The 56,964-nt window shown below is 54.5% G+C and carries 54 protein-coding genes, 1 other RNA gene and 1 other annotated feature (2 of these 56 running past the window's edge); of the genes, 38 read left to right on the top strand and 17 right to left on the bottom strand.

All coding sequences use genetic code 11. From position 1 onward, the window contains the following. From ACVLVH_RS14685 to ACVLVH_RS14655, 7 genes are all read left to right on the top strand, one after another. On the top strand, positions 1–788 hold the 3' portion of the coding sequence (locus ACVLVH_RS14685; protein WP_222233572.1) for a D-ribose ABC transporter substrate-binding protein. It extends 148 nt beyond the left edge of the window; 788 of the gene's 936 nt are visible here — the last part of the coding sequence; its start codon lies beyond the left edge, outside the window; its stop codon occupies positions 786–788. Positions 789–830: 42 nt separating this feature from the next. Beyond that, complete coding sequence (locus ACVLVH_RS14680) at positions 831–1,442, top strand: DUF2291 family protein (protein WP_101764599.1); 612 nt, start codon at positions 831–833, stop codon at positions 1,440–1,442. Positions 1,443–1,451: 9 nt separating this feature from the next. Further along, positions 1,452–2,972, top strand: coding sequence for a sugar ABC transporter ATP-binding protein (locus ACVLVH_RS14675; RefSeq protein WP_101764598.1), 1,521 nt, complete (start codon positions 1,452–1,454; stop codon positions 2,970–2,972). A 20-nt stretch (positions 2,973–2,992) separates the two neighbouring features. Then, positions 2,993–4,060 (top strand): ABC transporter permease, encoded by a 1,068-nt coding sequence (locus tag ACVLVH_RS14670; RefSeq protein ID WP_101764597.1) that lies wholly within the window; start codon positions 2,993–2,995, stop codon positions 4,058–4,060. Positions 4,061–4,071: 11 nt separating this feature from the next. Continuing rightward, entirely contained in the window at positions 4,072–4,869 is a 798-nt protein-coding gene (locus ACVLVH_RS14665) for an SDR family oxidoreductase (protein ID WP_462062814.1), read from the top strand. A 32-nt stretch (positions 4,870–4,901) separates the two neighbouring features. Next, complete coding sequence (locus tag ACVLVH_RS14660) at positions 4,902–5,027, top strand: hypothetical protein (RefSeq protein ID WP_271459885.1); 126 nt, start codon at positions 4,902–4,904, stop codon at positions 5,025–5,027. A 301-nt stretch (positions 5,028–5,328) separates the two neighbouring features. After that, positions 5,329–6,765 carry a YchO/YchP family invasin gene (locus tag ACVLVH_RS14655; RefSeq protein ID WP_192233611.1) on the top strand — a complete coding sequence of 479 codons (1,437 nt, stop codon included), beginning with the start codon at positions 5,329–5,331 and terminating at the stop codon, positions 6,763–6,765. 90 nt (positions 6,766–6,855) lie between these two features. Here ACVLVH_RS14655 and ACVLVH_RS14650 read toward each other — a convergent pair whose 3' ends face one another. Then, positions 6,856–7,929, bottom strand: a complete 1,074-nt coding sequence (locus ACVLVH_RS14650) for a porin (RefSeq protein ID WP_280172729.1) — start codon at positions 7,927–7,929, stop codon at positions 6,856–6,858. Positions 7,930–8,807: 878 nt separating this feature from the next. Here ACVLVH_RS14650 and ACVLVH_RS14645 point away from each other — a divergent pair. The 6 genes from ACVLVH_RS14645 to spy all read left to right on the top strand — a co-directional run bounded on the left by ACVLVH_RS14645 (position 8,808) and on the right by spy (position 15,769). Beyond that, positions 8,808–10,028: an aspartate aminotransferase family protein gene (locus ACVLVH_RS14645; RefSeq protein WP_222181873.1), complete on the top strand. Its 1,221-nt coding sequence runs from the start codon at positions 8,808–8,810 to the stop codon at positions 10,026–10,028. Beyond that, positions 10,025–11,056 (top strand): arginine N-succinyltransferase, encoded by a 1,032-nt coding sequence (gene astA, locus ACVLVH_RS14640; protein WP_498949613.1) that lies wholly within the window; start codon positions 10,025–10,027, stop codon positions 11,054–11,056. The genes ACVLVH_RS14645 and astA overlap by 4 nt, the downstream gene beginning before the upstream one ends. After that, positions 11,053–12,519 (top strand): succinylglutamate-semialdehyde dehydrogenase, encoded by a 1,467-nt coding sequence (gene astD / locus ACVLVH_RS14635; RefSeq protein ID WP_498949611.1) that lies wholly within the window; start codon positions 11,053–11,055, stop codon positions 12,517–12,519. Before astA ends, astD begins: the two co-directional genes overlap by 4 nt. Then, entirely contained in the window at positions 12,519–13,847 is a 1,329-nt protein-coding gene (astB, locus tag ACVLVH_RS14630; protein ID WP_110866004.1) for an N-succinylarginine dihydrolase, read from the top strand. Before astD ends, astB begins: the two co-directional genes overlap by 1 nt. A gap of 45 nt (positions 13,848–13,892) precedes the next feature. After that, complete coding sequence (astE, locus tag ACVLVH_RS14625; RefSeq protein ID WP_101764588.1) at positions 13,893–14,888, top strand: succinylglutamate desuccinylase; 996 nt, start codon at positions 13,893–13,895, stop codon at positions 14,886–14,888. 383 nt (positions 14,889–15,271) lie between these two features. Continuing rightward, entirely contained in the window at positions 15,272–15,769 is a 498-nt protein-coding gene (gene spy / locus ACVLVH_RS14620; RefSeq protein ID WP_137385657.1) for an ATP-independent periplasmic protein-refolding chaperone Spy, read from the top strand. Between the two features lie 78 nt (positions 15,770–15,847). Here the strand turns inward: spy and cho are convergent, their stop codons facing one another. From cho to ACVLVH_RS14605, 3 genes are all read right to left on the bottom strand, one after another. Beyond that, a complete protein-coding gene (cho, locus tag ACVLVH_RS14615; protein WP_101764586.1) occupies positions 15,848–16,708 on the bottom strand; it encodes an excinuclease Cho in 861 nt (286 codons plus the stop codon). A gap of 110 nt (positions 16,709–16,818) precedes the next feature. Then, positions 16,819–17,646: an NAD(+) synthase gene (gene nadE / locus ACVLVH_RS14610; RefSeq protein WP_101764585.1), complete on the bottom strand. Its 828-nt coding sequence runs from the start codon at positions 17,644–17,646 to the stop codon at positions 16,819–16,821. A 117-nt stretch (positions 17,647–17,763) separates the two neighbouring features. Then, positions 17,764–18,954, bottom strand: coding sequence for a multidrug effflux MFS transporter (locus tag ACVLVH_RS14605; protein WP_498949609.1), 1,191 nt, complete (start codon positions 18,952–18,954; stop codon positions 17,764–17,766). Between the two features lie 192 nt (positions 18,955–19,146). On the opposite strand from ACVLVH_RS14605, the gene osmE reads away from it, so the two are divergent. Next, entirely contained in the window at positions 19,147–19,482 is a 336-nt protein-coding gene (gene osmE, locus ACVLVH_RS14600) for an osmotically-inducible lipoprotein OsmE (protein ID WP_007892614.1), read from the top strand. 55 nt (positions 19,483–19,537) lie between these two features. Here osmE and ACVLVH_RS14595 read toward each other — a convergent pair whose 3' ends face one another. From ACVLVH_RS14595 to hxpB, 6 genes are all read right to left on the bottom strand, one after another. Further along, positions 19,538–19,921 carry a DUF6515 family protein gene (locus ACVLVH_RS14595; RefSeq protein WP_101764583.1) on the bottom strand — a complete coding sequence of 128 codons (384 nt, stop codon included), beginning with the start codon at positions 19,919–19,921 and terminating at the stop codon, positions 19,538–19,540. A gap of 241 nt (positions 19,922–20,162) precedes the next feature. Next, the gene (locus ACVLVH_RS14590) at positions 20,163–21,554 is read right to left on the bottom strand and encodes an L-cystine transporter (protein WP_192413538.1); all 1,392 of its coding nucleotides are present in this window, start codon (positions 21,552–21,554) and stop codon (positions 20,163–20,165) included. A 150-nt stretch (positions 21,555–21,704) separates the two neighbouring features. Further along, complete coding sequence (locus ACVLVH_RS14585; RefSeq protein ID WP_192413536.1) at positions 21,705–22,295, bottom strand: metal-dependent hydrolase; 591 nt, start codon at positions 22,293–22,295, stop codon at positions 21,705–21,707. A 140-nt stretch (positions 22,296–22,435) separates the two neighbouring features. Continuing rightward, entirely contained in the window at positions 22,436–23,197 is a 762-nt protein-coding gene (kduD, locus tag ACVLVH_RS14580; protein WP_110866010.1) for a 2-dehydro-3-deoxy-D-gluconate 5-dehydrogenase KduD, read from the bottom strand. A gap of 13 nt (positions 23,198–23,210) precedes the next feature. Continuing rightward, entirely contained in the window at positions 23,211–24,047 is an 837-nt protein-coding gene (kduI, locus tag ACVLVH_RS14575) for a 5-dehydro-4-deoxy-D-glucuronate isomerase (protein ID WP_192413534.1), read from the bottom strand. Positions 24,048–24,204: 157 nt separating this feature from the next. Continuing rightward, positions 24,205–24,873 (bottom strand): hexitol phosphatase HxpB, encoded by a 669-nt coding sequence (hxpB, locus tag ACVLVH_RS14570; RefSeq protein ID WP_192413532.1) that lies wholly within the window; start codon positions 24,871–24,873, stop codon positions 24,205–24,207. A gap of 142 nt (positions 24,874–25,015) precedes the next feature. Between hxpB and ACVLVH_RS14565 the strand changes: the two genes are divergently transcribed. Then, complete coding sequence (locus ACVLVH_RS14565; RefSeq protein ID WP_498949607.1) at positions 25,016–25,552, top strand: YniB family protein; 537 nt, start codon at positions 25,016–25,018, stop codon at positions 25,550–25,552. Positions 25,553–25,556: 4 nt separating this feature from the next. Here ACVLVH_RS14565 and ACVLVH_RS14560 read toward each other — a convergent pair whose 3' ends face one another. Both ACVLVH_RS14560 and ghoS read right to left on the bottom strand, forming a co-directional pair. Beyond that, positions 25,557–26,450 carry a fructosamine kinase family protein gene (locus tag ACVLVH_RS14560; protein ID WP_101764578.1) on the bottom strand — a complete coding sequence of 298 codons (894 nt, stop codon included), beginning with the start codon at positions 26,448–26,450 and terminating at the stop codon, positions 25,557–25,559. Positions 26,451–26,539: 89 nt separating this feature from the next. Further along, positions 26,540–26,830 carry a type V toxin-antitoxin system endoribonuclease antitoxin GhoS gene (ghoS, locus tag ACVLVH_RS14555; protein WP_498949605.1) on the bottom strand — a complete coding sequence of 97 codons (291 nt, stop codon included), beginning with the start codon at positions 26,828–26,830 and terminating at the stop codon, positions 26,540–26,542. A 331-nt stretch (positions 26,831–27,161) separates the two neighbouring features. Between ghoS and ACVLVH_RS14550 the strand changes: the two genes are divergently transcribed. From ACVLVH_RS14550 to ACVLVH_RS14475, 16 genes are all read left to right on the top strand, one after another. After that, positions 27,162–27,923 carry a DUF481 domain-containing protein gene (locus ACVLVH_RS14550; protein ID WP_101764576.1) on the top strand — a complete coding sequence of 254 codons (762 nt, stop codon included), beginning with the start codon at positions 27,162–27,164 and terminating at the stop codon, positions 27,921–27,923. A 246-nt stretch (positions 27,924–28,169) separates the two neighbouring features. Then, a complete protein-coding gene (gene thrS / locus ACVLVH_RS14545; RefSeq protein WP_101764575.1) occupies positions 28,170–30,107 on the top strand; it encodes a threonine--tRNA ligase in 1,938 nt (645 codons plus the stop codon). Beyond that, positions 30,103–30,654 carry a translation initiation factor IF-3 gene (gene infC, locus ACVLVH_RS14540; protein ID WP_036621995.1) on the top strand — a complete coding sequence of 184 codons (552 nt, stop codon included), beginning with the start codon at positions 30,103–30,105 and terminating at the stop codon, positions 30,652–30,654. The genes thrS and infC overlap by 5 nt, the downstream gene beginning before the upstream one ends. A gap of 99 nt (positions 30,655–30,753) precedes the next feature. After that, the gene (rpmI, locus tag ACVLVH_RS14535) at positions 30,754–30,951 is read left to right on the top strand and encodes a 50S ribosomal protein L35 (RefSeq protein ID WP_004157374.1); all 198 of its coding nucleotides are present in this window, start codon (positions 30,754–30,756) and stop codon (positions 30,949–30,951) included. A 170-nt stretch (positions 30,952–31,121) separates the two neighbouring features. Next, positions 31,122–31,478 (top strand): 50S ribosomal protein L20, encoded by a 357-nt coding sequence (gene rplT, locus ACVLVH_RS14530; RefSeq protein ID WP_007892678.1) that lies wholly within the window; start codon positions 31,122–31,124, stop codon positions 31,476–31,478. Between the two features lie 116 nt (positions 31,479–31,594). After that, positions 31,595–31,720: a sequence feature (Phe leader region), on the top strand. After that, entirely contained in the window at positions 31,600–31,644 is a 45-nt protein-coding gene (gene pheM / locus ACVLVH_RS14525; protein WP_106120997.1) for a pheST operon leader peptide PheM, read from the top strand. Its footprint overlaps the feature before it by 45 nt. Before the next feature lie 71 nt (positions 31,721–31,791). Then, the gene (gene pheS / locus ACVLVH_RS14520) at positions 31,792–32,775 is read left to right on the top strand and encodes a phenylalanine--tRNA ligase subunit alpha (RefSeq protein ID WP_101764574.1); all 984 of its coding nucleotides are present in this window, start codon (positions 31,792–31,794) and stop codon (positions 32,773–32,775) included. Positions 32,776–32,789: 14 nt separating this feature from the next. Continuing rightward, the gene (gene pheT / locus ACVLVH_RS14515) at positions 32,790–35,177 is read left to right on the top strand and encodes a phenylalanine--tRNA ligase subunit beta (protein ID WP_498949603.1); all 2,388 of its coding nucleotides are present in this window, start codon (positions 32,790–32,792) and stop codon (positions 35,175–35,177) included. Positions 35,178–35,181: 4 nt separating this feature from the next. After that, complete coding sequence (gene ihfA, locus ACVLVH_RS14510; protein WP_007892687.1) at positions 35,182–35,484, top strand: integration host factor subunit alpha; 303 nt, start codon at positions 35,182–35,184, stop codon at positions 35,482–35,484. Between the two features lie 191 nt (positions 35,485–35,675). Further along, positions 35,676–36,050 (top strand): DUF2502 domain-containing protein, encoded by a 375-nt coding sequence (locus ACVLVH_RS14505; protein ID WP_192413523.1) that lies wholly within the window; start codon positions 35,676–35,678, stop codon positions 36,048–36,050. Positions 36,051–36,140: 90 nt separating this feature from the next. Further along, positions 36,141–37,124, top strand: a complete 984-nt coding sequence (gene btuC, locus ACVLVH_RS14500; RefSeq protein WP_101764571.1) for a vitamin B12 ABC transporter permease BtuC — start codon at positions 36,141–36,143, stop codon at positions 37,122–37,124. A gap of 39 nt (positions 37,125–37,163) precedes the next feature. Beyond that, positions 37,164–37,709, top strand: a complete 546-nt coding sequence (locus ACVLVH_RS14495; RefSeq protein WP_192413521.1) for a glutathione peroxidase — start codon at positions 37,164–37,166, stop codon at positions 37,707–37,709. Then, on the top strand, positions 37,710–38,456 hold the full coding sequence (gene btuD, locus ACVLVH_RS14490; RefSeq protein WP_192413519.1) for a vitamin B12 ABC transporter ATP-binding protein BtuD: 747 nt from the start codon (positions 37,710–37,712) through the stop codon (positions 38,454–38,456). A 69-nt stretch (positions 38,457–38,525) separates the two neighbouring features. Continuing rightward, a complete protein-coding gene (locus ACVLVH_RS14485) occupies positions 38,526–38,984 on the top strand; it encodes an NlpC/P60 family protein (protein ID WP_101764568.1) in 459 nt (152 codons plus the stop codon). A 314-nt stretch (positions 38,985–39,298) separates the two neighbouring features. Next, the gene (locus ACVLVH_RS14480; RefSeq protein ID WP_101764567.1) at positions 39,299–40,042 is read left to right on the top strand and encodes an EAL domain-containing protein; all 744 of its coding nucleotides are present in this window, start codon (positions 39,299–39,301) and stop codon (positions 40,040–40,042) included. Positions 40,043–40,140: 98 nt separating this feature from the next. Then, positions 40,141–41,580 carry a protein adenylyltransferase SelO gene (locus tag ACVLVH_RS14475; protein ID WP_192413517.1) on the top strand — a complete coding sequence of 480 codons (1,440 nt, stop codon included), beginning with the start codon at positions 40,141–40,143 and terminating at the stop codon, positions 41,578–41,580. A 7-nt stretch (positions 41,581–41,587) separates the two neighbouring features. Here ACVLVH_RS14475 and ACVLVH_RS14470 read toward each other — a convergent pair whose 3' ends face one another. Further along, on the bottom strand, positions 41,588–42,634 hold the full coding sequence (locus ACVLVH_RS14470; RefSeq protein WP_101764565.1) for a 3-deoxy-7-phosphoheptulonate synthase: 1,047 nt from the start codon (positions 42,632–42,634) through the stop codon (positions 41,588–41,590). 195 nt (positions 42,635–42,829) lie between these two features. After that, positions 42,830–43,657: a posphoenolpyruvate synthetase regulatory kinase/phosphorylase PpsR gene (gene ppsR / locus ACVLVH_RS14465; protein WP_110866022.1), complete on the bottom strand. Its 828-nt coding sequence runs from the start codon at positions 43,655–43,657 to the stop codon at positions 42,830–42,832. Between the two features lie 449 nt (positions 43,658–44,106). Here ppsR and ppsA point away from each other — a divergent pair, with 449 nt between their 5' ends. Beyond that, a complete protein-coding gene (ppsA, locus tag ACVLVH_RS14460) occupies positions 44,107–46,494 on the top strand; it encodes a phosphoenolpyruvate synthase (protein WP_498949599.1) in 2,388 nt (795 codons plus the stop codon). Positions 46,495–46,593: 99 nt separating this feature from the next. Here ppsA and rprA read toward each other — a convergent pair. Then, positions 46,594–46,701, bottom strand: an RNA gene (gene rprA, locus ACVLVH_RS14455) — antisense sRNA RprA. Positions 46,702–47,044: 343 nt separating this feature from the next. Further along, positions 47,045–48,157 carry an AI-2E family transporter YdiK gene (gene ydiK / locus ACVLVH_RS14450; protein WP_101764562.1) on the bottom strand — a complete coding sequence of 371 codons (1,113 nt, stop codon included), beginning with the start codon at positions 48,155–48,157 and terminating at the stop codon, positions 47,045–47,047. 205 nt (positions 48,158–48,362) lie between these two features. On the opposite strand from ydiK, the gene ydiJ reads away from it, so the two are divergent. Further along, complete coding sequence (gene ydiJ, locus ACVLVH_RS14445) at positions 48,363–51,416, top strand: D-2-hydroxyglutarate dehydrogenase YdiJ (protein ID WP_498949597.1); 3,054 nt, start codon at positions 48,363–48,365, stop codon at positions 51,414–51,416. 30 nt (positions 51,417–51,446) lie between these two features. Here ydiJ and ACVLVH_RS14440 read toward each other — a convergent pair whose 3' ends face one another. Further along, the gene (locus ACVLVH_RS14440; protein ID WP_101764560.1) at positions 51,447–51,851 is read right to left on the bottom strand and encodes a hypothetical protein; all 405 of its coding nucleotides are present in this window, start codon (positions 51,849–51,851) and stop codon (positions 51,447–51,449) included. 389 nt (positions 51,852–52,240) lie between these two features. On the opposite strand from ACVLVH_RS14440, the gene sufA reads away from it, so the two are divergent. The 5 genes in view from sufA to sufS are tightly spaced (at most 34 nt apart) and all read left to right on the top strand, a layout consistent with a single transcriptional unit that may run on beyond the window. Next, the gene (gene sufA / locus ACVLVH_RS14435) at positions 52,241–52,615 is read left to right on the top strand and encodes a Fe-S cluster assembly scaffold SufA (RefSeq protein ID WP_007892717.1); all 375 of its coding nucleotides are present in this window, start codon (positions 52,241–52,243) and stop codon (positions 52,613–52,615) included. Positions 52,616–52,622: 7 nt separating this feature from the next. Next, a complete protein-coding gene (gene sufB / locus ACVLVH_RS14430) occupies positions 52,623–54,116 on the top strand; it encodes a Fe-S cluster assembly protein SufB (RefSeq protein ID WP_101764559.1) in 1,494 nt (497 codons plus the stop codon). A gap of 34 nt (positions 54,117–54,150) precedes the next feature. Further along, the gene (gene sufC / locus ACVLVH_RS14425; RefSeq protein WP_008102973.1) at positions 54,151–54,897 is read left to right on the top strand and encodes a Fe-S cluster assembly ATPase SufC; all 747 of its coding nucleotides are present in this window, start codon (positions 54,151–54,153) and stop codon (positions 54,895–54,897) included. Then, entirely contained in the window at positions 54,872–56,149 is a 1,278-nt protein-coding gene (gene sufD / locus ACVLVH_RS14420; RefSeq protein ID WP_498949596.1) for a Fe-S cluster assembly protein SufD, read from the top strand. The genes sufC and sufD overlap by 26 nt, the downstream gene beginning before the upstream one ends. Next, on the top strand, positions 56,146–56,964 hold the 5' portion of the coding sequence (sufS, locus tag ACVLVH_RS14415) for a cysteine desulfurase SufS (protein ID WP_498949594.1). 405 nt of this gene lie beyond the right edge of the window; 819 of the gene's 1,224 nt are visible here — the first part of the coding sequence; its start codon is at positions 56,146–56,148; its stop codon lies beyond the right edge, outside the window. Before sufD ends, sufS begins: the two co-directional genes overlap by 4 nt.

The following is a 56,964-nucleotide window of genomic DNA, read 5'->3' as shown; positions in this document are numbered from 1 at the left end:
AAGCGCAGGAGCTGGGCTATAAAACCAGCGTGCTGTCGCATGGCGAAGATGTGAAAAAGCAAAGTGAACTGATTGATGCCGCCATCGGCAAAAAGGTGCAGGGCATCGTGCTGGATAACGCCGACTCCACCGCCAGCGTCGCCGCGATTAAAAAAGCCAAAGATGCCGGCATTCCGGTGGTGCTGATCAACCGCGAAATCCCGGTGGATGACGTGGCGCTGGCGCAGATCACCCACAACAACTTCCAGGCCGGCTCCGACGTGGCAAACGTGTTTGTGGAGAAGATGGGGGAAAAGGGCAGCTACGCGGAACTCACCTGTAACCTTGCTGACAACAACTGCGTCACACGCTCCAAATCCTTCCATCAGGTGCTCGACCAATATCCCGATATGAAAAGCGTGGCGCGTCAGGATGCCAAAGGCACGCTGATTGACGGCAAACGCATCATGGACAGCATTCTGCAGGCGCATCCGGATGTGAAAGGCGTGATCTGCGGTAACGGCCCCGTGGCGCTGGGTGCGATTGCAGCTCTGAAAGCGGCAGGCCGTAACGACGTCATCGTGGTCGGCATTGACGGCAGCAATGATGAACGTGACGCGGTGGAAAAAGGGGATCTGAAAGCCACGGTGATGCTGCAGGCACAAGCCATCGCCGCACAGGGCGTGACCGACCTCGACAACTTTATTCAGAAAGGCACCAAGCCTGAGAAGCAGCGCGTGATGTTCCGCGGCATTCTCATTACGCCAGAAAACGCCAAAGGCGTGCAGGACTTTAACTTCAAGTCGTAATCAATGCGGTGCGCCCGTAGATCGGGCGCCCAGGAGAATGTGATGCACAGACGACTCTGGTTACTGCTTCCTGTCGTGATCCTTAGCGGTTGCCGCATTGTGTCGCAGCAGGAGCTGGCCGACCTGAAAAATCCTCCCAATCCCAAAATGGGCAATATTGCCCAAACATGGCAACAGAAACTGGTACCGCAAGTTCAACATGATGCGAAGCCGGTGGCTGAGTTGTTGAATGCGCTGAAATCCGCCAAAGATTTTGATAGCGCTTGTAAAACTTATGGCTATCGCAGTCAGGAAGAGAACCCGTGCGTGTTCAGTGTCAACGTGAGCGGTGAAATCACGGCGGTTAACACCACGTCGCGTAACGGTCGGATGACAGTGAAAGATGTGTCCGGTGACACTGTCACGGTGCAGGTTGGCCCGATTTTTCCCGGCACGGTGTTGCGTGATGCCTACAAAGGTGCCAGCTATCAGGACTTTAACGATCAGGTGCTGTTCGGCGATTACAGTCGCGCGATCAATCAGCAAGCGGCGAACATGATGAGTGCTTTCAAGCCCAAAGTGGGTGACAAGGTGCAGTTGGCTGGCGTGTTTAGCAGCTTTGATACGCCGGAGCAGGTGCCGAATGTGACACCTGCGGCGATTACACGTCAGTAAGGAGCGGATATGCAACAGCCTCAACATGACGTGATCATTGAAACCCGTAACGTGTCGCGCATCTATCCCGGCGTCACCGCGCTGGATCAGGTCAATTACCGCGTTTATCGCAACAAAGTTAACGTGCTGATTGGCGAAAACGGTGCCGGCAAATCAACCATGATGAAAATGCTGGCGGGCGTGGAGATCCCGTCATCCGGCGAGATTCTGCTGGACGGCGCAGCGGTGTCGCTGAGCTCCACGCATCAGGCGGAAAAACAGGGCATCAGCATTATTTTTCAGGAGCTGAACCTGTTTCCCAATATGAACGTGATGGACAACATCTTCATGGCCAATGAGTTTTTCCAGCGCGGCGTGATCAACGAGAAGTATCAATATTCGCTCGCCAAAGCGCTGCTGGAACGGCTGGAGCTGGATGTCGATCCCTACGCGCCGCTGGCTGAACTCGGTATCGGCCATCAGCAGCTGGTGGAGATCGCCCGCGCGCTGTCCAAGGACACGCGTGTATTGATCATGGATGAACCGACCAGCGCGCTCAGCCAGTCAGAAGTGAAAGTGCTGTTCAACGTCATCGACCAGCTTAAACGGCGCGGCGTCACCATTATCTATATCTCACATCGGCTGGAAGAGCTGATGGAGATTGGCGATCACATCACCATCTTCCGCGACGGACGCTTCATCAGCGAACGCGAAGTCCGCGACGCCTCGATTCCGTGGATCATCGAGCAGATGGTGGGCGACAAGAAGAAACACTTCGATTATCAACCGGCGACGCAGGGTGAAACGGTACTCAGCGTCAACGGGCTGACCGCGCTGCATCAAAACGGCGGTTACAAGCTCAATGATGTCTCTTTCTCGCTGCGAAAAGGCGAAGTGATTGGCATCTACGGTTTGCTGGGCGCCGGGCGCACTGAGTTGTTCAAAGGGTTGATTGGCATGATGCATTGTCAGTCGGGCAGCGTCAGTCTGAACGGCGAAGCACTGGAGAAGCGCAGTTTCCAGCAGCGACTGAAAAAAGGCATCGCGCTGGTGCCGGAAGATCGTCAAACCGAAGGCGTGGTACAGCTGATGTCGATCACCGCCAACATGACGCTCAGCGATCTCAGCCTGCGGGGTTTCCGCCGCTGCTGGCGCAAGCTCAATCCGCACAACGAGCAGCGCCGTGTGGATGAAATGATTGGCCATCTCGCCATCAAGGTCAGTGATCCCGAGCTGCCGATCACCTCCTTAAGCGGCGGCAATCAGCAAAAAGTGGTGCTGGGCAAAGCCCTGATGACCGGGCCGCAGGTGGTGCTGCTGGATGAGCCCACGCGCGGCATTGATGTGGGGGCAAAAACCGATGTTTATCACCTGATTGGCAACCTGGCGCAGCAGGGATTGGCGGTGATGTTCTCCTCCTCCGAACTGGATGAAGTGATGGCGCTGGCTGACCGTATTCTGGTGATGGCGGATGGTCGCATCACCGCCGATTTACCGCGCGCGGCGGCGACGCGCGAAGCCCTGATTAGCGCCTCAACGCCACATGATTGAGCCCGCTGGAGAGTAAAACGATGAATCAAAAATACCTGATCTATATGTACCTGCTTAAGGCGCGTACCTTTATTGCCTTGCTGATCGTGGTGAGTTTCTTCAGCTTTATGGTGCCTAACTTTCTCACCACCTCCAACCTGCTGATCATGACGCAGCATGTGGCAATTACCGGCTTGCTGGCGATTGGCATGACGCTGGTGATCTTGACTGGTGGCATCGATCTTTCGGTCGGGGCGGTGGCGGGCATATGCGGCATGGTGGCGGGTGCGCTGCTCACCAACGGCGTACCGCTATGGGGCGGCAACGTACTGTTTTTCAACGTGCCCGAAGTGATTCTGGTGGTGGCGCTGTTCGGCGTGGCGCTGGGATTGATTAATGGCGCGGTGGTGACGCGACTCGGCGTAGCGCCGTTTATCTGTACGCTCGGCATGATGTACGTGGCACGCGGCGCCGCGCTGCTGTTCAACGATGGCAGCACCTACGCCAACCTTGTCGGCACGCCAGCACTGGGTAATACCGGCTTCGCCTTGCTCGGTTCGGGTTCGATATTGGGCGTGTATATCCCAATATGGATGATGCTCGGCTTCCTGCTGCTGGGGTTGTATCTGACGCGTAAAACACCGCTGGGTCGTTACATCTATGCCACCGGTGGCAACGAATCGGCGGCGCGCCTGGCGGGTGTGCCGATTATTAAGGTCAAAGTGTTTGTCTACGCCTTTTCCGGCTTGTGCGCCGCGCTGGTCGGTTTGATTGTGGCGTCGCAGTTGCAAACCGCGCACCCGATGACCGGCAACATGTTCGAGATGGACGCCATCGGTGCCACGGTGCTGGGCGGCACGGCGCTGGCGGGCGGACGCGGTCGCGTTTCAGGCTCGATTATCGGTGCTTTTGTCATCGTGTTCCTCGCCGATGGCATGGTGATGATGGGCGTCAGCGATTTCTGGCAAATGGTGATTAAAGGCCTGGTGATTGTCACTGCGGTGGTGATCGATCAGTTCCAGCAAAAATTACAAAGTAAGGTGGTGCTGCTGCGCAGACATGAAAAAAAGCAGCAATCGGCCGCCCTGCCTGAAGCGACACATGGATAACAGGAGGCAATATGACACGCGATTTTAGTGGAAAGACGGTGGTGATAACCGGCGCCTGCCGCGGCATTGGCGCGGGCATTGCAGCGCGTTTTGCCCGCGACGCGGCGCGTTTGGTGATGGTGTCGAATTCGGAACGCGTCTTCAGTACCGCGCAAGCCATCGAACAGCAGTTTGGCAGTGAGGTTCTGGCGCTGCAGGTCGATGTTACCGATGAAACGGAGGTGCAGCAGCTTTATCAGCAGGCGGCTGAGCGCTTTGGCAGCATTGATGTGTCGATTCAGAATGCGGGGGTGATTACCATCGATCGTTTCGATGCGATGCCCAAAAGTGACTTCGAGAAGATCCTTGCGGTGAACACCACGGGCGTGTGGCTGTGCTGCCGGGAAGCGGCGAAATATATGGTGAAACAGGGCAGTGGCAGCCTGATCAACACCTCGTCCGGTCAGGGACGGCAGGGTTTCATTTATACGCCGCACTATGCCGCCAGCAAGATGGGCGTGATCGGTATTACTCAAAGCCTGGCGCTGGAGTTGGCGCCGTGGCATATCACGGTGAATGCCTTCTGTCCGGGCATCATCGAGAGTGAAATGTGGGACTACAACGATCGCGTGTGGGGCGAGATCCTCAGCAGCGATAAAAAGCAGTATGGCAAAGGCGAACTGATGGCCGAATGGGTGGAAAACATCCCGCTTAAACGCGCAGGGCAGCCGGAAGATGTCGCTGGCTTGGTGGCTTTCCTCGCCTCTGACGATGCGCGCTATATCACCGGGCAGACCATCAATGTGGATGGCGGTTTGATTTTCTCCTGATAGTTCGCTTTTGGGTCGCCATTGATGGCGTCATGCTAAACACTAAGCCTCATGGTCGCACCTTCCGTAGCGGCGTGATTCATCGCGCAATGCCGATCACTAAAGCGCTGTATCAAATCTCCGCACCTTCAGTAGCGGCGCGATTTATCGCGCAATGAATTGCGCCGCTACAACATATGCTCTCGGTAATTAGGGGTTTCATATTTTAACTGACGAGCATTACGCAATGCATTGCGCCGCTACAATGTGCGCGCTCAATGATTTGAGAGGTCATCTCTTGATGGGCAAGCAGGGCACAACATATTGCGTCGCCTGCTTACCTACATTCTGATTTTTTCGTTTTCTGCCTTAATCGAAACCAGACATGTCCGGCACTTGCATCAGAATATGCTAGGGTAGACTTATGCAGTTTTGTGAGCCACCTCTAATTCTGAACCGGGTCGAACCCTATTTTTAGCTATGTTATTTACTTTGTTATCACCTAAAAGCGTGCGTTATCTCTCTGGTTTTTCACTACTTGCCGCATCCGCGCCTGCGCTGGCGTTGATCTCTGACACTAAACTCGCCGATGCGCCGTTTAGCGATCCCACACGTTTCCAGAAAATGGCCGATCAGTTGCCTGCATTGGGTTACCAGGATGAAACGGAAGCGTTCAACAAAAAACTGGCGACCATTGCCAAAAGCATTGGTGAAGCCAGCCAGAACAGTACGGACGACAATGCCCTTGGCCAGCAGGCTGGGCTGTGGGCCTTTAACCATTTCCGCGATGAAGTGGGTAATCGACTGGTTGATGAAGGTCAGTCGCTGTTGTCACCGTATGGCAATGCTCAAATCGATTTCAATGTGGATATGGAGGGCAATTTTGCCGGCAGCGGTGCGTCGCTGCTGACACCCTGGGCGGATAACTATCGCTATCTGACCTTCAGTCAGGTCGGCTTTCATCAAACTGATGATGGGCTGGTCGGCAATGCTGGCCTCGGGCAACGTTGGGTGGCAGGAAAATGGCTGCTGGGCTATAACGGTTTTGTCGATCGCATGTTCAGCAGTGGCCTACAGCGCGCTTCGCTGGGTACCGAAGCGTGGGGCGATTATCTGCGCTTCTCCGCCAACTACTATACGCCGCTCTCAGGTTGGCAGGATCGCAATCCCTTCCAGCAGCAGCGCATGGCGCGCGGCTATGATTTCACCACGCAAGGCTATTTGCCGCACTATCGCCAACTCGGTGCGTCAGTAAGCTGGCAGCAATATCTGGGCGATAACGTCGATTTGTTTAGCTCCGGCAACCGCTACCATAACCCATCGGCGTTGACCTTTGGCGTCACCTACACGCCGGTGCCGCTGGTAACCTTATCCGCCAGCCATAAAACCAGCGACAGCGGTGAGAGCCAGGATCAGCTCGGCTTGCGTCTTAACTATCGCTTTGGCGTGGCGCTCAGCCAGCAGCTGAGTCCGGATAACGTAGCGGCTGCGCACTCACTGCGCGGCAGTCGCTACGATAACGTGACGCGCAGCTATACGCCGGTGCTGGAATATCGCCAGCGTAAAACGCTGTCGGTGTTTCTCGCTACGCCGCCGTGGCAGCTGAATGGCGGAGAAAGTTTGCCGCTGAAACTGCAAATCCGTAGCACCAATCCGATCGCTAAAGTGATGTGGCAGGGCGATACCCAGGCGCTGAGCCTGACGCCGGGTGCCAATCCCAACGATCCACAGGGTTGGAGCGTGATCCTGCCCGCGTGGGATAGCTCGCCGGGTGCGCATAACAGCTATCGCTTGTCGGTGGTGTTAGAAGACAGTAAACAGAATCGCGTTACTTCAAACGAAATCGTCCTGCAATTGCAACCGCCGTTCTCACTGGATCAGGGCGATGATGATCGCTTTGATCTGATGGCGCCGTAATCGCCTCGCACCAATAAAAAAGGGCAGCTTTCGCTGCCCTTTGCGCATATTCAGCCGACACTAGCCGAACAGCCATGAGGGTATTGCCACTTAGAACTGGTAAATCAGACCCACAGCGGTGACATCATCAGAAGCGATGCCCAACGCATTGTTATCTTTTAACAGGTTGATCTTGTATTCAGCATAAACAGACATGTTTTTGTTGAAGTAGTAGGTTCCACCGACAGCGACGTATTTGGTGAGATCGACATCACCAATATTTTCAATCTCTTTGCCTTTCGATGAAACATAGCCGATTGAAGGACGCAGTCCGTTAATGAACTGATACTGCGCAACGGCTTCAAAGTTGACGGCTTTGTTAGCAAAGCCACCAGTGATTGGGGTTGCGTTGAGCGTTTCGCCGTACATGGTTGCCAGGTAAATCTGGTTAGCATCGTATTTCAGGCCCGTGGTCCAGTGCTGTGCTTTCTCGCCTTCGCCACGTAAGGCCTGGTTCTGCGTATTGGTACGATCCAGGCTCGCGTAAGCGCCAACCACGCTCAGACCGAAATCGAAATCATAAGAAGTGGAGAGCGCGAAGCCATCACCATTCGAACGGCGTACGGCAACGTTTGCATCGTTACGATCGTTTTTACCTTCGTACTGTGCAGCAACGTTCCAGCCTTTCACCAGACCGAAGAAATCTTTGTTGCGCCAGGTCAACACGCCACCTGAGCGGCTAGACAGGAACCCATCAGAGTAACCTTGATCGCCACCAAAGAAGGGCAGCATATCGGTGTAACCCAGCACGTCATAAATCAAACCGTAGTTACGACCGTAATCGATCGAGCCGAACTGACCAAACTTCAGGCCAGCAAAGCCCAGGCGGGTTCTGTTACCGCTGTTGGCATCGCTGCCTTCAGAGTTGCTCAGGCTGTACTGGTACTGCCATTGACCGTAGCCGGTCAGTTGATCGTTGATCTTGGTTTCGCCTTTAAAACCAATACGGGTATAAGACGAGGTATCACCATTTGACCCTTCGTTATCGGAGAACAGATGCGAGACGTTAATTTTGCCAGTCAGGTCCAGCTTGTTGCCATCTTTGTTATAGATTTCGGCGGCCTGAGCCGAAGAAAGTCCCAGCAGTAAAGGCATCACTGCTGCCAGTAAGGAGCGCTTCATCATTTAATTTTTACCCTGTGATATTTTTTAATTTTGTCCCCATCTGCGGGGTGAAAAGAAAATGACACAAAAGGTTCAAGATCGACAGTGCAATATATGTAACTAAATATTTCTCGTTAACTTTTTGTGTGATTTTTAATCTTAAATTCCATTATGTGGAATTTTGTATTGGTTAAACTTATCCATAAGACAACATGTGTAATGATGATTTTAATATTTATGCCTATGATTTTATTGAATAACTTTAAATTTAAAGATGCGTAAATAAAATCAGTAGCTTGTTCGTGAAATAGCACAAGCCTATGCATTATTGTTCAATAACAAATATCTGAATCCAGCTAATCATTAGCAGAGTAATTATCGGCTTCATGGCTTTGTGTCCTTTTATTTCTGTTCTGATAATAACCCTGGTCACAAAATGTTATTTAGCTTTTCGCTTAACAATGAACTGGCGAAATAATATTCAATTCAGTGAGGGAAATGTTAAAACCCGATTAATTCGCGCCATGCTAAATTTGCACCGCGCTATCACTTTCCTGCACCAATCAGGCACATTGCGCCCCAAAAAAGTGCGTTTATCGCATTAATTTGGCGAAATATTTCCTGCCCGATCACAAAAGCAATATTTCATTTTGCCGATGCATAAATCCGCTAAATAAATTACTGCTATTCAGCCTGCATCAGACTGATATTCACTTTTTATGCAATTAAAGTGAATATCAGTACCTGTTAAGTTATTGATATTACGTAGTGATAAGACGGTTATGCATTTTTGCGGCTGGCTGGCACGCTATCTGCAATATACAGTAGAGCTGCCACTTAACATTTTTAACAATTTCAAAACAAAAGGCTTCACCGGGTGTGGAGCAGGAGAAAGGGCTATGTCACTGCAGGTTTCACGTCAGAATTTCGATCAATGGATGATGCCAGTTTATGCACCCGCGGCTTTTATTCCGGTCCGCGCGGAAGGTTCAACGCTGTGGGATCAGCAAGGCAAAGAGTATATCGATTTTGCCGGTGGCATTGCGGTTAACGCATTGGGACATGCGCATCCGGCGTTGCAGCAGGCGCTAATCGAACAGGCCGGCAAACTGTGGCATACCGGTAACGGCTACACCAATGAACCGATCCTGCGTCTCGCCAAGCAGTTGATTGATGCCACTTTTGCCGATCGCGTGTTCTTCTGTAACTCCGGCGCTGAAGCGAATGAAGCGGCGCTGAAACTGGCACGTAAAACCGCACACGACCGTTTCGGTGCTGAGAAAAATGGCATCGTTGCTTTTAATAATGCTTTCCACGGTCGCACGCTGTTTACCGTGACAGCAGGCGGACAACCGGCCTATTCCCGGGATTTTGCGCCGCTGCCACCGGCGGTCGAACACGCTAATTTCAACGATCTGGCCTCGGCGGCCGGGCTGATCAATGACCGAACCTGCGCGGTGATCGTCGAGCCGATTCAGGGTGAAGGCGGCGTCCTGCCAGCCGATCCCGCTTTCCTGCGCGGACTGCGTGAACTCTGCGACAAACATCATGCGCTGCTGATTTTTGATGAAGTGCAAAGCGGCGTGGGTCGCACCGGTTCGCTGTATGCCTATATGCATTACGGCGTGACGCCGGATGTATTGACCACCGCCAAAGCGCTGGGTGGCGGCTTCCCGATTGGCGCAATGCTGACGCGTGAAGATCTGGCGCAGGTGATGGGCGTGGGCACACACGGCACCACCTACGGCGGCAACCCGCTGGCGGGCGCAGTCGCGGGTAAAGTGATGGAGCTGATTAATCAGCCGGAATTTATGGCCGGCGTGGCCGAGCGTCATCAATGGTTTGTTACGGCGTTGCAGGAACTGAACAAGCGTCTGCCGGTATTTAAAGAAGTGCGCGGGTTGGGTCTATTGATTGGCGCCGTGCTAAACGACGATTTCGCCGGTAAAGCCAAACAGTTCAACCTCACCGCGGCCGAAGAGGGCGTAATGGTGCTGATAGCAGGTGCCAACGTGGTACGTTTTGCGCCAGCGCTGAACATCAGCGAGCGCGAAGTTAAAGAAGGTTTGGCGCGTTTCGAACGTGCCTGTGAACGCGTGCTCAAAGGAGCCACATCATGATGGTGATTCGCCCCGTCGAACGTGACGATCTCTCGCAGTTGTTGTCGCTGGCGGGCAAAACCGGGGGTGGCTTAACCTCGCTGCCCGCGGATAGCGAAACGCTTAAAGCCCGTATTGAGCGTTCGCTGCTCACCTGGCAAGGCGCGTTACCGCCTGCCGAACAAGGCTATGTGTTTGTGCTGGCCGACAGCGAGGATAATCGCGCCGTCGGCATTTGCGCCATCGAAGCGGCGGTGGGTTTGCAGGATCCCTGGTACAACTTCCGCGTTGGCACACAGGTGCACGCTTCGAAAGAGCTGAACGTGTATGCCAGCCTGCCGACGCTGTCGCTGAGCAACGATCACACCGGCAGCAGCGAACTCTGCACGCTGTTCCTCGATCCCGGTTACCGCGATGGAAAAAATGGCCATCTGCTGTCGAAATCGCGCTTTCTGTTTATGGCCAACTTCCGCGACCGCTTTATGCAACATGTGGTGGCGGAGATGCGTGGCGTCAGTGATGACAATGGCCACTCGCCATTCTGGGACAGCGTCGGCAGCCGCTTCTTCTCGATGGAGTTCAGCAAAGCCGACTTTCTGAGCGGCACCGGGCAAAAAGCCTTTATCGCCGAGCTGATGCCCAAACATCCGCTCTACATTCATTACCTGTCTGAAGCGGCGCAAAAAGTGATTGGCGAAGTCCATCCGAAAACTGCGCCCGCGCGTGCGGTGCTGGAGGCGGAAGGTTTCCGCTATCTCAACTATGTCGACATCTTCGACGGCGGCCCGACGCTGGAGTGCGAAATCGATCGCATTCGTGCCATTCGCAAGAGTCGCCAGTTAACCGCTGAGAGCGGTGCAGCCGATGAAAGCTGGCCGCTGTGTCTGGTGGCCAACGCGGATTACCAGCATTTCCGCGTGGCGCTGCTGCCGGTGGATATGACATCCGGCACGGTAAAACTGACTGAAAGCCAGCGCGCGGCGCTGCATTGCAACATTGGCGATCAACTGCGTGTGGTCACGCTGTGTCGCGAGGAGAAAAAAGCATGACGCATTTTATTCAAGGTCAATGGGTGACCGGCGGCGCTGACGCCCTGAGCAAACACAATCCGGTAACCGGCGAAACGCTGTGGCAGGGCAAAGCGGCATCGGCAGCACAAGTGGCTGCGGCCTGCGAAGCGGCGCGCGCGGCGTTCCCGCAGTGGGCGAGAAAACCGTTTGCGGAGCGTCAGGCGCTGGTGGAAGGGTTTGCCCGTTTACTTGAAAGCCACAAAAACGCGCTGGCGGAAACCATCGCCCAGGAAACCGGCAAGCCGCGCTGGGAAACGCTGACCGAAGTGCAGGCGATGATCAACAAAATCGCCATCTCGATTAAGGCCTATCACAGCCGCACCGGCGAACAGGCCGATGGAGAGAGCTCGCTGCGCCATCGTCCGCACGGCGTGTTGGCGGTGTTTGGTCCGTATAATTTTCCCGGCCATCTGCCGAACGGCCATATCGTGCCAGCTCTGCTGGCGGGTAACTGCGTGGTGTTTAAGCCGAGCGAGCTGACGCCGCTGACGGCGGAGAAAACCGTGCAGCTGTGGCAGCAAGCCGGTTTACCAGCGGGCGTAATGGCGCTGCTGCAAGGCGGTCGTGAAACCGGCCAGGCGCTGGCCAATGCGTCGCAAATTGATGGCCTGCTGTTTACCGGCAGCGCCGCCACCGGCTATCACCTGCATCGTCAGTTTGCCGGGCAGCCAGAAAAAATGCTGGCGCTGGAGATGGGCGGCAACAATGCGTTGATTGTTGAAGATCCTTCTGATCTTGATGGTGCGGTACACATCGCCATTCAGTCGGCCTTTATTACCGCTGGACAGCGCTGCACCTGTGCGCGTCGTCTGCTGGTGAAGCGCGGTGCGGCGGGCGATGCCTTCCTGCAGCGTTTGGTTGAGGTCAGTGCGCGCTTGCAGCCTGGCGCGTGGGATGCCGAACCGCAGCCGTTTATGGGCAGCGTGATTTCCCCTGCCGCCGCTGGACATATTTTTGCCGCCTGGCAGCAGCAGGTGGAAAAGGGCGGGAAAGTGTTGCTCGGCATGCACTGGCCGGACCGCGACAGTGCCATCATCACGCCGGGCATCATTGATGTGACCGAAGTGAAAGATTTAGCGGATGAAGAAGTCTTTGGTCCGTTGCTGCAGGTGATTCGTTACGACAGCTTCGAGCAGGCGATTGCTATCGCCAATAATACCCGCTATGGCTTGTCGTGCGGTCTGATTTCGCCGCAGCGCGCGCAGTTTGATCAGCTATTGCTGGAGGCGCGCGCCGGTATCGTTAACTGGAACAAACCGCTGACCGGCGCGGCCAGCACCGCCCCCTTTGGTGGCATTGGCGCATCCGGGAATCATCGTGCCAGCGCGTGGTACGCCGCCGATTACTGTGCATGGCCAATGGCGTCGCTGGAGAGCCCAAGCCTGGCGCTGCCGGGCAGCTTAGCGCCGGGCCTCGATTTCTCCGTGCAGGGGGCGAAATAATGCAAGCATTTGAAGCGAACTTTGATGGGCTGGTCGGCCTGACACATCATTACGCGGGATTGTCGTTTGGTAACGAAGCCTCGACGCGCAATCAGCTGCAGCCCTCAAACCCGCGTCTGGCGGCGAAGCAGGGTTTGCTGAAGATGAAAGCGCTGGCGGATATGGGCTACGTACAGGGCGTGATCCCGCCGCACGAACGTCCTAATCTGCCGCTGCTGCGCCAGCTCGGCTTTGGCGGCAGCGATGAGCAGGTGCTGGCGCAGGCGGCGAAGCACGCGCCGCAGCTGCTGTCGGCGGCCAGCTCAGCCTCAGCGATGTGGGTGGCGAATGCCGCCACGGTGTCACCGTCGGCGGATAGCGCCGATGGTCGCGTGCATTTCACCGTCGCCAATCTGAATAACAAATTCCATCGCGCCATTGAGGCGCCGGAAACTGCCGATCTGCTGCGCGCGATTTTCCGTCATCCGCAGCACTTCTGCGTGCACGATGCGCTGCCGCAGGTGGCGCAGTTTGGTGATGAGGGCGCGGCCAATCACAATCGTTTCGGCAGTGATTACGGTGATGCGGGCGTGCAGCTGTTTATTTATGGCCGTGATGGTCAGCAGCAGGGCGCAACGCCAGCACGTTATCCAGCGCGTCAAACGCGGGAAGCCAGCGAAGCGGTGGCGCGGTTGCATCAGCTCGATGCGCAACGCACGCTGTTTGCTCAGCAAAATCCAGCGGTGATTGATCAGGGCGTGTTTCATAACGATGTGATTGCGGTGAGCAATCAGCAGGTGCTGTTCTGCCATCAGGATGCCTTTGTGAACCAGCCGCAGTTGCTGAGTGACATCGCCGCCCGCGTTAGCGGTTTCCAGCCGATTGAAGTGCCGCGCGATAAAGTATCGGTAACCGATGCGGTCAATACCTATCTGTTTAACAGCCAGCTGTTGCAGCGCGCCGACGGCGGTATGCTGCTGGTGCTGCCAGAAGAGTCACGCCAGCATGCGGGCGTGTGGCGTTATCTCACTGAGCTGGTGGAGAGCGGCGGGCCAATCCGTGAACTGAAAGTTTTCGATCTGCGTGAAAGCATGTTTAACGGTGGCGGTCCGGCCTGTTTGCGTCTGCGCGTGGTGTTAACCGAAACCGAGCGTCAGGCGCTGAATCCGGCGGTACTGATGAACGATCGCCTGTTTGCTACGCTCAACGATTGGGTGGATCGCCACTACCGCGATCGCTTAACTCAGGCCGATTTAGCCGACCCGCAACTGCTGCGTGAAGGGCGCACCGCGCTGGATGAGCTGACGAAGCTGCTAGACTTAGGCAGTGTCTACGCGTTTCAGCGTTAACGCCGGGGTGAGAGGTTCGCCCCACGTCGTTAAAAAGGAGTGAACATGCAGGATTTTTTACAGCAGACCTTGTCTGGTGAGCCGCCACAGCAAAGAGAGGGCAGCAACGATCATCTCAGTTGGCAATGGCATAACGAGGGACTGATGTCCCTCACGCCGCATACGCCCACACAGCAGGCGCTGGTGCTCTCTGCGGGCATTCACGGCAATGAAACCGCGCCGGTTGAGATTCTCAATCTGTTGCTGACGCCACTCTTAAAAGGCGAGAAGCCGCTGGCAGTGCGCTTACTGGTGATTTTGGGTAATCCCGCCGCGTTGCGCAGCGGCAAGCGCTATCAGCAACATGATATCAATCGCCTGTTTGGTGGACGCTGGCAGCAGGTGGCCGATGTACCCGAAGCGCAGCGCGTGCTGCAGCTGGAGCAGGAGCTGGAGAGTTTCTGGCGCGCCTGTCTCGATCATGAAGTGCGCTGGCACCTCGATCTGCATACCGCGATTCGCGGCTCGTATCATGCGCGTTTTGGCGTGATGCCGCTGAATCCCAATCCGTGGCCCGAGGCGTTTATGCACTGGCTGGCGGCGGCAGAAATGGAGGCGCTGGTGTTCCATCGTTCACCGGGCGGCACCTTCACCCATTACAGCTGCGAGCACCATAATGCGGCGAGCTGCACGCTGGAGCTGGGCAAGGCTTTGCCGTTTGGTGAGAACGATTTAAGTCAGTTTGCCGGCGTGCAGCGGGCGCTGGCGGCGTTGCTGTATGGCGATGCCTTACCGGAGGTGCGTGAACAGCCACGCCATTATCGCGTGGCGCAACAGCTGACCCGGCACGGCGATAAGTTTGTGTTGCACATGGGGCCGGAGACGCTGAACTTCACCGCTTTCCCGCAGGGCACGCTGCTGGCGGAGGAGGGTGACCGGCGTTACTACGTGCAGCAGGCGCGCGAGTATGTGCTGTTTCCCAATCCGAATGTCGCGCCAGGATTGCGCGCGGGGCTGATGCTGGTGGAGGAGAATGAACAGACGCAGGCGTTGGCGTTGTGATTTTCCCTCACCCTAACCCTCTCCCGCAGGCGGAGAGGGAACCGAACGAGCGAATATTTGGATTGAGTGACATGTGGCAGCGTTTCCCTCTCCCTGTGGGAGAGGGCCAGGATGAGGGCATCAACGCGCCGACATTTCCCTTCCTGAAAACCGACAATACCGTTACACTCCTCCTTGATTCCTGCGTTTTTCCCTTGATTGTCATAAACTTTTTCAATTCCTCACGCATTTCTTCTCTTTCTCTCCATGATTGCCTGATCTCTGTCTTTTATGCTTTCAGGGCTTTACTCAGCCTCTGAGTAGTTGACGTTCAGCGTCGTATGCTTGTTTCCGAAGACGCGACACAGGCTGTCGTCATTAAACTGATAAGTAAGGACAATATTATGCGTAAATTAACTTCTGTGTTCCTGGCTACCGCAATGGCTTTTGGTGCTGCAAATATCGTCCATGCAGCGGCAGACAACCTGACTCCGCCGCCAGCAGGCAGCGAAAAACCGATGCATAAGCCGCCGATGCGCCACCACGGTATGGAGATGATGTTTAAAGGTCTGAACCTGACCGATGCGCAGAAAGCGCAGATCAAAACGATTCTGCGTGATGGACATAAAGAGATGAAACGCCCGTCGCTGGAAGAGCGTCGTGCCGACCATGCCATCATCGCTTCCGATACCTTTGACCGTGCGAAAGCCGAAGCGCAGGCTGAGAAGATGACGGCGAATGCCAAAGATCGTGCGCTGCAGATGATGGAAACCCAGAACAAGATCTACAACGTGCTGACACCAGAGCAGAAGAAACAGTACAACGCGAACTTTGAGAAGCGCTTAACCGAGAAAGGCCCGCACGATGGCAAAACGCCACCACCGCCGGCTGATGCTGAATAAGTTCTTTCGCTAACGGAATAGAGACCGCCGGGGTTGTCCATCGCATCTGATGCTTTGGGCAACCTCGGCGGTTTTGTTTTACAGCTCGATCAGCGGAAACACACCAGAAAGCAGCGGACGGCAGAGAATTTTGTAGCCGTCATGATCAAAGCCGTGCGAGGCGCGCTGCAGCTGGCGCGCTTCGGCCTCGCTGCTGACCGATCCCAGCCAGAACCAGTGATCGATCACATGGATTTGCGTAATGTTTGTCCCCGTTTCCACCATGCCAACCGGGCCTTGCCACGGCCAGCATTGAATGCGCATCTGCTCTAATGCCGCATGCAGGCGCTGCTGATGCTCAGCAACCGACTCGTTACCACAGCAGGCACCGGCGCAGCGTTTTAGTGCAGCGCGAAAACAGCCGCGTCCCGGACGCAACGACTCCAGCCCCAGCAAGCCGTGGCACAAGCGCTGCTCATCGGCGATGGCTTTTAGCTTCTCCAGCGCGGCAAAGCGACTGCGAAACAGGCCATAAAGATTGGGCGAGCGGGAGAAGTCGAGATCCTTTGCATACACCACCTGCGGCGCACCGTCGCCCAGCTGCAGCGAACAGAGCTGGCGGTTCTTACGCAGGCGCTTATTAAACAGCGGCTGTTGCGTTTTGATCATCTGCGCTTCCAGCAGCTGCGCGCCGACGTCGCCAGCGGTGGGGATCCAGGTGACGCGCCGCGCCTGACGCAGCATCTTGGCTTCATCCGGCGCCCGGAAATGCGCCATCACCCGACTGCGCAGGTTGACGCTTTTGCCGATATACAGCGGCAGATTTTCGCTTTCACCGTGAAAGGTATAGACGCCCGGCTGGTTGGGTAAACCTTCCAGCCACTGACGTAGATGTTCGGGATATTGATAGATGGCTGCCGCATCGAAATCGAGGCGGTGGCTGGCTGCACGTCTGACCAAAGCACACTCCAATTACTGGTTGTCCATCCAGTGTATCAAACTGTGCTTTTTCTCGCCAGTCAGCGGCGATGAGAAAGTTTCCCGCCCGGACGGCGGGAAACGCCATGCACTTACTTCTTCCAGAAGTCGTCGAACACGGTGATCGGTGGACGACGTTTGTGCTCAGTTTTCAGATACCAGCCTTCGATGGTTTTTGCTGCGGCGGCATCGATGGTCTTGCCTTCCAGATAGGCATCGATTTGCTGATAAGTCACGCCGAGCGCCACTTCATCCTGCAAGCCAGGACGATCATCTTCCAAATCGGCAGTAGGATGCTTGAGATAGAGGTGTTCCGGGCAGCCCAGCGTTTTCAGCAGCTGTTTGCCCTGGCCTTTATGCAGGCGGAAGATCGGGTTGATGTCGCTGCCGCCGTCACCGTACTTGGTGAAGAATCCGGTGATCGCCTCTGCCGCATGGTCAGTACCGACCACCACGCCTTTGGTCATGCCGGCGATGCTGTACTGCGCTTTCATGCGCTCACGCGCTTTTTCATTGCCGCGCACGAAATCCGATACCGTAATACCCGCATCTTTCAACGCACGTTCGCTGGCCAGGATCGCTTCTTTGATGTTCACCACCAGCGTGCGATCGGGTTGGATAAATGCCAGCGCATCCTGACAATCCTGCTCATCGGCCTGCACGCCATACGGCAAACGCACGGCAATAAAGGTGTAATCGTTATCGCCGCTCTCTTCACGCAGTTCGCGAATCGCGGTTTGCGACAAAATGCCGGTCAGTGTCGAATCCTGGCCGCCGCTGATGCCGAGTACCAGCGTTTTCAAAAAGGGATGGGCTTTCAGGTAAGACTTCAGAAAATCAACGCTGACGCGGATCTCCTGCTGCGGGTCGATAACCGGTTTTACACCAAGGGCTTCAATGATTTCCTGTTGCAGTGACATGAACCTCTCCTCAAGTCAGTAGCCTGACGGCACAATGCGAATCATCTGCTAAAGCTAACGCCTCTCCCCACAAACAACAAGCCGCACGGCTGGTTGTTCAGGTTATTTGCTGGCAAATCAGACGTTTTTTGCCTTCTGCACCAGCAGATTGAACGACACAATCGCCAGCATAAAGCAGCCAAAGATGGTGCCGGTCATGCTCGCGACCGAGGTGCCGCCCAGGCCGGTAATGGGTACGCTAATGGCACCAAAGGTGAACATGCCGACGCCAATCACCGCCGAGGCGCTGCCTGCGCGCTGGCCCTGGCTTTGCATCGCCAGCGAAGAAGCGGTGGTGGCGATCACGCCGTTACTGGCGATGGTGAAGAACAGCGCGACCAGCAGAACTGGCAGCGCTGCGTCGGTAAGTCCCGCCAGCAGCAAGCAGCTCGACGCAACAAACGCCAGCGTCAGGCCCCCTTTCAGTACGCGATATTCTCCCCACAGCGGACAGAGGCGCGCACTGGTTTGTGATGCAATAATCAGGCCGAAGCCGTTGGCAGCGAAGCAGAAGCTAAAGGCTTGCGGCGTCAGGCCATACAGCTGTTGCAGTACAAACGGCGAGGCGCCGATATAGGCAAACATGCCGGACATCATAAAACCTTGCGTCAGGCAGAAGCCCATAAACTGCCGATGCGTGACGACCTGGCCGAGCGCTGCCCAGGCGGAAAAGATCGAGCCCTGACTGCGGCGCGCTGGTGGTAAAGTTTCGTGCAATTTCCAGCGGGCAAGGAAGATCAGCAGGACGGCAATGCAGCCGAGCACCACGAAAATGCCGCGCCAGTTAAGCAGCGTCATCAAGGCGCCGCCCAGCACCGGCGCACCAATCGGCGCTAAACCGTTGACCAGCATCAGCAGTGCAAAGAAACGCGTCAGCTCATGGCCGCTGTACATATCTCGGGCAATGGCACGCGACAGCACCGCGCCGCCGGCGCCTGCCAAACCTTCAAACAGACGCGCCACCAGCAGCGAGTGGATGTCTTTTGCCAGCGCACAGCCAATCGAGGCAATAAACAGCAGCACCAGTGATAACAGCAGCGGACGGAGGCGACCAAACTTGTCGCTCATTGGCCCAAACAGCAATTGACCCGCACCCAAACCCAGCAAGCCAGCGGTGAGCCTCAGCTGCGCCGTGGCGGTTTCGGTGTGCAGATCGCGCGCCAGCTCCGGCAGCGCCGGCAGGTAAAGGTCGATACAAAGTGGCCCGAGCGCAGCGAGCAGGCCCAGCGTGATGGCATAAACCAGCCGATGAGAAGGTGCAGGTGTCATTAATCCTCTGTCTTTATTCATTGCTATAGGTATTTTTTCGCGGGTGATTATACGAACCGTAGCGCATCAACACAGCATTTTTACCAAATCCTAACGCTTCGGAATTTAGCTAAATTTATCCCATAAAGTTGATAAATCTGGATTTATGTTCCAGGCTAATTTCACACGGACAAAAAAACGAGGAACAACAACATGAATAAAGTGATGGGATGTATCGCTGCCGCTATGACGCTGGCAGCCCTGTCTGGTTGTACGACTTATGACAAAGCCGAAAGCTACGTAACCAAGCCGGTAGTGAAGGATGTTAAGAAAGGCATGACGCGCGATCAGGTTCGCCAGATTGCCGGCCCAGCGTCTACTGAAATCACCATGGTTCACGCTCGCGGCACTTGCCAGACTTACGTGATTGGCGAGCGCGACGGCAAACCGCAGACCTACTTCGTGAGCTATAACGATACCGGTCGCGTCATGAACTACGGTTTCCAGAGCTGTAAAGACTACGATACCGATCCGCAAGCGGCTCAGTAATCGCAGCAGAATAAGAAACGGCCCGTCATTGACGGGCCGTTTTTCGTTGTGGCGCTTATAAACCGTAAGGACGCGGCACTTCGATATACTCGCCGCCGATCTCGCGCTGGTAGTAATGACCTTCCTGCACGTAATAACGCTTGCCGTTGAAATCCAGCACGCGCATACCGCCGCCCGGCGGGGCTTCAGGCGGCTGCACCACTACATAGGTGTCGCCCTGACGCTGATAGTAGTTACCGTTCAGCATGTAATAGGTCAGACCGCCCAGCAACACGGCGGTTGCTGCTTCGGGTAGGAAACGCAGCGGGCCGGGACCGCCCCAACGTGGACCTCCACCCCAATGCGGGCCTGGGCCGGGGCCCCAACCGCCGGGATGGGCAAAACTGATGGCTGGTGTTAATAAGGTTAACGCCAGCACCGAGGCGATAACTGTTTTCATCGGTGATTCTCCTGCTGTGATTAACAGCAGAATTGGCTTTACTGAGCGAAAACTCAAGCGAAAAGCGGCTGATTTTTCCTCTGTTTACCATGCTTAACGCTTTCCTGACGCTAGCGCCATGATTGGGTTGAATTGGGGAGGAAAGCGGGTAAGGTCGTCATAAACGGCGACCTTATGGAGCATATCGCAGGCATAAAAAAACGGCAGGCCTTGCGATCTGCCGTTGTTGCAACTCATCAATTTAGCGGTGTGCCAGTTCGGCGTGTTCGTCGCTCTCCAGCACTTTCTTGTCGGTCAATCCGAGCCAGCGGCTGGTGAGTGAACCGGCGGTCATTGAACCATTAACGTTGAGCGCGGTACGCCCCATATCGATCAGCGGTTCGATGGAGATCAGCAGCGCGACCAGCGTGACCGGCAGGCCCATCGCCGGCAGCACGATCAGCGCGGCGAAGGTGGCGCCGCCGCCGACGCCAGCCACACCGGCAGAACTCAGCGTCACGATACCTACCAGCGTTGCAATCCACATTGGATCAAACGGGTTGATGCCCACGGTTGGCGCAACCATCACCGCCAGCATGGTGGGATAGAGACCGGCACAGCCGTTCTGGCCGATGGTGGCACCGAATGACGCCGAGAAGCTGGCGATCGATTCTGGCACGCCCAGGCGACGCGTCTGGGTTTCCACGTTCAGTGGAATACTGGCGGCGCTGGAACGGCTGGTGAAGGCGAAGGTGATCACCGGCCATACTTTACGGAAGAAGCGCATTGGGTTGATGCCGTTAACCGACAGCAGCAGTGCGTGTACGGCAAACATGATCGCCAGACCGAGATAAGAGGCCACCACGAAGCCACCCAGCTTGATGATGTCCTGCAGGTTGGAACCTGCTACTACTTTGGTCATCAGCGCCAGCACACCGTACGGCGTCAGCTTCATGATCAAACGCACCAGCTTCATGACCCAGGATTGCAGGGTATCGATCGCCACCATCACGCGCTCGCCTTTGACCTTGTCATCTTTCAGCAGTTGCAGCGCCGCCACACCGAGGAAGGCGGCGAAAATCACTACGCTGATGATCGAGGTGGGATTGGCGCCCGCCAGATCGGCAAACGGGTTTTTCGGAATGAAGGAGAGCAGCAGCTGCGGCGTGCTGAGGTCAGCCACTTTGCCCACGTAGTTGCTCTGAATCGCGCTCAGACGCGCGGTTTCCTGCGCACCTTGCACCAGACCTTCAGCGCTCAGGCCAAACAGGCCGGTCACCAGCACGCCGACCAGCGCGGAAATTGCGGTGGTAAACAGCAGCACGCCAATGGTCAGCACGCTGATTTTACCCAGCGATGAGGCATTGTGCAGACGTGCGACCGCGCTCAGGATCGAGGCGAACACCAGCGGCATCACGATCATCTGCAACAATTGCACGTAGCCGTTGCCGACGATATTGAACCAGCCAATCGACGCTTTCACGGTTGGGCTGTTTTCGCCATAGATGGTTTGCAGCGCCAGACCAAAGGCCACACCGAAAACCAAACCGGTCAGCACGCGTTTGGACAGGCTCCAGCTTTGGTTGCCAATCCGATTCAGCAGAATCAGTAGTGCGATAAACGCCACGATATTAATAATGAGGGGAAAATCCATGCTCAACTCCAGAGTGTGACGCGCCATCCTGGGATGGCACGAAAAACAGTAAGTCCCGGTTAGGGAATATTTGGAATGTTATCAGTTCAGCGTGGGGCGGGCTTATACCCAAAAAGAATGCTTTATAACTTTAACGCTTGATTCGACTGCTTATTGACCGTTTTGACCATTAACCAACCGACCGACGCCATTTTGTAGCGTATTGAACAGTTGCTCCGGCCAGCCGTTGGCACCAAAAGAGGGCATGCCGGGCGGGAACCACAACGCATAACCGACCAGCGCCAGGCAAAGTGCTCGCTCCAGCTGGTTACCTTTTTGACTATTCAGGATGGGCAAACGGAAGCGCCAGCGGCAGGGCCACAGCAGCGGCACGCCGGCGGGCGTGAGCATATCGGCGACAATATGGCTGAGATAGCCGAGCGTCATGCCTTGCAGCACGTCGGCGGGAAGAAACCAGTCTGCGGGCACATTGATCTGGAATAGCCACAAACTCACCGCCACCGCCAGCAAACTGTGGGTAAAACCGCGATGACCAAAGATGCGGGCGATGGGATGCGATAGCCACTTTAAGCGCTGGCCTAACACGGATTTAGGGTGATCGATATCGGGCAGCAGGCAGGTTAACAGCGCAGCAGGCACTAAATGCCACCAGTCGGCGCTGGCCAATACTGGCGTCAGCTCCGCGCGCTTGGCAAAAATGGCGCTGGCAATGGCAAAAATGATATGGCCTTCGGCCGTCATGATGGAACCTGGCTGCATAAAACTGTCGATGCATCCAGTATAGGGATTTATCCAGTGAATGAGAATGGTGACGCTGTAACGAAGCGTTAATATTTTTCACTTTCCCGCGTCACAATGACGCGGGAAAAGAACGGGTTAGCCTAGCGCGCTAACCATCCGCCATCGACGGCCAACGTATAACCTTGCACATAGTCGGAGGCGCTGGAGGCGAGGAACACAATTGGGCCCATCATGTCGTCCGGAATACCCCAGCGACCTGATGGAATGCGGCCTAAAATCTCCTCGTTGCGTGACTCATCGCTGCGCAGCTGTTCCGTGTTATTGGTGGCCATGTAGCCCGGCGCAATGGCGTTAACGTTGATGCCGTGCTTCGCCCATTCGTTGGCCATCAAACGGGTTAACCCCATCACTGCGCTTTTTGATGCCGTATAAGAAGGCACGCGAATGCCGCCCTGGAACGACAGCATCGAGGCGATATTAATGATCTTGCCGCCATTGCCTTGCGCGATAAACTGCCGGGCGACCTGCTGTGACAGGAAGAACAGACTTTTGCTGTTGATGTTCATCACATCATCCCAATCCTGCTCGCTGAAGTTGAGTGCATCTTCGCGGCGAATGATGCCGGCGTTATTCACCAGGATATCGATGCGACCGGCCTGCGCCACCGCCTGTTCAACAATTTGCGGCACGATGGACGGCTTGGTCAGATCGGCCTGAATTGACCAAAAACGGCGGCCTAACGCCTCAACTTTGGCCTGCGTATCATCCGGTCCGGCGCGGTTAACGCCAATAATGTCACATCCCGCCTGCGCCAGACCCAGCGCCATACCTTGTCCTAAACCGGTATTGCAGCCGGTGACCAGCGCGATTTTGCCTGCAAGATTAAATGCGTTGAGTATCATGATTCGCTCCTTGTTAGCGCAGTGCGCTGATGTTGACGTGGTCCATGTCATCAAATACCTGGTTTTCACCCACCATGCCCCAGATAAAGGTATAGCGCTGCGTTCCCACGCCCGCATGAATCGACCAGCTCGGTGAAATCACCGCTTGCTCGTTATGGACCAATAGATGACGCGTCTCCTGCGGCTGGCCCATCATGTGGAACACGGCGCTGTCGTCGGCCATATCGAAATAGAAATAGACTTCCATGCGACGTTCGTGGGTGTGACACGGCATGGTGTTCCACAAGTTGCCGTCATCAAGGCGGGTTAATCCCATGGTTAACTGGCAGGTTGGCAACACGTCGGGCACGATGAATTTGTTAATGGTGCGGCGGTTCGAGGTGGCCGCGTCGCCGAGCGTGGCTTTCACTGCCTCGTCGAGGGTGATTTTTTTGTCTGGATAATGGGCGTGTGCCGGCGCGCTATTGTAGTAAAACTTCGCCGGGCGGCTGGCATCGCTGCTGCGGAAAATCACGCTCTGCGCGCCTTGTCCGACATACAACGCTTCCTGCTGACCAATCTCCCAGGATTTACCATCCACTTCAATCACCCCGGGTCCACCGATGTTGATTACGCCGAGTTCGCGGCGTTCGAGAAAGTAACTTACGCCCAGCTGCTTACCCACTTCATGGCCGATAGTCACCGGTTTCTGCACCGGCATCACGCCGCCGATAATGATGCGATCGATATGGCTGTAAGTGAGGGTGTAATTGTCGGCGTCGAAAATCTTGTCGATCAGAAACTCACGGCGTAAGCCGTCCGTGTCCAGGGTTTTGGCATGCTCGCTATGAATGCTTTGACGAATGTCCATCTCAGGCCTCTTAAGAGTCAAAGGAAGTGGTCCCGATGCGGGTCTTTGGGCATCTTAGGCAGGATGAGATGTGAATTCAATAAAAATGAAACGATGTTTTATTTATTTGCGTGCGCGATCAAGTTGCATAAAAAAGCCCGCGTTAAGCGGGCTGCGATTAACCGTGCAGATGTTCGGGTTTGAGCTGGGTTAAATCATCAAGAATCACATTGGCCAGCGCCCAACGCGCATCTTCACGATGCTCGGCCGCCGGCACCACAATTGAACGCATGCGTGCGGCTTTGGTGGCGATCATGCCGTTGAAGGAATCTTCCAGCGTGACGCAGTTAAGCGGATCGATACCCAGTTTGGCTGCGGCGTCGAGATAGACCTGCGGATGCGGCTTGCTGTACGACAGCGCTTCCGCGGACGCCAGCACATCAAAGTATTTGCGTAGGTCAAACATCTCCAGCACGCGCTCCAGCATGTGCAGCGGCGAGGCGGAGGCGAGGCCGATTTTCAAACCTTGCTGCTGGCACAGTTGCAGCGCCTGCTCCACGCCAGGCAGCAGCGGACGCGTCTCTTCCACCAGCGCCAGCGCGCGGGCGATGATGCGTTGCGTCACTTCCTGTTGATCCGGGCCGCTCCACGGCAGCGCTTCAAACCACATGCGCACGGTTTGATCGATGCGCAGACCCAGCGTATCGGGCAACTCGTGGCGGCGGGTGATATCCACGCCAAGGCTGGCGAAAATATCCAGTTCCGCGCGATCCCACAGCGGTTCTGAGTCGATCAACAATCCATCCATATCAAAGATGGCGGCCAATACAGGACGACGATATGACATATAACTGCTCCCTTAGAAATTTGGCTTACCATAGCACGAGAGCCGGATAAAGCCGACTTGCGGCAGGCCACGCATTTTTCAGGAAAAATTGCAGTAGTGCAGGTAGACTTAGGCAAAACTATTTTTGGTTCAGGGAGACACCATGACTTACCAACAGGCTGGCCGCATCAGCATCCTTAAGCGAGTGGCTGGCTGGGTGATTTTTATACCCGCATTGTTATCCACGATGATTTCGCTGCTGGGCTTTATGTTTAAGCACAGTGAAAAGCAGCCGGGCATTGATGCCGTGATGCTCGATTTTGTGCATGTCATGGTCGACATGGTGAAGTTCAATACGCCGTTTCTCAATGTGTTTTGGCAGAACTCTCCGGTGCCGGAATTTAACGGTGGCGCGAATATCGGGTTTTGGCTGATCTACATCCTGATCTTTATCGGCATAGCGCTGCAGGCTTCAGGTGCGCGCATGTGGCGTCAGTCGCGCCATATTAAAGAGGGCATTGAAGATCAGCTGATCATGGAACAGGCCAAAGGCAGTGAAGGGCGCACGCGAGCGCAGCTGGAAGAGAAAATCCACATCCCGCGTCACACCATTTTCTTGCAGATTTTCCCGCTCTATATCCTGCCGATCATTATCGCTATCGCGGGCTACTTTGTGCTGAAACTGCTCGGCATGCTGTAACACGTCAGGCCGGTCTGGCCTGACGTCCGCCCAACACATCTTCATCTAACAACTGGCCGATGGCGAACTGCGCTTCGCCCGTCCAGTTGCCGCCGAAAACATTGGCGCGATTCAGCAGGTAATAGAGCTGATACACCGGCTGACGCTGCGAGAATCCGTCTTCCAGTGGCCAAACAGCCTGGTAGCCATCATAGATCTGGCGCGGCAAATCGGCGTAGTAACTCAGCATCGCTAAATCGCATTCGCGATCACCCCAATAGCAGGCGGGATCAAACAACCACGGACCCTCTGCGCTGCCGGCGCAGTTGGCGGGCCACAAATCGCCGTGTAATAAAGAAGGTTGCGGATGGTGGTTGGCTAACGTGCGCTGCACACAATCAACAATCAGTTCGGTATCGCCATAGTGCACGCCTTTTTCCGCGGCCAGTTGCAGCTGCCAGCCGATGCGCTGCTCAGCGAAGAACACTGACCAGCGGCGTAACCAGCTATTCGGCTGAGGTGAGGTGGTGATGTTGTTGTCGAAATCGAGACCAAATTGCGGTTGCTCGCTCCATTGGTGTAGATGCGCCAACTGCTGGCCGAGCTGGAAAGCGCTCTGTGCGGTAAAGGGATGAGGCGGAATATATTCCAGCAGCAGGAAGCTGGTATCACGATCATTGCCAACGCCATAAACTTTCGGGACGCGAACGGTTTGCGTGCGCGCCAGCAGGTCGAGTTGATCGGCTTCCCAACTGAACAAGGTGAGCATATCGCGGGTGTTACATTTGACGAACACATCCAACTCGCCATAGCGGATGCGCCAGGCGGGATGGACATCGCCACCGGGAAGTTCCTGACGGTCGGTGATTTCGGCATCACCGGCGTACTCGCTTAACAGACGACTAATGGCTGACCACATCGGGTAATCCTCTTTGTTCGCTGCGTGAGTTCGATTGTAACGCGCAAAACCTGAGCAAACCTGGCGTCGATGCCGTTTTTTGCACTGCGTCAGGATTGTTGTTTCAGAAATGCCTCTAACGTGATGACGGTGACCTCAGGTTTATGATCGAGCGCGATTTGGGCATATCCCGCGGCTTGCTCTGCTATTTCATGCTCCTCTAACGCGCTGACAATGCCGAAGTTATTGGTGCCCAACTCATGCGGATGACCTTCATCATCGCTGAAGGTGGTGCTGTAACCGCCATTGATCATGGCACTGTTCACTGACTGCACGTCGCCGAGTCCACTTTCCTGATATTTCAACGTGACAATGTAACGTTTGACATCATGGTCACTCATTATTCACCTCATTGTTATCGAACAGATTTCAGCGTAGACCAGCGCGCAGTATAGAGCGAATTTTAGCCAATTCATTAGTGAAAATAGCAGGTAAAGCTTTGTCAAAAGAGTTCAGAAAAATCTTGTGGCCTTCAGGCTGCAATTTGAGTATTTGCCCCCTATAATGCGCAGCGAAAATGGGAAAAGTCCCATTAAAAGAGCGGTCCAGCGGCTTTCCTGGTTTTTTATGCGGATACATACTTTTTTACAAAACTTACGGTAAATTGCATTGATTGGCCGGAGAAACGCTTCAGACTCTTCGTTTTTTAAACTGTCGTACGGGTTACTTTTAATGAAAGCCTTTAACAAGCTGTCCGCTGTTTTATTGCTCTCTGCTGGAGCATTTTGTCACCAGGCCTTTGCAGATAACGCCGTTTTCACCTCCATGGATGACCCTGCAACGGCGAAAAAGCCGTTTGAAGGCAGCGCGTCAGCGGGTTACCTGGCTCAAACTGGAAACACCACCAGTTCTTCGCTGAGTGCGTCTACCAATATGACGTGGTATCAAACCAATACCGCATTGAGTCTGTGGGGCAACGCCGCAAACAACTCCTCAAACGATGAGCGTTCATCTGAGACTTACAACATTGGTGGCCGTAGCCGTTATAACCTCAACAGCGCTGACTACCTGTTTGGTCAGGCAAGCTGGTTAAGCGACCGTTTCAACGGTTATGACTCACGCGATGTGCTGACCGCCGGTTACGGTCGTCAGATTCTCAGCGGCCCGGTTCACTCACTGCGTGCTGAATTCGGTCCGGGTGTGCGTTACGACGATTTCCACGATGGCGGCCATGAAACCAAAGCATTGGGTTATGGTGCAGTGAGCTATCAATGGCAGCTGACAGATACCACCAAATTTATCCAGGGTGTTTCTGTGCTGAGCAGCTTCGGTGAAGACACCACGCTGAACTCAGAAACCGCGCTGCAGGTGGCCATCAATGCCCATTTCGCGCTGAAGCTGGGCTACAACGTGACCTGGAACAATAATCCGCCAGAATCTGCGCCGGATCGTACCGATACCAAAACCACGATCCAGCTCTCATACTCAATGTAAGCGAGACGGATGTGAATCACCGCTGCCAGGCCTGTGCCTCGCAGCGGTTTTTTTTATTTCTCTTTAGCTTAGCGAATCTCTGCACGGGTTTTGATCGGCGGCGAAAGCTGCTATTATCATCGCCGCTTTACATTCCTGGCGTCATTCCGACAACGTGGGTCTGACATCACGCCGGGTTACACACTATGAAACTCATTTTTGCATGTAGGCTTTCGTGTGGCTTACCACTGCAATTAAGGATATGAAATGCCAGTAATTACTCTTCCTGATGGCAGCCAGCGCAGCTTTGACCGTCCGGTCAGCGTGATGGATATTGCGTTGGATATTGGACCGGGTTTGGCGAAAGCCTGCATCGCGGGTCGCGTGAATGGCGAATTGGTTGATGCGGTTGATCCGATCACCGAGGACGCTCAGGTCGCGATTATTACCGCTAAAGACGACGCCGGTTTAGAAATCATTCGTCACTCTTGCGCGCACCTGTTAGGGCATGCGATTAAGCAGCTGTGGCCAAACACCAAAATGGCGATCGGCCCGGTGATTGATAACGGTTTCTATTATGACGTTGACCTGGAACATACCTTAACCCAGGAAGATCTTGAGCTGCTGGAAAAGCGTATGCACCAGCTGGCTGAAACCAACTACGATGTGGTGAAGAAAAAGGTGAGCTGGCAGGAAGCACGTGACGTGTTTGCTGAGCGTGGCGAAAGCTACAAAACCACCATTCTTGACGAGAACATCAGCCACGACGATCGTCCTGGCCTGTATCAACATGAAGAATACATCGACATGTGCCGCGGTCCGCACGTGCCGAATATGCGTTTCTGCCATCACTTCAAACTGCAGAAAATCTCCGGGGCTTACTGGCGCGGCAACAGCGACAACAAAATGCTGCAGCGTATTTACGGTACGGCCTGGGCGGATAAAAAGCAGTTGGCTGCCTATCTGCAGCGTCTGGAAGAAGCGGCGAAGCGCGATCACCGTAAAATCGGTAAGCAGCTCGATCTCTACCACATGCAGGAAGAAGCACCGGGCATGGTGTTCTGGCACAATGACGGCTGGACCATCTTCCGCGAGCTGGAAGTGTTTGTGCGTACCAAGCTGAAAGAATACGACTATCAGGAAGTGAAAGGTCCGTTCATGATGGACCGCGTGCTGTGGGAGAAAACCGGGCACTGGGAGAACTATAAAGAAGCCATGTTCACCACCTCTTCAGAGAACCGTGAATATTGCATCAAGCCGATGAACTGCCCAGGCCACGTTCAGATCTTTAATCAGGGTCTGAAATCCTACCGCGACCTGCCGCTGCGTATGGCGGAGTTTGGTAGCTGCCATCGTAACGAGCCATCAGGTGCCTTGCATGGTCTGATGCGCGTGCGCGGCTTTACCCAGGATGATGCTCACGTCTTCTGTACCGAAGATCAGGTACGTGATGAGGTGAACAGCTGTATCCGCATGGTATACGACATGTACAGCACCTTCGGTTTTGAAAAAATCGTGGTGAAGCTGTCGACCCGTCCGGAAAAACGTATCGGTACCGACGAAATGTGGGATCGTGCGGAAGTGGATTTGGCAGAAGCGCTGAAAGAGAATGATATTCCATTCGAATATCAGCCGGGAGAAGGTGCCTTCTACGGCCCTAAAATTGAGTTTACCCTGTACGATTGTCTCGACCGCGCCTGGCAGTGTGGTACCGTTCAGCTAGACTTCTCCCTGCCGAAGCGTCTGGACGCGACTTTTGTCGGCGAAAACAACGACCGCCAGACACCGGTAATGATCCATCGCGCAATTCTCGGTTCAATGGAGCGCTTTATCGGCATCCTGACCGAAGAATTCGCTGGATTCTTCCCGAGTTGGCTGGCGCCGGTGCAGGCTGTGGTGATGAATATCACCGACAGTCAGTCAGAATACGTCAGTGAATTGACGAAGAAATTGCAGAATGCTGGCATTCGTGTCAAAGCAGACTTGAGAAACGAGAAGATAGGCTTTAAAATCCGCGAGCACACATTACGTCGCGTCCCTTATATGCTGGTTTGCGGTGACAAAGAGGTGGAAGCAGGCAAAGTTGCCGTGCGCACCCGCCGTGGTAAAGACCTTGGGAGCATGGACGTAGATGTGTTTGTTGAGAAGCTGCAACAAGAGATTCGCAGCCGACATCTTCACCAATTAGAGGAAACAGGTTATTAAAGGCGGAAAACGAGTACAACCAACACGTCCGAACCGTATCAACGGCGAAATCCGTGCCACCGAAGTGCGCTTAACTGGCGTAGACGGCGAGCAACTTGGCATTGTCACCCTGCGTGAAGCCATTGAGAAAGCTGAAGAAGCCGGCGTAGATTTAGTTGAAATCAGCCCGAACGCCGAACCGCCGGTTTGCCGTATCATGGATTACGGCAAGTTCCTTTATGAAAAAAGCAAGTCTTCTAAGGAACAGAAGAAGAAGCAGAAAGTTATCCAGGTTAAGGAAATCAAATTCCGTCCTGGTACCGATGATGGCGACTATCAGGTCAAACTACGCAACCTGATTCGCTTTCTGGAAGAGGGTGATAAAGCCAAAATCACGCTGCGTTTCCGCGGTCGTGAGATGGCGCACCAGCAGATCGGTATGGAAGTGCTTAACCGCGTCCGTAAAGATCTGTGTGAAGACATGGATCTGGCGATTGTCGAATCCTTCCCTTCGAAGATCGAAGGTCGTCAGATGATCATGGTGCTCGCTCCTAAGAAGAAACAGTAGGCCTTCAAGTAATAATGCCGCGCAGCGCTTGCGTTGTGCGGATTTTTATTCGCCTGTCTGATTCATTTTATTAACAATGCGAAGTGGATATTTGTAAAAATGCCAAAGATTAAAACTGTACGTGGCGCCGCTAAGCGCTTCAAGAAGACCGCTTCTGGCGGCTTCAAGCGTAAGCACGCGAACCTGCGTCATATTCTGACTAAAAAGTCTACTAAGCGTAAACGTCACCTGCGTCCGAAAGGCATGGTGTCTAAAGGCGATCTGGGTCTGGTTATTGCCTGCCTGCCGTACGCATAAGTAAATTTTTTTTAGTTTAATTCCCGAAAGATTTCGGATTGCAGCAAGGCGGCAACTGAATGAATCCCTTAACTTACATCAGTAAGTGACTGGGATGAATGAAGACAGCCAACGCCGCTGCGGCACGAAAGATGAAGGGAAATCACAGAATATGATATAGGAGAGCTCACATGGCTCGCGTTAAACGTGGTGTAATTGCTCGCGCACGTCACAAGAAAATCTTAAAACAAGCTAAAGGCTACTATGGTGCACGTTCACGTGTATACCGCGTTGCCTTCCAGGCTGTTATCAAAGCTGGTCAGTATGCTTACCGTGACCGTCGTCAACGTAAGCGTCAGTTCCGTCAACTGTGGATCGCGCGTATCAACGCTGCGGCTCGTCAGAACGGTATCTCTTACAGCCGTTTCATCAATGGCCTGAAAAAAGCCTCTATTGAAATCGACCGTAAGATTCTGGCTGACATCGCTGTATTCGACAAAGTGACATTTACTGCACTTGTTGAAAAAGCAAAATCAGCTCTGGCGTAAGTCAGTTGAAAAAGGGAGCTTGCTCCCTTTTTTATTACCCGCAACTCACGCAAAAGATTGACATTTTGGCCGCTGCGCATTTCAATAGTGCGGTTTCTAAATATGACAAGGTAACGCAAGCATGAATGCTGCTATTTTCCGTTTCTTTTTTTACTTTAGCGCCTGAACATCAGGGGCTTTTGCGCATAAGAAAAGAAACGAAAAATCGCGCTGAAAGCCTCCCTCGTGGAGGCTTTTTTGTTTCTGGCGACACTTAATCGGATCATCTGATCCCAACGAGAACTGACCAGCCCGGCTGGAAGAAGAGGAAATCATGTCCCAACTCGCAGACCTGGTGGCTCGTGCCACGGCCGCCATCGACGAGGCGGCGGATATCGCTGCTCTGGACGCCGTGCGCGTCGAATTTCTGGGTAAGAAAGGGCATCTGACGCTGCAAATGACCACCCTGCGTGAACTGCCGGCAGAAGAGCGCCCGGCTGCGGGTGCGGTCATCAACGAGGCCAAACAGCAAGTGCAGGACCGCCTTACCGCGCGCAAAGAGACGCTGGAAAGTGCGGAGCTGAATGCGCGTCTGGCTGCGGAAACCATCGACGTGTCGCTGCCTGGCCGCCGCGTTGAGAATGGTGGCTTGCATCCGGTGACCCGCACTATCGATCGTATCGAAACCTTCTTCGGCGAACTGGGTTTCGCGGTGGTAACAGGTCCGGAAATTGAAGACGATTACCACAACTTTGATGCGCTGAACATTCCCGGCCATCACCCGGCGCGTGCCGATCACGACACGTTCTGGTTTGATGCCACGCGTCTGCTGCGCACCCAAACTTCAGGCGTGCAGATCCGTACCATGAAAAACCAGCAGCCGCCAATCCGCATCATCGCGCCAGGCCGTGTTTATCGTAACGATTACGATCAGACGCACACGCCAATGTTCCACCAGATGGAAGGTTTGATTGTCGATAAAGACATTAGCTTTACCAACCTGAAAGGCACACTGCACGATTTCCTCAACAACTTCTTCGAAGAGAATCTGCAAATTCGCTTCCGTCCTTCTTACTTCCCGTTCACCGAACCGTCCGCAGAAGTGGACGTGATGGGTAAAAACGGCAAGTGGTTGGAAGTGCTGGGTTGCGGCATGGTGCACCCGAACGTATTGCGCAATGTTGGCATCGATCCGGAAATTTATTCGGGCTTTGCGTTTGGCATGGGCATGGAGCGTCTCACCATGCTGCGCTACGGTGTGACCGATCTGCGCGCCTTCTTCGAAAATGATTTACGTTTCCTCAAACAATTTAAATAAGGGCAGGTTATCCAATGAAATTCAGTGAACTCTGGTTACGCGAATGGGTAAATCCAGCCCTGGACAGCGCTGCGCTGTCTGAGCAAATCACCATGGCCGGCCTTGAAGTGGACGGCGTGGATCCGGTTGCCGGTGCGTTCCACGGTGTTGTGGTGGGTGAAGTGGTTGAGTGCGGCCAGCATCCGAACGCCGACAAACTGCGCGTCACCAAAATCAACGTCGGTGGCGATCGCCTGTTGGATATCGTCTGCGGCGCGCCAAACTGCCGTCAGGGCCTGAAAGTGGCGGTAGCGACCGTTGGCGCTGTGCTGCCGGGCGATTTCAAAATCAAAGCGGCAAAACTGCGTGGCGAGCCGTCTGAAGGCATGCTGTGCTCCTTCTCTGAGCTGGGTATTTCCGACGATCACAACGGCATCATCGAGCTGCCAGCCGATGCGCCAATTGGCACCGACATCCGCAGCTATCTGCAGCTGGATGACAACACCATTGAAATCAGCGTCACGCCAAACCGCGCCGATTGTCTGGGCATCATCGGGATTGCGCGTGATGTAGCAGTATTGAACGGTTTGCCGCTGACGGCACCCGCGATTGAACCGGTAAAGGCCACCATCAACGATACCTTCCCGATTCGCGTTGATGCCACCGCCGCGTGCCCGCGCTACCTTGGCCGCGTGGTGAAAGGTGTCAACGTCAAAGCCGATACGCCATTGTGGATGCGTGAGAAGCTGCGTCGTTGCGGTATTCGCTCAATCGATCCGGTGGTCGATATCACCAACTTTGTACTGCTGGAGCTTGGCCAGCCGATGCATGCCTTCGATCTCGACCGCATCTACGGCGGCATCGTGGTGCGTATGGCAGAAGAGGGCGAAGTGCTGACGCTGCTGGATGGTACCGAAGCTAAACTCAGCAGCGACACGCTGGTGATTGCCGATCACCACAAAGCGCTGGCGTTGGGCGGCATCTTTGGTGGCGAGCATTCCGGTGTCAATGAGGAGACGCAAAATGTGCTGTTCGAATGCGCCTACTTTGATCCGCTGGCGATCACCGGCCGCGCTCGCCGTCAGGGCCTGCATACCGACGCGTCACATCGTTACGAGCGTGGCGTCGATCCAGCGCTGCAGCACAAAGCGATTGAACGCGCGACGCAACTGTTGCTCGACATCTGTGGCGGCGAAGCGGGCCCGGTCATTGACCAAACTGACGCGAGCGCGCTGCCGCCACGCGCCACCATCACGCTGCGCCGTGAAAAGCTCGATCGCCTGATTGGCCATGTGATTGCTGACGAACAGGTTACTGAAATCCTGACGCGTTTGGGTTGCGAAGTGAAAGTGAGTGCAGGAGAGTGGCAAGCCGTTGCGCCAAGCTGGCGTTTCGATATGGCTATCGAAGAAGATCTGGTCGAAGAAGTGGCGCGCGTTTACGGCTATAACAACATCCCTGATGTGCCGGTGAAAGCCAGCCTGATCATGACGCAGCATCGTGAAGCCGACCTGTCGCTGAAGCGTGCGAAAAATCTGTTGGTAGATAAAGGTTATCAGGAAGCGATTACCTACAGCTTCGTTGATCCCAAACTGCAGCAGTTGCTGCATCCGGGCGAAGAGGCGCTGATCCTGCCCAGCCCAATCTCCAGCGATATGTCGGCAATGCGCCTGTCGCTGTGGACCGGTTTGCTGGGCGCGGTGGTGTATAACCAAAACCGTCAGCAGGGCCGCGTACGCCTGTTTGAAAGCGGTTTACGCTTTGTTCCTGATACACAGGCCGATCTGGGTATCCGCCAGGATCTTATGCTGGCCGGCGTTTTAAGCGGCAATCGCTATGAAGAGCATTGGGATCTGGCGCGTCAGACGGTTGACTTCTATGATTTGAAAGGCGATTTAGAATCGCTGCTGGATTTGACCGGTAAACTTGATGAGATTTCCTTCCGTGCGGAAGCCAATCCGGCGCTGCATCCAGGACAAAGCGCCGCAATTTATTTACGCGGCGAACGAATCGGATTTATCGGGGTGGTTCATCCAGAGCTGGAACGTAAGCTGGATCTGAATGGTCGCACCTTAGTGTTTGAACTGCTTTGGAATAAGGTCGCAGACCGCGTCCTGCCTGATGCGCGCGAGATTTCTCGCTTCCCGGCAAACCGTCGTGATATCGCCGTTGTGGTGGCTGAAAATGTGCCTGCAGCAGATATCATTGCGGAGTGTAAGAAAGTTGGCGTAAATCAGGTAGTTGGCGTAAACTTGTTTGACGTGTACCGTGGTAAGGGCGTAAACGAAGGTGAAAAGAGCCTAGCGATTAGCCTGATTTTGCAGGATACCAGCCGGACACTCGAAGAAGAGGAGATTGCCGCGACCGTTGCCAAATGCGTTGCGGCATTAAAAGAGCGATTCCAGGCAACCTTGAGGGATTGAACCTATGGCGCTTACAAAAGCTGAAATGTCAGAGTACCTGTTTGAAAAACTCGGGTTGAGCAAACGCGATGCCAAAGAGTTGGTAGAACTTTTTTTTGAAGAGGTTCGCCGCGCGTTGGAAAACGGAGAACAGGTAAAACTGTCCGGATTTGGTAATTTTGATCTGCGTGACAAAAACCAGCGTCCGGGCCGTAACCCGAAGACGGGGGAAGATATTCCTATCACCGCGCGCCGAGTGGTGACATTCCGTCCGGGACAGAAGTTGAAAAGTCGCGTCGAGAACGCGACACCCAAGGATGCTGACTAATTTCAGTACGACAAAAAGGCCGCTTAGCGGCCTTTTTTTTTGCCTTAAATCTGGCCGCTCTGCAAGATTTATTCATGATGTAAGGATTTAGTAAGTATCCGGAAAATAAGGCGAAAATCGGTCCTCACCGATAGTGACGGCATCAACACTTTTGTTATAACAGCGCCATCACAGAGCAAAGGGTTTGAATAATGAAAAAGACAGCAATTTTATTAAGTGTCTTGTTAGGCATGCCGCTGCTGGCTAGCGCCAATGTTTCCGTCAACATCAACACGCCGGGCGTTTCGGTGCATATCGGCGATCAGGATAAGCGCGGCTACTATTGGGATGGTTACGACTGGCGTGCGCCAACGTGGTGGAAACAGCACCATAACCAGCGCATCGGCACCAAAGGTCCGCACGGTTACTGGAACGGTAACGGCTGGCAGGCGCAGCATCCGGGTAATGGACCGCACCGCGACGACAAACGTCAGCCACAGCGTCAGCCGCAACCGCAGCATCACGACCAGCGTGACAATCAGCAGAAGCGTGATAATCATGGTCAGCCGCTCCCTCCGCATCAGTAAGGCTTCTCCAGCGGCGCCTCCACAGCGCCGCTTTCTTTTTGCTGTAATCCCACTACAATCAAATCTCTGTTTTCTCAGCCAATCTTATCTATGACTCTGCTGGATCAGCTTGCTTCCCAGGCAAATCGCCGCAGCCAGCGCTGGCTCATCGCACTCATTGCGCTGCTATTGCTGCTCATCGGGCTTAGCCTGTGTGCCGGCGACAGCTGGATCTCCCCCACACAATGGTTTTCGGCGGAAGGCGATCTGTTCGTCTGGCAGCTGCGCATGCCGCGCACGCTGGCGGTGCTGCTGGTGGGTGCGGCGCTGGCGGTGTGCGGCGTGGTGATGCAGGCGCTGTTCAACAATCCGCTGGCGGAACCCGGCTTACTTGGCGTGTCTAACGGGGCGGGGATTGGTCTGGTATTAGGCGTGATGCTCGGTAACGGTTCGCTATGGAGCTTAGCGCTGGCGGCCATGGCCGGTGCGCTGCTGATCACGCTGATGCTGCTGCACTTCGCTCACAAACAACTCTCAGTGAGCCGCTTACTGCTGACTGGCGTGGCGCTTGGCATTATCTGTAGCGCCATCATGACGTGGGCAGTGTACTTTAGCACCAGCCTCGATCTGCGTCAGCTGATGTACTGGATGATGGGCGGCTTTAGCGGCATCGACTGGCGCTATGGCTGGATGATGTTGGCGCTGCTGCCGGTAACGCTGCTGCTGATCGCCACCGCACGCACGTTGAATTTGCTGGCGCTGGGCGAAACCTCGGCACGTCAGCTCGGATTACCGCTGCTGCTGTGGCGCAACCTGCTGGTGCTGGCGATGGGCTGGCTGGTGGGCGTGAGCGTAGCGATGGCGGGTGCGATCGGTTTTATTGGTCTGGTTATCCCGCATCTATTGCGTCTCAGCGGTTTTAGCGATCATCGTTATTTGTTGCCTGCGGCGGCGTTAGCCGGTGCCGCAGTGCTGCTTGGCGCGGATATCATTGCGCGGCTGGTGTTAACCTCTGCCGAACTGCCGATTGGCGTGGTAACGGCCACGCTCGGCGCGCCGCTGTTTATCATGTTATTAGTGAAGTCTTCGCGCTAGCTTTGGCTGGCAACGTGTTATCAACAACAGGAATCGACTATGAGCATTTATCAGACAGAACTGGTTACGCTGGACGGTGAAAAAACCACGCTGGCGGCCTATGAGGGCAAGGTGCTACTGGTAGTCAATGTGGCATCTAAATGTGGCCTGACGGCGCAGTATGAGCAGTTAGAATCGCTGCAGAAAGCCTGGCAGGATAAGCCGTTCAGCGTGCTTGGCTTCCCATGCAATCAGTTCCTCGAGCAAGAGCCGGGCAGTAACGAAGAGATCAAAACCTTTTGCAGCACCACTTACGGCGTCACTTTCCCGATGTTCGATAAAACCGATGTCAACGGCGAGCATCGTCACCCTCTCTATGCGCAGCTGACGGCGGCGCAGCCAGTGGCGCAATGCCCGGAAGGCAGCGGTTTCCTCGAGCGCATGGAGAGCAAAGGGCGCGCGCCGAAAGCGCCAGGCGATATCCTGTGGAACTTCGAAAAATTCCTTATTAATAAGCAGGGCAAAGTCATTGCGCGCTTCTCACCGGATATGACGCCAGACGATCCCATCATCCTGAAAAGTGTAGAGCAGGCGCTGGCCGAATAAATGCTATTGCAGTGTCAGGGAGTCAGCGTCACAGGGCGGCTGGCTCCCGTTGAACTGAGCATTAACGCCGGTGAATTAGTGCATCTGGTGGGGCCGAACGGCGCCGGCAAAAGTACCTTGCTCAACGCGCTGTCCGGTTTGTTGCCGAGTCAGGGCAGCATTCTGCTGGATGGCGCACCGCTGCCCACGTTAAACGGTGCGGCATTGGCCCCGCTGCGCGGCTGGCTGCCGCAACAGCAGATGGCACCGGGACAAATGCCGGTGTGGCATTACTTACGCATGCATATCAGCGCACAAACGGCGAAAACAGACTGCGTGTTACAAGAGGTGCTCGCGCAGTTAGCGCTGCAGGACAAACTGACGCGCAGTCTTACGCAGCTTTCTGGTGGCGAATGGCAACGCGTGCGGTTGGCTGCCGTGGTGTTGCAGGTTCATCCGGCGATCAATCCACGCGGCAAACTGCTGCTACTGGATGAGCCGATGAGTGCACTCGACGTAGCGCAGCAGCGTTCGGTCGATAAGCTGCTGGCTGAACTGTGTTGCAGCGGTCTGGCGATTGTTGCCAGCGGGCACGACCTCAACCACAGCCTGCGCCATGCCGAGCGCGTGTGGTTAATGCATCAAGGCGCGGTTGTCCGTCAGGGCAGGGCCTGCGAGGTGCTGACCGCTGCGCATTTAACCCCGCTTTACCAAACCCCGTTTGAACAAATTGATACCGCACAAGGCCCGCTGCTGTTTATTCCCTGACAGAGGATTGCGTGCCGTAGCGCTTTGCCGCTACAGTGTCTGCCGGACAAGGGAGAGAGGAAAAGGCGGATGCGGCTGACAATTTTGATTTTGGCACTGTTGCTGGCGGGCTGTAGCCATCATGCACCGCCGCCGAATGGCCGTTTGTCTGACTCTATCACCGTGATTGCCCAACTCAACGATCAGCTGAGCCGCTGGCGGGGAACGCCGTATCGCTATGGCGGATTAAGCCGCGGTGGCGTAGATTGTTCCGGCTTCGTCTATCTCACCTTCCGCGATAAATTCGATATGCAGCTGCCACGCTCGACCATTGATCAAACCGACATTGGTACTCGCATCGACAAGGGCGATCTGCTGCCTGGCGATCTGGTGTTCTTCAAAACCGGCAGCGGAGAAAACGGTTTGCACGTCGGTATTTACGATACCGACAACACCTTTATTCACGCCTCGACCAGCCAGGGTGTGATCCGCTCGTCGCTGGATAATGTTTACTGGCGTAAAGTATTTTGGCAGGCGCGTCGCATCTAAATAGCGTTGTTATCGCTTAATAAAGACGCGAAAAAAGAAAGGGTATCTCACCCTGAATTAAATCTGAATTCTGCCGATATTTAACTATCATTTAAAATGGCACTTTACCCGCCATCGATTTAATACTAATAATAAAGCTAAATTTATTTAATTGGTATGGACATTAACCCCGGCTTATTTGGCTTAAGTATTATTTGCGGCTTAAATCAGCGTAATAAGACCTAAAACGGCACCTCTTCAAACGTTTGGTCCTATTGCCTGGTAGAATTCGTTGATATACGATGCGCCAATTGCCATTGCTTCTGGCTTGAAAAATGAAAGTCCATTTGTCTGCCGACTATCAGTCGGAAACCTGGTTTTATCCAGTTTACTCTCTGGCGGGCCAGCTGACTGCGGTCGAGCTGGTGACGCAATTTGTCCACGACAGCGCACCTATTACGCTGCCGCAGGATTTGCTGTTGCCGCAATTGGACGATGCGCAGCAATTACGTTTGCTGCAGAGCCAGCTTTCATTGCTGGAAAAGTACCGCGACTTTTTTGAGATTAATCAAATTACCGCGTTGGTACGTATTGATGATTCTATGGCCAATACACTTTTAGCCAGCGAATTTCTGTTAAGGAAATTCCGACAAATCCCTTTTATTGTTTTAGATATCAGCGAAACGTTTCCGCAATTATCTTTGGGTAAATCCCATCCATTGCTTGCAGCATTACAAAGTGAGTTTCGTTTATCGCTTTCACAATTTGGCGCAGGAAAAGCACCGGCAACCGCGGTGTACGATAATCTGTTTAGCGTGTTAAAACTGGATAAAGCCTTTATTCACAACCTGGCCAAGCGCGCCTCGTTTACGCCTTTTATTCAGACAGTTATCAATAATTTTTCCGATTTTGCGGACCAGATCATTATTTGTGGTATTGACGATAACCACATGATGGAAAAGATGACCACGTTGAGTGGTGCGCAGCTACAGGGCAGCCTGTTCCCGGTGGTGAAAGCTGAACGTCTTGACGATCTCATCTATTCCGACCTGAATTTACACACCCCTTCGCAGCAGTAACCCTTTCGCCTGTCTTCCGCGCCGCGTCGGCGTTACACTCTCTGTAATCTTATAACTTATTGCGGGTGCCTGATTTAAGCGCACCTTCCGGAGTGTCGATGCAATTTACCAATAGCTGGCAGCAAGAATTACCCGGATTCTATACCGCGCTGGACCCAACGCCATTAGCGGGTGGACGGCTGTTTTATCACAACGCGCCGCTGGCACAAGAGATGGGTTTAGATGATGCGCTGTTCGCCGGCAGCGGGCATGGCGTGTGGTCAGGACGCGAAATGCTGCCCGGCATGTCGCCGCTGGCGCAGGTTTATAGCGGCCATCAGTTTGGCGTCTGGGCCGGACAGCTGGGCGATGGGCGCGGCATTCTGCTGGGTGAACAGCAGCTGGCCAACGGTCGCAAGCTCGACTGGCACTTAAAAGGGGCCGGATTAACCCCTTATTCACGTATGGGCGACGGTCGCGCGGTGATCCGCTCCAGCGTACGCGAATTCCTCGCGTCTGAAGCGCTGCACCATCTTGGCATTCCCACCACGCGCGCGCTGGCGTTAGCCATTGGCGATGAGCCGGTGCTACGCGAAACCCAGGAACGCGGTGCGATGCTGATGCGCATTGCCGACAGCCATCTGCGTTTCGGTCATTTTGAGCATTTCTATTACGGCGGTGAACAAGACAAAGTGCGCCAGCTGGCGGATTACGCCATTCGCCATCACTGGCCGCAGCTCAAGGATGAAGCGGATCGTTACCTGCTGTGGTTCACCGATATCGTTAAACGCACGGCGAGCCTGATCGCCCATTGGCAGAGCGTTGGCTTTGCGCACGGCGTGATGAACACCGATAACATGTCGATTCTGGGCTTAACGCTGGATTACGGTCCTTACGGTTTCCTCGACGACTATCAGCCGGATTACATTTGCAATCACAGTGACTATCAGGGCCGCTACGCTTTCGAAAATCAGCCGATGATTGGCTTGTGGAACCTTAATCGCCTGGCGCATGCCTTGTCGGGATTGATGACCACCGAGCAGCTTAAGCAGGCGCTGGGTCATTATGAAGGTGAACTGATGCGCGTTTGGGGGGAGAAAATGCGTGCCAAACTCGGCTTGCTGACGGCGGATGCTAATGACAACACGCTTCTGACTGGCTTGCTGTCGATGATGACGGCGGAACACAGTGATTACACGCTGACCTTCCGCATGCTGAGCGACACGCAGCAAGATGAAAGCCGTTCGCCGTTGCGTGATGAGTTTATTGATCGTGAGGCCTTTGATCGCTGGTACAGCGATTATCGCCAGCGTTTGTTGCAAGACCACGCCAGCGATGCGCAGCGTCAGGCGGTGATGAAGGCGGCGAATCCGGCGCTGGTGTTACGCAACTATCTGGCACAGCAGGTGATTGAAAAGGTCGAGAACGGCGAGACCAAGGCGTTAGCGAAGCTGCATAGCGCGTTACAGCAACCGTATAGCGATGCGGCCGTCAGCGCAGAGTTGCGCCAACGGCCACCAGAGTGGGGCAAATCGCTGGAAGTGAGTTGTTCCAGCTAGGTCAGAATTAAAAACGGCTGTCGACCGCGGCAGCCAGTTTTGCCAGCACCTCGGCGCTGTCTTCCCAGCCGAGGCACGGATCGGTGATTGACTGACCATAGGTCAGCGCCGCACCGCTCACCACTTTCTGATTCCCTTCCTGCAGGAAACTCTCGATCATCACGCCCGCAACCGCGCGCGATCCGGCACGGATTTGCGCCGCCACATCATCGGCAACGTCACGCTGACGACCGTGCTGCTTCAGGCAGTTGCCGTGGCTGAAGTCGATCACCAATTGCTCCGGCAGATTGAAGTCGCGCAGATTGGCCGCTGCCGCCGCCACATCTTCGGCGTGATAGTTCGGCTGTCGACCGCCGCGCAGGATCACGTGACCATGCGGATTACCGCTGGTTTGATAGATGGTCATCTGACCGTTTTTATCCGGTGACAGGAACATGTGGCTGGCACGCGCGGCGCGAATCGCATCGACCGCGATCTGCACGTTACCGTCGGTGCCGTTTTTGAAACCGACCGGGCAGGAGAGCGCTGACGCCATTTCACGATGAATCTGGCTTTCGGTGGTACGCGCGCCAATCGCGCCCCAGCTGATCAAGTCGGCAATAAACTGGCCGATCACCATATCGAGGAATTCAGTGGCGGTTGGCATGCCCAGCGCGTTGATATCCAGCAGCAGTTTGCGCGCAATGGCGATGCCGCGGTTTACATCGTAGCTGCCATCCAGATCGGGATCGGAGATCAGACCTTTCCAGCCAATCACGGTGCGCGGTTTTTCGAAATAGGCACGCATCACGATTTCCAGACGATCTTTATGGCGCTCACGCAGCACGTTCAGACGTTCAGCATACTCAATCGCCGCTTTAGGATCGTGCAACGAGCAAGGACCAATAATCACCAGCAGACGCGGATCTTCACCGGTCAGAATGCGCGCGATGCGCTGGCGGGAAGCGGTGACGTTGGCGGCAATCTCTGCCGAAATAGGGTGTTCATGCGCGAGCGCAGCCGGAGTCAGCAGGCTACCGATGCGCGCGGTACGCAGTTCATCAGTCTTGTTCATTGAGATTCTCAAAAATTTGTTCTTCGCAGCGGTGAAATACCGGGAAGTGATGGTGATCACAATAAACTAATAGCCTGCGAATTCAACCTGCTAAAAACAAAGGTCTTAAAACCAGACGGAAGCCAGACTTTACGATTGCAATACAGGCCAGGTATGTGGCGGGAGGTCGCCATTTATGGCGACCGGCAGAGAAACCTAATACATGCTGCGGCTCAGACCCATGATATCGAGAATTTTGGTTGCGATCTCTTCCACCGAATAGTTGGTGCTGTTGAGATAACGAATCTGGTTGGTGCGGAACAGCGCTTCCACTTCGCCTACTTCGAGACGGCACTGGCGCAACGAAGCGTAGCGGGTATTTTCCGCGCGCTCCTGGCGAATCGCCGCCAGGCGTTCCGGGTCGATGGTTAAACCAAACAACTTATGCTGATGTGCACGCAGCGCCGGCGGCAGTTTCAGGTTATCCATATCATCGGCGATAAACGGATAGTTAGCGGCACGCACGCCAAACTGCATTGCCAGATACAAGCTGGTGGGCGTCTTCCCGCAGCGAGATACGCCGAGCAGAATCACCTGCGCATCTTCGAGGCCGCGCAGGGAAATGCCATCATCATGCGCAAGGGTGTAATCGATGGCGGCGATGCGCGCGTCATATTTGCCGAGGTTGCTGGCGGTCAAACCGTGCGTGCGGTGCGCCACCGGCATTGACGCCACGCCGAGTTCGCTCTGCAACGGTGCTACCAGCGCCTGCACGATGTCCTGACAAAAGCCTTCGCTTTCGAGAATAATTTCACGGACGTCGGGTGTGACGATGGAGAAGAACACCAGCGGGCGCACGCCGCTCTGCTGGTAGAGCGCGTTGATCTGCGCTTTAACCGCCTGAGCGCGTTGCACATTCTCGACAAATGGCAGCGTCACGCTGTGGGTTATTACCGGGAACTGGGATAACACCGCATGGCCCAGCACTTCGGCGGTAATGGCGGTGCCATCAGAGATGTAGAATACGCTGCGTTCAGTGTTCATAGTGCAAATATCCTCTTGCCTGGCAATGCCCAAGTTGTCGATGACAATATTTCATTTTAAATAATATTAAAATGAAATATCCATATTGTCCGCTATTGCGCTCACAAAGATGAATCAGCGAATAATCAATATTAGATGAAATGCTGTTTTGAAAAGCATTATTTTCGCGCATTTTCCTTTTCGCGCATGAAATAAAGTGTGAAGGCGTTGCGCAACAAAAATCAATCGCTAACCCTCTGAAAAGGGGAAAAATATCGCTACAGCAATCTATTAGCGTGAAATAGGGCGGTTGCGCAACACAATTAATTCTAAGTACTAATCCGATTTTGTCTTTCTTTTCCTGCTTTAACGATTCAACACTTAGTCTTTATTAATCGGTTGTGCCAGGCTGGTTTGGCGAATAGCAAAATGTTCCATGTGTATTCACATCATTTAAAAGGATAATCTCAATGTCCAATCAAGACCAACAGTCGCTAGTGCTCTGGTACAACCAGCTTGGCATGCATGATGTTGATCGGGTGGGAGGCAAGAATGCTTCCCTTGGAGAAATGATTACGAATTTGTCGTCGCTGGGTGTTTCCGTACCAAACGGTTATGCGACCACATCTTACGCGTTTAATCTGTTCCTCGATCAAAGCGGACTGAACCAGCGGATCTATGATTTGCTGGATAAAACGGATGTTGATGATGTTGCTGAGCTCGCGCAAGCGGGTAAACAGATTCGTCAATGGGTGATCGATACGCCATTCCAGCCTGAACTGGAAGCGGCAATTCGTAGCGCCTACGAACAACTCTCTGCTGATGATGCCGACGCCTCCTTTGCGGTGCGCTCGTCAGCCACCGCCGAGGATATGCCCGACGCCTCGTTTGCCGGCCAGCAGGAGACTTTCCTTAACGTGCAGGGTTATGACGCGGTCATCATCGCAGTGAAGCACGTTTATGCCTCCTTATTTAACGATCGTGCCATCTCTTACCGTGTGCATCAGGGCTACGACCATCGCGGCGTGGCGCTCTCGGCCGGTATTCAGCGCATGGTGCGATCGGACCTCGCCTCGTCGGGCGTGATGTTCACCATTGATACCGAATCGGGCTTTGATCAAGTGGTGTTTATCACCTCCGCCTTTGGTTTGGGCGAAATGGTGGTGCAGGGCGCGGTAAACCCCGACGAGTTCTACGTGCATAAACCCACGCTGGCCGCCAATCGTCCGGCGATTGTGCGCCGCACCATGGGCTCAAAAAAGCTGCGCATGGTGTATGCGGATTCGCAGGAGCATGGCGAGCAGGTGCGGATTGAAGATGTCGAGCAGGAACAGCGCGATCGCTTCAGCTTAACCGATGACGAAGCGCAGGCGCTGGCGCGTCAGGCGGTGCTGATTGAGCAGCACTACAAACGCCCAATGGACATTGAATGGGCGAAAGATGGCCACACCGGCAAACTGTTCATCGTGCAGGCGCGTCCGGAAACGGTGCGCTCCAACGGTCAGGTGATGGAACGTTATACGCTGCAGGGCAAAGGCAACGTGGTGGTCGAAGGCCGCGCCATTGGTCATCGCATCGGCGCCGGTGAAGTCAAAGTCATCCACGACATCAGCGAGATGCATCGCATTGAAAAAGGCGATGTGCTGGTAACTGACATGACCGATCCCGATTGGGAACCGATCATGAAGAAAGCCTCAGCCATCGTCACCAATCGCGGCGGTCGTACTTGCCACGCAGCGATCATCGCGCGTGAGCTGGGCATTCCGGCGGTGGTGGGCTGTGGCGATGCCACCGATCACCTGAAAGATGGCCACAAAGTCACGGTTTCCTGCGCCGAAGGTGATACCGGTTATGTCTATGACGAACTGCTGGACTTCGAAGTGACCAGCTCGCAGGTCGATACCATGCCGGAACTGCCGCTGAAGATCATGATGAACATCGGTAATCCGGATCGTGCGTTCGATTTCGCCTGCTTGCCGAACGAAGGTGTTGGCCTGGCGCGTCTGGAGTTCATTATCAACCGTATGATTGGCGTGCATCCCAAAGCGTTGCTGGAGTTTGATCAGCAAACGCCGGAATTGCAGCAGCAGATTCGTCAGATGATGAAAGGCTTTGATGACCCGATTGAGTTCTACATCGGCCGTCTGACCGAAGGGATTGCGACGCTGGGTGCCGCATTTGCGCCGAAGCGCGTGATTGTGCGTCTTTCCGATTTCAAAACCAACGAATACGCCAACCTGGTGGGTGGCGAGCGTTATGAGCCGGAAGAAGAGAACCCGATGCTCGGTTTCCGTGGCGCCGGTCGCTACGTTGCTGACAACTTCCGCGACTGCTTCAGGCTGGAGTGCGAAGCGGTGAAGCGCGTGCGTAACGAAATGGGGCTGACCAACGTTGAAATCATGATTCCGTTCGTGCGTACCGTCGATCAAGCCGAAGCGGTGGTCGCCGAGCTGGCGAAAAACGGTCTGAAGCGCGGCGAGAATGGCCTGAAAGTGATCATGATGTGTGAGATCCCGTCCAACGCCTTGCTGGCTGAGCAGTTCCTCGAGCACTTCGATGGCTTCTCCATCGGCTCTAACGACATGACGCAGTTGGCGCTGGGCCTCGATCGTGACTCTGGCGTGGTGTCCGCGCTGTTTGATGAACGTAATGATGCCGTGAAAGCGCTGTTATCGATGTCGATCAAAGCGGCGAAAAAACAGGGCAAATACGTCGGTATTTGCGGTCAGGGACCGTCGGATCATCAGGACTTTGCGGCATGGTTAATGGAGCAGGGCATTGATAGCCTGTCGCTTAATCCGGATACCGTGGTTGAAACCTGGTTGAGTTTGGCAGAGCTGAACGCATCCAAACATTAACCAGGCGGTAATTTGATGCATCAGATGAGAATTTGACGTGTCATTAATGTAATTATCAAGGTCAGCGCTGCTGGCCTTGTTTTTTTGTCTGAAAAAAAGCCAAAAAAAAGCCCATCACAGGGGATGGGCAAAGACTACACACAGCAATTCTTCACTTTACTCAGGGGAATAAGGTTGTTTAGAAATCAGTAGCTTGATTCAAAACATAGGAAACATGTTATTGATCAGGCTCGCTGGCGTCTTTAAGAATCCTCTTATTAGTTTAAAGCTGATAACCTTTCGTGGCCTTTTTCTTCCCTGTTAAGAGGCAATTCAGCTGTAAAAATAATCATTCCGTAAGAGAATTCCGCCTAAAGCGCCTAAAACTGCGTTTTTTCTTAAAAACCGCTTATGAAAAAAAATTATTATCAGTAAGAAATGCGCGGTGGCGATGTTGGGGCATTAGGCGGGTTAAAGTAAGGCCAATGTAAAACTGAGAGAACGTGTATCTTCACTGAGTGGGCGTTAATGTGAATGAGGTCGCCATGAACGGCGACCCGGCGGGGAACGCTTAATGTAGTTCTTCTTCGTGATCGGCCAACGCTTCGATGGCGGTCTGCACATCGTCATCCGGTTCGGGCGCTTCATGCATCCACACTGAAACCAGACGATAAGACACCGCCAGGACCACCGGACCGATAAACAGCCCAATCATACCGAAAGCAATCAATCCGCCAATAACGCCGGAAAGAATCAGGATCATCGGTAAATCGGCACCCATGCGAATCAACACCGGACGCAACACGCTGTCCAGCGTACCGACCACGCAACTCCACACCAGCAGCACCGTGCCCCACGTGGTATCGCCGCTCCAGTACAGCCAGATAATCGCTGGCACTAACACTACCAGCGGCCCGAGCTGCACCAGGCAGGTCAGAATCATCAACACGGTTAACAGCGTGGCGTAAGGAATGCCGGAAATGGCTAAACCAATACCGCCGAGCACGCCCTGAACCAGCGCGGTGACCACCACGCCTAGCGCCACAGCACGAATCGCCTGACCGGCCAGCAGCACTGCGGCATCGCCACGGCGTCCACTCATGCGATAGGCAAAATGACGAATGCCGTGGCCCACCTGCTCGCCGCGCCAGTAGAGCAGCACGCTGAACAACAGCATCACGATGAGGTGCATCATAAAGCGGCCGAAGTGGCCGGCCTGCGCCACAAAGAAGCCGGTGGTGCGACCAATATAAGGCTGCACCTGATTCAGCATCGCCGCGCCGCCGCCATCCACTAATTTGTGGTAGCTCGAGTAGAGTTTCCTGCCGACGTAGGGAATCTGTCGCAACCAATCGAAGTCAGGCATTACCAGATGGCGCTGCGTTGCCCAGGCGATCACCGGCGCACTGTTATCAATCAGGCTGCTGACCAGCAGGGCGATAGGAATAATAAACAGCAGTAATAGCAAAATGGTCATGGCGATCACCGCCAGCGAGCGGCGTCCCCACAACATGTGCTGTAGACGAATCATCAACGGCCAGGTGGCGATCACCACCATGCTGGCCCAGGCGAAGCCTAGAATAAAGGGCTGCACCACCCACAGACTGGCGATGATCATGATTAGAATGAACATCAGTGAAAACAGCATTTGCGGTAAATCCATACCGCGTTGCAGGTCTTTCATCACAACGGTTAACCTCGATTGAATCCTTCAGAGTGGGGCTGAACAGCCCTGATTAATGATGATCTATTTCCTGAAAATTAAACAGGAAAAGCAGCGACGGCGGCGCGCTTTCCTGAAAAAACAGCAGCCAGCAGAAAAGTATGATAAAACCAAGGGCTGAAAAAAATCACGACGCAAACGTTTACAACATCTCGGTCACTCAATAATGATCCCACAGATTTCTCAGGCACCGGGCCTCGTTCAACTGGTGCTGACATTCCTGCAGTCCTTGAAAGAGCAAGGCTTTACCGGCGATACCGCCACCAGCTATGCCGATCGCCTCTCGCTTGCCACCGACAACAGTATTTATCAGCTGCTGCCTGATGCGGCGCTGTTTCCGCGCTCGACGGCGGATGTGGCGTTGATTGCGCGCCTTGCCGGTGAAACCCGTTTTACCAGCCTGGTGTTTACGCCACGCGGTGGCGGCACCGGCACCAACGGACAGTCGCTGAATCAGGGCATCGTGGTAGATCTGTCGCGCTACATGAACCGCATCCTGGAAATCAACACCGAGCAAGGTTGGGTGCGGGTTGAAGCGGGCGTGGTGAAAGATCAGCTCAATGCGTGGCTCAAGCCGTATGGCTTCTTCTTCTCGCCGGAGCTCTCCACCAGCAACCGCGCCACGCTCGGCGGCATGATCAACACCGATGCTTCAGGCCAGGGTTCGCTGGTGTATGGCAAAACCTCCGATCACGTGGAAGGCCTGCGCGCGGTGCTGCTGGGTGGCGATATCCTTGATACGCGCGCCATGCCGACTGAACTGGCGGAACAGCTGGCCAGCACGCCGACCGCGGAAGGGCGCATTTACCAGCAGGTGTTGAGTCGCTGCCGCGAACAGCGCGATCTGATTCTGGAGAAATTCCCCAAGCTCAATCGCTTCCTGACCGGCTACGATTTGCGTCATGTGTTCAGCGACGATTTGCAGACGTTTGATTTGACGCGTTTGCTGTGCGGCGCGGAAGGCACATTGGCCTTTATTACCGAAGCACGCCTCGACATCACGCCCATCCCTAAAGTGCGCCGTCTGGTCAACATCAAATACGATTCATTCGACTCGGCCCTGCGTAACGCCCCTTTTATGGTGGAAGCCAAAGCGCTGTCGGTGGAAACCGTTGACTCGAAAGTCCTGAATCTGGCGCGAGAAGATATCGTCTGGCATTCGGTAAATGAATTGATTACCGATGTGCCAGATAAACAGATGCTGGGGCTCAACATCGTGGAGTTTGCCGGTGACGATGGCGAACTGATTGAGCAGCAGATCAGCACGCTATGTCAGCGCTTAGAAGAGCTGATGCAGCAGCAGATGGGCGGCGTCATCGGCTATCAACTGTGTGACGATTTAGGCGGTATCGAGCGCATCTATAATATGCGCAAAAAAGCGGTTGGCCTGTTGGGGAACGCCAAAGGGCGCGCCAAGCCGATTCCGTTTGTGGAAGATACCGCGGTGCCACCAGAACAGCTGGCGGATTACATCGTCGATTTTCGCGCGCTGCTTGACAGCCACGGCCTGAGCTACGGCATGTTTGGGCACGTGGATGCGGGCGTGCTGCATGTGCGTCCGGCGCTGGATATGTGCGATCCGCAGCAGGAGCTGCTGATGAAGCAGATCTCCGATGAAGTGGTGGCGCTGACCGCGCGCTACGGCGGTTTATTGTGGGGCGAGCACGGCAAAGGTTTCCGCGCGCAGTACAGCCCGGAGTTCTTTGGCGAAACGTTATTCAATGAGCTGCGCCGCATCAAAGCCGCGTTCGATCCTGACAACCGCATGAATCCCGGCAAAATCTGTACGCCGCTCGGCAGTGATGAACCGATGATGCAGGTTGATGCGGTGAAACGCGGCACCTACGATCGGCAGATTCCGGTTACGGTGCGCAACGAGTGGCGCGGTGCGATGGAGTGTAATGGCAACGGTTTGTGCTTCAACTTCGATGCACGTAGCCCAATGTGCCCGTCGATGAAAATTACCCGCAACCGCATTCACTCGCCGAAAGCGCGCGCCACACTCACGCGTGAATGGCTGCGTTTGCTCTCCGAGCAGGGCGTGGATCCTACCCAACTTGAGCAGGCGCTGCCGAAACAGGGCGCCAGCTTGCGTACGCTGATTCAGCGCACGCGTAATACCTGGCACGCAAATCAGGGCGAATATGACTTCTCACACGAAGTGAAAGAGGCGATGTCGGGCTGCCTGGCGTGTAAAGCCTGCTCGACGCAGTGCCCAATCAAGATCGATGTGCCGAACTTCCGTTCACGCTTCCTGCAGCTGTATCACACCCGCTATCTGCGCCCGATGAGCGATCATCTGGTGGCCACTGTGGAGAGTTATGCGCCGCTGATGGCCAAAGCGCCTAAGGTGTTCAACTTTTTCCTCAAGCAGCCGTGGATGCGCGAACTGAGCAAAAAGCATATCGGCATGGTGGATTTGCCGCTGCTGTCATCGCCGAGCCTCAAGCAGCAGTTAGGCGGCCATCCAGCGATGAACCTGACGCTGGAGCAGTTAGAAGCGCTGGATGCGGCGCAACGCGAAAACTGCGTGCTGGTGGTGCAAGATCCCTTTACCAGCTATTACGAGGCACAGCTGGTCACCGATTTCGTCAAGCTGATTGAGAAACTCGGTTATCGTCCGGTGCTACTGCCGTTCTCACCGAATGGCAAGGCGCAGCATGTGAAAGGCTTCCTGCAGCGCTTTGCGCGCACCGCCAGCAAAACCGCTGATTTTCTCAATCGCGTGGCAAAACTGGGCATGCCGATGGTCGGTGTCGATCCGGCGACAGTGCTCTGTTACCGCGATGAGTACCATCAGGTGCTGGGCGAGCAGCGCGGCGAGTTTAACGTGCAGCTGGTGCATGAGTGGCTGCAAACCGCCTTGTCGGCACGTGCGGAGCAAACCGCCAGCGGCGAAGCCTGGTATCTGTTTGCGCACTGCACCGAAGTGACCGCGCTACCGTCCACGCCGAATCAGTGGCAGAGCATTTTTGCGCGCTTTGGTGCGAAGCTGGAAAACGTCAATGTGGGCTGCTGCGGAATGGCGGGAACCTACGGCCATGAAAGCGTAAACCTGGAGAATTCGCTGGGGATTTATGAGCTGTCCTGGCATCCGCAATTGCAAAAGCTGCCGCGTCAGCGCTGTCTGGCAACCGGTTTTTCGTGTCGTAGCCAGGTAAAACGCGCAGAAGGCAATGGCATGCGTCATCCACTGCAAGCATTACTGGAAATGATGTAAACAAATTGTAGGAGACGTCACAAAGCTGGATTAGAATATCCAGCCTGCGTGGCGAACAAAATCACTCTGCAGGCGGGTGGCTTGATCCCACTCGCCGCTGAGCGCCAGTTGATGACACAAGCGTGTTAATGACAGGCGCGCCAGTTGATAGGCCTGAATCCGGAACAAACGGTCACGATCGGCATTGCCCATCTCCTGCACTAAGCGGTGATGGAGCTTGCCCATGGCATGCAGAAAGCTGTGATCGTCGCCGTTGATTTCGCAGATTTCTGCCATATCAAGACAGGTGTCGTTAAAGCGACGCAGTTGGTCGAGCGTGCAATCAGTGCGGTTGAGCTTTGCCTGAGCCATGTAGAAGTCAACGGTGATATCACGCACCGAAAACTTATATTCGTCGATTTTATGTTGTAACCAGGCTGAGACGGTAAGCGTCATATCGCCACCTTTTTAGGTTAATGATAATCATTATCATATTAAACCGCGTCAGGAATGCAATTCCCGCTGTGAAATTTTATTGATTTCCTCTGCCTGTTACTAAAATCGGTAATAACAATTTCTTTACATAGTGGAAAGGCGTAACCTATCAATCAGGATGGAAACGTAAAATTGATTTTGGAAATTTTACGACAATTTAACGGGTTACGTTGGTCAGGCGCGCACGGGAATGCTGCCGTCAATCTGCTTTGAAGCGACTATGCTTAATAAAGCAGCAGTAAAAAACAGCACGAGATGATTATCCCTGCAAAACAAGAGGTTGAAGTGATATCTGATATCACTACCATAGGGGGATAGCCTGAAAAGGCTCAGACATACGAGGTAGCACAATGTCATCAGTAAATGCCGACTCTTTTTCACCCGAAGATTTCGTCTGGAAAGGGCTCACGCTGACCGAATCGGCAGCGAAACAGATTCTTAACCTGGTAGAACAAGACCCTGAAGTCAAGGGCTTGAAACTGGGTGTGAAAACGTCCGGCTGTGCCGGTTTTGGGTACGTTATGGACCTGGTGAAAGATCCTGCCGATGACGACCTGCAGTTTGAGCAATTCGGCGCAAAACTGTTTGTGCCACTTCAGGCGATGCCGTTTGTTGACGGTACCGAGCTGGATTATGTCCGCGAAGGTCTTAACCAGATTTTTAAATTCAACAACCCTAAAGCTCAACACGCCTGCGGGTGCGGTGAAAGCTTTGGCGTCGAGTAAGTGAAATATGTCACGACACAGCGAAGCATCTGACGATGTACAAATGTGGGAAGGTAAGCTCAACTATAAAGAGGGCTTCTTTACCCAGTTACAAACTGAAGAATTTGCCCACGGCATCAATGAAGATGTGGTGCGCGCCATTTCGGCTAAACGTAACGAACCTGAATGGATGCTTGAATTCCGTCTCAAGGCGTTCCGCGCCTGGGAGCAAATGGAAGAGCCGCACTGGCTGAAAGCGCATTACGAGAAACTGGATTATCAGGATTACAGCTACTATTCCGCGCCGTCCTGCGGCAACTGTGATGACAGCTGTGCTTCTGAACCCGGTGCCACGCAAACCTCCGGCAGCGTCGCGTCCAGTGACTACCTGACGAAGGAAGTGGAAGACGCGTTCAACCAGTTAGGCGTTCCGGTGCGTGAAGGTCGTGAAGTGGCGGTGGATGCGATTTTCGACTCCGTCTCGGTTTCAACCACCTATCGCGGCAAGCTGGCGGAGCAGGGCATCATCTTCTGCTCGTTCGGCGAAGCGATTCACGATCACCCTGAGCTGGTGCAGAAGTATCTCGGCACCGTCGTGCCGCCAAACGATAACTTCTTCGCTGCGCTGAACTCCGCTGTGGCCTCTGACGGTACCTTCGTTTATATCCCGAAAGGTGTACGTTGCCCGATGGAGCTGTCGACCTATTTCCGCATCAACGCGGCAAAAACCGGTCAGTTCGAGCGCACCATTTTGATCGCCGATGAAGACAGCTACGTCAGCTACATCGAAGGTTGCTCTGCGCCTGTGCGTGACACCTATCAGCTGCACGCCGCAGTGGTAGAAGTGATCATCCATAAAAACGCTGAAGTGAAATACTCCACCGTACAGAACTGGTTCCCAGGCGGCGAAGGCGAGGGCGGTATCCTCAACTTCGTGACCAAACGTGCTCTGTGCGAAGGCGATCACAGCAAGATGTCCTGGACGCAGTCTGAGACGGGTTCGGCGATCACCTGGAAATATCCTAGCTGCATTCTGCGCGGTGATTACTCGATCGGTGAGTTCTACTCGGTCGCACTGACCGCAGGCCGCCAGCAGGCGGATACCGGTACCAAGATGATTCACATCGGTAAAAACACCAAGTCGACCATCATCTCCAAAGGTATCTCTGCCGGTAAGAGTCAGAACACCTATCGTGGCCTGGTGAAAATCATGCCAACCGCGACCAACGCGCGTAACTTCACCCAGTGTGATTCGATGCTGATTGGTGCCGAGTGCGGTGCGCACACCTTCCCGTATGTGGAAACGCGCAACAACACCGCCCATCTGGAGCACGAAGCCACCACCTCGCGCATCGGTGAAGATCAGATGTTCTACTGCCTGCAGCGTGGCATCAGCGAAGAAGATGCGATCTCAATGATCGTCAACGGCTTCTGCAAAGACGTTTTCTCCGAGCTGCCACTGGAATTCGCCGTGGAAGCGCAAAAATTGTTAGCTATCAGCCTTGAGCACAGTGTGGGCTGATGCCCGTTGCCGGAAGCAATGTGAAGGAAAGAGTATGTTAAGCATTAAAGATTTGCAGGTTAGCGTTGAAGACAAAGAGATTTTGCGCGGTCTGAACCTTGAAGTGAAACCGGGCGAAGTCCACGCCATCATGGGACCGAACGGTTCAGGTAAAAGTACCCTGTCTGCAACGCTGGCTGGCCGTGAAGATTACGAAGTCACTGGCGGTTCTGTCACCTTCAAGGGCAAAGATCTGCTGGAGCTTGAGCCAGAAGAGCGTGCCGGTGAAGGCATCTTCATGGCGTTCCAGTATCCGGTAGAAATTCCGGGCGTCAGCAACCAGTTTTTCCTGCAGACCTCGGTCAACGCGGTACGTAAATACCGTGAGCAGGAGCCGCTGGACCGTTTCGACTTCCAGGATTTCATCGAAGATAAAATCCAGCTGCTGAAGATGCCAGAAGATTTGCTGACCCGTTCAGTGAACGTGGGCTTCTCTGGTGGTGAGAAGAAGCGCAACGACATCCTGCAGATGGCGGCACTGGAACCTGAGCTGTGCATCCTTGATGAAACCGACTCCGGTCTGGATATCGATGCGCTGAAAATCGTGGCAGAAGGCGTAAACAGCCTGCGCGACGGTAAGCGTTCATTCATCATCGTGACGCACTACCAGCGTATTCTGGATTACATCAAGCCGGACCACGTACATGTGCTGTATCAGGGCAAGATCGTTAAATCTGGCGACTTCTCGCTGGTGAAACAGTTGGAGGAGCAAGGCTATGGCTGGCTTACCGACCAGGAGTGATAACGCCCTGCAGCAGTGGCATCATCTGTTTGAATTGCGCGGTGACGTACGTTCTTTGCAGGCGCAGCAGCACTGGCAGCAACTGATGCGTGTCGGCCTGCCGACGCGTAAGCATGAAAACTGGAAATACACGCCGCTTGATGGCCTGTTGGCGCAGCAGTTTGTGCTGCCGCAGCCGCAGGAAGTGAGCGCGGAACAAGTTGAAGCGCTGGCGCTGCCGGTTGATGCGGTGCGTTTGGTGTTTGTTGACGGTCGTTTTCAGGCTGAATTGAGCAGCCGTGATACCGGCCTGTTTGAAATTCAGCATGCGCAGGCTTCTGAGCGTCGTCCGCTACCGGCACCGATTCAGCCGGAAGTGTTCCTGCATCTGACTGAAAGTCTGGCAGAAGAAGCCACGACAATTCGTCTGGCGCGTGGTAAATCAGCGGCTAAACCGCTTTATCTGTTGCACATCACCAGCGGTCAGGATGCGGGCACTAACACCGTGCACCATCGCCACCATCTGCAGCTGGAAGCCAGCGCAGAAGCGGAAGTGATTGAGCACTATGTCACGCTGAATGACGTGGCGCACTTTACCGGCGCGCGTTTCACTTTCGACGTGGCCGACAATGCCAAACTGCAGCACATCAAACTGTCATTTGAGAGCGAGAAAGCTTACCACTTCGCGCACAATGATGTGGTGATGGGCCGCGATGCGAATGTGGCCACTACCAGCTTCCTGCTGGGTGCCGGCTTATCGCGTCATAACACCAGCGCGCAGCTGAATGGCGAAAATACCAATCTGGCGATCAACAGCTTGTCGTTGCCGGTGAATCAGGAAGTGTGCGATACCCGCAGCTATCTGGAACACAACAAAGGCTACTGCACCAGCCGTCAGATGCATAAAGTCATCGCGCGCGATAAAGGTCGTGCGGTGTTCAACGGCATGATCAAAGTGGCGCAGCACGCGCTGAAAACCGATGGACAGATGACCAACAACAACCTGTTGCTGGGCCGTCTGGCTGAAGTGGACACCAAGCCGCAGCTGGAAATCTATGCGGATGACGTGAAGTGCAGCCACGGTGCGACCATTGGTCGTATTGATGAAGAGCAGATGTTCTACCTGCGCTCGCGCGGCATCGATGAGACTGCCGCACAGCGTATGATCATCCATGCCTTTGCCGCTGAACTCACCGAAACGCTGGAGAATCCGGTACTGCGTCAGGTGGTGCTGCAGCGCATTGCCGCGCGTATCCCGGGAGTTGAGTCATGAGTTTCGATCTCGAACGCATCAGAGCGGAATTTCCGATTCTGAAACGTGAGGTCAACGGACATCCGCTGGCCTACCTTGATAGCGCGGCCAGCGCACAGCGCCCGCTCGCGGTCATCAATGCGGAAAGTTATTTCTACCAGCACGGCTATGCGGCCGTGCACCGTGGTATCCATTCGTTGAGCGCGCAGGCGACCACCGACATGGAGAACGTACGTCATCAGGCCGCGCGTTTTCTTAACACCGCTTCGCCAGAAGAGATTATTTTCGTCAAAGGCACCACGGAAGCCATCAATCTGGTGGCGAACAGTTGGGGCGGCAGTCAGTTGCAGCCGGGCGACAACATCATCGTCACCGAGATGGAGCATCACGCTAACATCGTGCCGTGGCAAATAGTGGCGCAGCGTACCGGCGCAGAAATTCGCGTTTTGCCGCTGAATGCGCAGGGCGAGCTGGCGCTGGAACAGCTGAGCGGCTTGATTGATAGCCGCACCCGTTTGCTGGCGGTCACCCACGTTTCTAACGTGCTCGGCACCGTCAATCCCGTAAAAACTATCGTGGCACAAGCGAAAGCCGCTGGTGTGATTACGTTGGTGGATGGCGCGCAGGCGGTGATGCATCACACGGTGGATGTGCAGGATATCGACTGCGATTTCTACGCTTTCTCCGGCCATAAAATTTATGGTCCGACCGGCATTGGTGTGTTGTATGCGCGTAAAGCGTTGCAGGAGATCATGCCACCCTGGGAAGGCGGCGGTTCGATGATTTCGGAGGTTGTGCTGCCAACCGGCACCACCTTTAACACTACACCATGGCGT

This window comes from Kluyvera sp. 1366, assembly GCF_054823405.1.
This window is presented reverse-complemented; position numbering and strand designations above follow the sequence as displayed.

Excerpts from the sequence above, each read along its gene's own strand:
- ACVLVH_RS14560 (WP_101764578.1), bottom strand. The coding sequence starts at position 26,450 with ATGTGGTCAGCCATTAGTCGTCTGTTAAGCGAGTACGCCGGTGATGCC.
- kduI (WP_192413534.1), bottom strand. The coding sequence starts at position 24,047 with ATGGACATTCGTCAAAGCATTCATAGCGAGCATGCCAAAACCCTGGAC.
- hxpB (WP_192413532.1), bottom strand. The coding sequence starts at position 24,873 with ATGTCATATCGTCGTCCTGTATTGGCCGCCATCTTTGATATGGATGGA.
- ACVLVH_RS14440 (WP_101764560.1), bottom strand. The coding sequence starts at position 51,851 with ATGACGCTTACCGTCTCAGCCTGGTTACAACATAAAATCGACGAATAT.
- thrS (WP_101764575.1), top strand. The coding sequence starts at position 28,170 with ATGCCAGTAATTACTCTTCCTGATGGCAGCCAGCGCAGCTTTGACCGT.
- ACVLVH_RS14645 (WP_222181873.1), top strand. The coding sequence starts at position 8,808 with ATGTCACTGCAGGTTTCACGTCAGAATTTCGATCAATGGATGATGCCA.
- sufB (WP_101764559.1), top strand. The coding sequence starts at position 52,623 with ATGTCACGACACAGCGAAGCATCTGACGATGTACAAATGTGGGAAGGT.
- astE (WP_101764588.1), top strand. The coding sequence starts at position 13,893 with ATGCAGGATTTTTTACAGCAGACCTTGTCTGGTGAGCCGCCACAGCAA.
- rplT (WP_007892678.1), top strand. The coding sequence starts at position 31,122 with ATGGCTCGCGTTAAACGTGGTGTAATTGCTCGCGCACGTCACAAGAAA.
- rpmI (WP_004157374.1), top strand. The coding sequence starts at position 30,754 with ATGCCAAAGATTAAAACTGTACGTGGCGCCGCTAAGCGCTTCAAGAAG.
- ACVLVH_RS14585 (WP_192413536.1), bottom strand. The coding sequence starts at position 22,295 with ATGACGGCCGAAGGCCATATCATTTTTGCCATTGCCAGCGCCATTTTT.
- astB (WP_110866004.1), top strand. The coding sequence starts at position 12,519 with ATGCAAGCATTTGAAGCGAACTTTGATGGGCTGGTCGGCCTGACACAT.
- ydiK (WP_101764562.1), bottom strand. The coding sequence starts at position 48,157 with ATGAAAGACCTGCAACGCGGTATGGATTTACCGCAAATGCTGTTTTCA.
- ACVLVH_RS14605 (WP_498949609.1), bottom strand. The coding sequence starts at position 18,954 with ATGACACCTGCACCTTCTCATCGGCTGGTTTATGCCATCACGCTGGGC.
- ACVLVH_RS14675 (WP_101764598.1), top strand. The coding sequence starts at position 1,452 with ATGCAACAGCCTCAACATGACGTGATCATTGAAACCCGTAACGTGTCG.
- ACVLVH_RS14655 (WP_192233611.1), top strand. The coding sequence starts at position 5,329 with ATGTTATTTACTTTGTTATCACCTAAAAGCGTGCGTTATCTCTCTGGT.
- ACVLVH_RS14475 (WP_192413517.1), top strand. The coding sequence starts at position 40,141 with ATGCAATTTACCAATAGCTGGCAGCAAGAATTACCCGGATTCTATACC.
- ydiJ (WP_498949597.1), top strand. The coding sequence starts at position 48,363 with ATGATCCCACAGATTTCTCAGGCACCGGGCCTCGTTCAACTGGTGCTG.
- spy (WP_137385657.1), top strand. The coding sequence starts at position 15,272 with ATGCGTAAATTAACTTCTGTGTTCCTGGCTACCGCAATGGCTTTTGGT.
- btuD (WP_192413519.1), top strand. The coding sequence starts at position 37,710 with ATGCTATTGCAGTGTCAGGGAGTCAGCGTCACAGGGCGGCTGGCTCCC.
- pheS (WP_101764574.1), top strand. The coding sequence starts at position 31,792 with ATGTCCCAACTCGCAGACCTGGTGGCTCGTGCCACGGCCGCCATCGAC.
- ACVLVH_RS14485 (WP_101764568.1), top strand. The coding sequence starts at position 38,526 with ATGCGGCTGACAATTTTGATTTTGGCACTGTTGCTGGCGGGCTGTAGC.
- sufD (WP_498949596.1), top strand. The coding sequence starts at position 54,872 with ATGGCTGGCTTACCGACCAGGAGTGATAACGCCCTGCAGCAGTGGCAT.
- kduD (WP_110866010.1), bottom strand. The coding sequence starts at position 23,197 with ATGATACTCAACGCATTTAATCTTGCAGGCAAAATCGCGCTGGTCACC.
- osmE (WP_007892614.1), top strand. The coding sequence starts at position 19,147 with ATGAATAAAGTGATGGGATGTATCGCTGCCGCTATGACGCTGGCAGCC.
- ppsA (WP_498949599.1), top strand. The coding sequence starts at position 44,107 with ATGTCCAATCAAGACCAACAGTCGCTAGTGCTCTGGTACAACCAGCTT.
- ghoS (WP_498949605.1), bottom strand. The coding sequence starts at position 26,830 with ATGAGTGACCATGATGTCAAACGTTACATTGTCACGTTGAAATATCAG.
- ACVLVH_RS14595 (WP_101764583.1), bottom strand. The coding sequence starts at position 19,921 with ATGAAAACAGTTATCGCCTCGGTGCTGGCGTTAACCTTATTAACACCA.
- astD (WP_498949611.1), top strand. The coding sequence starts at position 11,053 with ATGACGCATTTTATTCAAGGTCAATGGGTGACCGGCGGCGCTGACGCC.
- ACVLVH_RS14660 (WP_271459885.1), top strand. The coding sequence starts at position 4,902 with ATGCTAAACACTAAGCCTCATGGTCGCACCTTCCGTAGCGGCGTGATT.
- ACVLVH_RS14665 (WP_462062814.1), top strand. The coding sequence starts at position 4,072 with ATGACACGCGATTTTAGTGGAAAGACGGTGGTGATAACCGGCGCCTGC.
- ACVLVH_RS14670 (WP_101764597.1), top strand. The coding sequence starts at position 2,993 with ATGAATCAAAAATACCTGATCTATATGTACCTGCTTAAGGCGCGTACC.
- sufC (WP_008102973.1), top strand. The coding sequence starts at position 54,151 with ATGTTAAGCATTAAAGATTTGCAGGTTAGCGTTGAAGACAAAGAGATT.
- ACVLVH_RS14565 (WP_498949607.1), top strand. The coding sequence starts at position 25,016 with ATGACTTACCAACAGGCTGGCCGCATCAGCATCCTTAAGCGAGTGGCT.
- ACVLVH_RS14590 (WP_192413538.1), bottom strand. The coding sequence starts at position 21,554 with ATGGATTTTCCCCTCATTATTAATATCGTGGCGTTTATCGCACTACTG.
- nadE (WP_101764585.1), bottom strand. The coding sequence starts at position 17,646 with ATGTCACTGCAACAGGAAATCATTGAAGCCCTTGGTGTAAAACCGGTT.
- ppsR (WP_110866022.1), bottom strand. The coding sequence starts at position 43,657 with ATGAACACTGAACGCAGCGTATTCTACATCTCTGATGGCACCGCCATT.
- ACVLVH_RS14680 (WP_101764599.1), top strand. The coding sequence starts at position 831 with ATGCACAGACGACTCTGGTTACTGCTTCCTGTCGTGATCCTTAGCGGT.
- ihfA (WP_007892687.1), top strand. The coding sequence starts at position 35,182 with ATGGCGCTTACAAAAGCTGAAATGTCAGAGTACCTGTTTGAAAAACTC.
- ACVLVH_RS14495 (WP_192413521.1), top strand. The coding sequence starts at position 37,164 with ATGAGCATTTATCAGACAGAACTGGTTACGCTGGACGGTGAAAAAACC.
- pheT (WP_498949603.1), top strand. The coding sequence starts at position 32,790 with ATGAAATTCAGTGAACTCTGGTTACGCGAATGGGTAAATCCAGCCCTG.
- sufA (WP_007892717.1), top strand. The coding sequence starts at position 52,241 with ATGTCATCAGTAAATGCCGACTCTTTTTCACCCGAAGATTTCGTCTGG.
- ACVLVH_RS14505 (WP_192413523.1), top strand. The coding sequence starts at position 35,676 with ATGAAAAAGACAGCAATTTTATTAAGTGTCTTGTTAGGCATGCCGCTG.
- ACVLVH_RS14470 (WP_101764565.1), bottom strand. The coding sequence starts at position 42,634 with ATGAACAAGACTGATGAACTGCGTACCGCGCGCATCGGTAGCCTGCTG.
- astA (WP_498949613.1), top strand. The coding sequence starts at position 10,025 with ATGATGGTGATTCGCCCCGTCGAACGTGACGATCTCTCGCAGTTGTTG.
- btuC (WP_101764571.1), top strand. The coding sequence starts at position 36,141 with ATGACTCTGCTGGATCAGCTTGCTTCCCAGGCAAATCGCCGCAGCCAG.
- ACVLVH_RS14480 (WP_101764567.1), top strand. The coding sequence starts at position 39,299 with ATGAAAGTCCATTTGTCTGCCGACTATCAGTCGGAAACCTGGTTTTAT.
- ACVLVH_RS14550 (WP_101764576.1), top strand. The coding sequence starts at position 27,162 with ATGAAAGCCTTTAACAAGCTGTCCGCTGTTTTATTGCTCTCTGCTGGA.
- ACVLVH_RS14650 (WP_280172729.1), bottom strand. The coding sequence starts at position 7,929 with ATGATGAAGCGCTCCTTACTGGCAGCAGTGATGCCTTTACTGCTGGGA.